This window comes from Sulfurimonas marina (assembly GCF_014905095.1).
Classification (GTDB): domain Bacteria; phylum Campylobacterota; class Campylobacteria; order Campylobacterales; family Sulfurimonadaceae; genus Sulfurimonas; species Sulfurimonas marina.
This window is the reverse complement of sequence record NZ_CP041165.1, coordinates 1152584-1210254: the sequence shown is the minus strand read 5'-3', so window position 1 is coordinate 1210254 and position 57671 is coordinate 1152584. Positions and strand designations below refer to the sequence as shown.

Sequence of the window (57671 nt, the reverse complement as noted above, 5' to 3'; positions counted from 1 at the left end):
AATATCTTGTTTCATATAAACCATGTAACTGTTCCAGAAGCTATGGAGCTGCTTTTATCCGATGAAGAGTGTAGTATTGACGCATTTTTAGGGCCGAGTCATGTGAGCGTTATAAGCGGGAGTCAGATCTATAAGAAGTTTCCCCATGAGTATAAAAAACCCGTAGTTGTTGCGGGGTTTGAGCCTGTTGACGTGATGGAATCAATTGCAATGGTTGTCAAACAGTTTGTTGAAAAGCGGTCTGAACTTGAAGTGCAGTACAAACGGGCTGTGAATCATGAAGGCAATCTAAAAGCTCAGGCATTAAATGAGAAATACTTTGAAAAAGCGCAAAAGTTCAGATTTAGAGGTTTGGGAGATATTCCAAACAGCGGATTGAAACTTCGGGATGAATATAATAAATATAATGCGGAAGTGCTTTACGAAGAGCTGCTTAAAAGCGAGCCGATCGAGGACCATAAACTCTGTATTTGCGGAGATATTCTTAAAGGCAAGGCAACTCCTCCACAGTGTTCTATCTTTGGCACTGCATGTAAACCGTCTACTCCGATGGGAAGTTGTATGGTAAGCAGTGAGGGTGCTTGTGCGGCATATTATAAATACGGGAAGCTTTTATGAATAAGCAAATAACTCTAGCTATGGGAAATGGCGGTGAAGAGAATAACGAATTGATTTCCAAAGTTTTCTACAAAGCTTTTGCAAACGATATTTTGGAAAAAAGTGAAGATGCAGCGGTGATCCATAACGGTGAGCTGGCATTTTCAACGGACAGTTTTACGGTTTCTCCGATCTTTTTCCCCGGTGGAGATATCGGCAAACTGGCAATTTGCGGAACTTGTAACGATCTGGCAATGATGGGTGCAAAACCGAAATACCTTACCTGTTCGGTGATCATAGAGGAGGGTTTTTCTCTAGAGGAACTTGAGAAGGTTGTAGACTCTATGAAAAAAGAGTTGGCAATAAACAATGCCGTAATTGTAAGCGGTGATACAAAGGTGGTTCCCAAAGGGAGTGTCGATAAGATCTTTATAAACACGACGGGAATAGGTGAGATCGAGCAAAAAGGACTAAGTGCTAATAAAATCTCCGAAGATGATGTTATTTTACTCTCACGAGATATAGGATGTCACGGGGCGACAATCTTTACGGCACGTGAAGGGATGGAGCTTTCAAGCAACCTGCAAAGCGATTGTGCATCTTTGAGTATTCAAGTGCAGGCCCTTATCAAAGAGGGTGTGCAAATTACTGCCATGCGTGATGCAACGCGCGGAGGTGTGAGTGCCGTGCTAAACGAGTGGGCGAAACAGTCAAATATCTGTATAGAGGTGCAAGAGGAGAAGATCCCTGTATCGCAAGAGGTGTACGGTCTTTGTGAAATGCTCGGTTTTGAGGCTTTGAATCTGGCAAACGAGGGGACTTTCATCTTAGCAATACCAAAAGCCGATGCAGCTAAAGCGATCAATGTTCTTCAGAGGTTTGAGAACTCTGCAAACTCTGTTGAGATAGCAGAGGTGACACAGGAATATCCCGCTAAAGTGATACTTAAAAGCGGACACGGCACAAAAAGATTTCTTGAGATGCCCACAGGTGAACTCTTACCTAGAATATGTTAAAAAGCTTCAAGGGAACATGTTGTGCATGAATATAGCGTAGTACAGGCTTTGTTGGAACAAGTTGAAGATCTTGCAAAAGAGAATCAAGCTTCAAAGGTCACAAAAATCGTTACAAAAATAGGGGTGATGAGCGGTATTGAAATCCATCTGTTTGAAGTCGCCTTTAATAGTTTTAAAGAGAAAACCATCTGTGAAGAGGCTGAATTTATCATACAGATACAGCCTGTTGTGATCCGCTGTAATTCATGTGGTGAAGAAAACACTCTGGAAAAAATCCATTATTGCTGCCCTGAGTGCGAATCTACAAATGTAGAGGTGATAGACGGCGAAGATATGTATCTTATGAGTTTAGAGATGCAATAACGCCTATTACCTGTAAATCTTCAAGAATTTTCGATATAATCACATTAAAAACAGAAAGTAAAGGATAATTATGGAGTGCGAATTTCCAACGGTAAATTCTAATATGGATGAAGTGAAAGAGATTTTTGATAGTGTTAAAACTATTGCAGTTTTAGGTTTGTCTCCAAATCCTGAAAAAGATTCTCATAGAGTAGCGGCTTATATGCAGGCTCAAGGGTATAAAATAGTACCTGTTTATCCAAAAGAGGATGAGATTCTTGGTGAAAAAGTATATAGAAGTTTAAAAGAGATCCCATTTAAAGTAGATATGGTAAATATTTTTAGAAAGCCTAATGCGTTAGACCCGATTGCAGATGCATGTATTGAGCGTGGTGACATTGATGTTTTTTGGGCGCAAAAAGGTATAGTAAACAATGCTGCTGCTGAGAAAGCAAAAAATGCCGGTATGAAAGTTGTACAGAATCAATGTGCAATGGTTGATCATAGAAACCTTTGTAGCTAGGGATATTTTTGGTAAATTTAGAAACTATAAAACAAGCACAGAAGCGCATTGAGGGAGTTGTTGTTAAGACTCCTCTTGCTTCTGCACCATATTTGAGTGAAGTAACAAACGCAAATATCTTTTTAAAAAAAGAGAACCTTCAAATCACGGGTGCTTTTAAAATTCGCGGCGCTTACAATAAAATAGCCTCTCTTTCTGATGACGAACGTGCAAAAGGTGTAATAGCTGCTAGTGCCGGGAACCATGCACAGGGTGTAGCTCTTTCAGCTAGTCGTTTTGGAATTAAAGCGGTAATTGTAATGCCGGAATCTACACCGCTGACAAAAGTAAACGGTGTAAAACATTACGGTGCAGAAGTTGTACTGCACGGAACAAACTATGATGAAGCATACGGTTATGCAATGGATTATGCACAAAAGAACGATCTGACATTTGTTCATCCTTTTGAAGATGAAGATGTAATCGCAGGACAGGGTACAGTTGGTTTAGAGATCTTAGAGAACTGCGACAAACTTGACGCTGTGATCATCCCTATTGGTGGTGGTGGTCTGATCGCAGGTATTGCAACTGCGATCAAAGCACTCTCTCCAAGTACCAAAGTGATAGGTGTTAGTGCAAGTGGAGCACCTGCATTTAAACAATCATATGAGTTGAAAACTGCCGTAGATACTACAAAAGTTCGCACAATTGCCGATGGTATAGCTGTTCGTGATACATCAAAAATAACACTTGACTATGCCCTGCAATATGTAGATGAAGTAATCAGTGTAGATGATGAAGAGATCGCAAGTGCAATTTTATACCTTTTAGAGAAGCAAAAACTTGTTGTAGAAGGTGCTGGAGCAGTTGGTGTTGCAGCACTTTTACACGATAAAGTAAAAGATATAAAAGATAAAAATGTAGCTGTTGTTTTAAGCGGCGGTAACATGGATGTGACCTTGCTTTCAGTGATCATCGAAAAAGGTTTGATCAAATCACATCGTAAAATGAATCTAACTGTTACGCTGATAGATAAGCCGGGTTCATTGATGCGTTTTACAGAGATTTTAAATGGTTTAAATGCAAATATAGTTCATATTGCATACGATAGAACATCAGTGTCACTTGATTATGGTGATGCGAATGTAACTGTACATGTGGAAACAAAAGGTAAAGAGCATCAAGATGAGATCTATGCAGCTTTAAAATCGGAAGGGTATATCAGGTAGATTATGAAAGTTATCAAAAGTAAAAGTGTTGTTAAACCTGTCTTATTGTTAAAACTGTATAAAGAAGGCAACACACTTTTAGTAATAGATAATGAAACTACCATCCGATTTTTTAATAACGATTCACTCTCTCTTATTGATGGATTTAAAGCGGGTATTGAGCATAAAGACTATAGGACAAATGTTGTTGATTTTAGTCAGGATCAGTACTATCTTGCCTCTTTGTCTGCTGATGCCAGAGAGTCCAGACTTTACAATGCAAAAACAAAGAAACTTGTAGCTAAAGTTGATAGACATCACGGTGAGGCATCGTGTGTAGCAATTGACCCTTTAAACAGATTTATGCTCTCAGGCGGCGATGACGGAAAAATCTTTGCTGTCGATGTAAAAAGCGGCAAGCTGATGTTTACGCTTCCTTCCCATATAGATACTATTAACGATATTACATTTTCAAAAAATGCCAATTGGGTAGCAACGGCTAGTTATGACAGAAAAATATCTGTTTATAACCTTGTTACAATGACACATAAAGATCGGCTTAGAGCTCACGGGGCTCCGGTAATGAAGATTAAGTTCTTTAATAAAAACAAGCTTATTAGTATAGATAAAGATTCAAAAGCCATCATATGGAATATCCACACATCAAAAGTGATCACAAGATTACAAGGTATCCATGACGAAGTTCGTCAGATGGTGATCAGTGAGGATGAAAGGTTCCTGTTCTTAGGGACACATTTAGGGTATGTACTTGTGTATGATCTCAACACTTATGAGGCTATATCTACTAGGTTTATTAAAATGACATCACCTATTACGGCGATGGAGTTTGACGGAGAAAAAAATGAGCTTATCATTGGTACGGAAGATGGTTTTTTAATCTATTATGATATCTTTGAAGGGCTTGAAGAGATCAAGAATTTGCTTAAAAATAAGAAGTTTGAAGCGATTCAGGATGAGATAGAAAAAAATCCGCTTTTAAGATACACAAATGTATATGAACTTGTTTCAAACTTATGGGAAAAAACATTAGAAAAAGCGAAAATTGCACTTGAAAACGGAGACAGAAGCAGAGCAGAACTGTTACTTAACCAGTTTAAAGATATCCCTTCAAAAAATAAAATAATACAAAAGCTTTATCTGGACTATGCACAGTATCCAAAGTTTGTAGATAATGCGAGAAACAATAAGTTGGCTCTTGCATACTCTTTGGCTAACTCTTTTCCTGTATATAAAGATACAAAAATCTACAGAGCTCTTGAGACAAAATGGAAAACTTCATTTGCAAAAGCACAGAAAATGATGCTCAATCCAAAAACTTTACAAAGTGCAAAAGATATGCTGATGCCGTATCGTGGGATCAGTGAAAAGACGAAGTTTATTCAAGAACTATTTACAAAATCAGCTATCTATTTAAGATTTAGAGAGTCTATCTCTAAAAAAGATTTTAAAATCGCAATGCAGCTGATTAAACAAAATCCTTTTTTAACAGAATTGCCTGAATATACGACATTAATGAGTTTTTCAGACAACCTGTATATAAAAGCTCATGATGCGCTCGCACAAGAAGATTTACATACTGCGGGAAAACTTTTGAGTGTTTTAAAAGATTTTGATGATTTTAAAGAGGAATCACTGGAGATCCTTAAAGATATTGAAGTAAAACAAAAATTTTATTTAGCCGTAAAATCCAATAATATGGCAGATGCTTACGATGCAATGGCTCAGCTTGAAGATATTCAAGAGACTCCAGAAGGGAAATGGCTTCAAGACCAATGGAATGAAGATGTAAGTATAGCTAATACCTATGCGGTTACAGGAGATGTAATAGGTGTTAAAAAAGTGCTTGAAAAGTATCTAAACATCAACTCTAAACATATGTCACTAGCGACAATTTTTTCTTGGTGTTATATCTCTCAGTTAGAAAATGCCGTAAATAATAGAGTTGTGCAAAGCAGTATTGAAAAAGGTGTCAAAAACTACCTCTCTTTATTTGGTGAAACAGATCAGATAGATAACTTTTACGAGACTTTTAAAGAATATTATCCGGAAACAAAACTCAATCTCGAACTACTTCCAAAAGGCTCTCAGTCACGTTGGAGACCTTCTATGATAATGAGATCTATTTTAGAGTAGATAAATTTATATTTTCCTCATACTTTATATAGTTTTACAAGAAGTCTGAATTTTTAACTTAAAATATAGCTTCATTTAAGTATAATCCAAAACTTTTACATAAATATAAAAAAATTAGGAGACTTTTCATGCAAATTAGTGGCGCACAGATGGTTATCGAAGCACTAATCGCCGAAGGTGTAGACACAGTTTTTGGCTACCCTGGTGGAGCGATAATGAATGTCTATGACGAGATATACAAACAAGATGGTTTTCAACACATTCTTACTCGTCATGAACAAGCAGCAGTACATGCTGCAGAAGGATATTCAAAAGCTAGTGGAAAAGTCGGCGTCGCTATGATTACAAGTGGACCTGGTTTTACGAATGCAGTTACAGGTTTAGCTGATGCGTATATGGATTCAATCCCTTTAGTTGTTATCTCAGGACAGGTTCCTATGAGTTTAATCGGAACAGATGCGTTTCAGGAGATCGATGCAGTTGGAATCAGCCGCTCTTGTACTAAACACAACTATTTAGTTACAGATGCAAAAGATTTGCCTCGTGTACTTAAAGAAGCTTTTTATATCGCTTCTTCAGGTCGTCCGGGTCCTGTTCATGTTGATATTCCAAAAGATGTTACGGCTCAGATCGAAGAGTTCAACTATGATATTGAACTAGATTTAGAGACATACAAGCCAAATGTTAAGGGAAATCCTCGCCAGATTAAAAAAGCTATGGAAGCGATAGCAAGTGCTAAACGTCCGCTTTTCTACCTTGGTGGTGGTGTTATTAACTCAAATGCAGCATATGATGTAAGAGAGCTTGTAAATAAGACTCAGATCCCTGCAGTTGAAACTTTCATGGCTCGCGGTACATTGTCACATGATGATAAGTACCTTGTAGGAATGCTCGGTATGCATGGTTCATACGCTTCAAATATGGCGATGAGTGAAACTGACCTTATCATTGCTTTAGGGGCTAGATTTGATGACCGTGTAACTGGTAAACTAAGCGAATTTGCTAAAAATGCGGGAGTTATCCATGTAGATATCGATCCGGCAAGTATCTCGAAGCTTGTAAATGCTGACTTTCCAATCGTTGGTGATGTTAAAAATGTTGTTAATGAGATGTTAGCACAAGCTGACTCTATAGATGGTTCAAGATATGAGTCTTGGAGAGAAACTATTGAGAATTTTGATGCACTTCATCCTCTAACTTTCCATGAAGATAGTGAGAGAATTAAACCGCAATGGGTTATTCAAAGAGTTGGAGAGCTTCTTGGTGACGATGCAAATATCTCTACGGACGTTGGACAGCACCAAATGTGGACAGCACAGTTCTATCCGTTTAGCAGACCTCGTCAGTTTGCAAGTTCTGGTGGATTAGGTACTATGGGATTTGGTTTCCCTGCTGCAATGGGTGTAAAATCTGCAGCGCCTGAAAAAGTAAGTGTAAACTTTACGGGTGACGGTTCAATCCTTATGAATGTTCAAGAATTAATGACGGCAGTTGAAAAGAAACTTCCGGTTATCAATATTATTCTAAACAACAACTTCTTAGGTATGGTACGTCAGTGGCAGACACTTTTCTACGATAAGCGTCACTCAGAAACTGACCTTTCTATGCAGCCGGACTTTGTAAAACTTGCAGAGGCATTTGGCGGAGTAGGTTACAGAGTTAGTACAAAAGAGGAATTTGATGCAGCACTTAAAGATGCTGTAGAGAAAAATGTTGTTGCATTTATCGATGTTGTTGTTGAGAGATTTGAGAACGTTCTTCCAATGGTTCCTGCCGGAGGAAGTTTATTTAATATGATGTTATTAGAGAAAAAGGAGGATAAGTAATGACGACTGATAATGCAAGGAGAGTAATCTCAGTTATCGTAGTTAATGAAGCGAGTGTATTATCTCGTATTACAGACCTTTTCTCTGGACGTGGATATAACATCTCATCATTAACTGTTGCACCTATCCCTGATACAAAGTACTCTCGTATTACGATTGCAACTTTGGGTTCTGTAAAAACTATGGAGCAGATCACAAAGCAGCTGCATAAACTTATTCCTGTTCTTCGTGTATATGAGCATGAAGATATGGTTGAAAAAGAGATGGCACTTGTTAAATTTGATATCACTGAAAACTTAAGTGATATTAATACTATTTGTGAAGCATATAACGGAAAGATCGTAAATGCAGGTGAAACAACAGTGATCGCAATGGTTGCAGATGAGCCAAAAAGAATCGACAACTTCTTAAACTCTATGAAAAGATACAATCCAAAAGAGATCGTAAGAAGCGGTGCAGTAGCATTAGAGAGATAGTATGAAGTTAAGTGAAATCGCACAAATAATCGGTGCTGAATTTTCTGGAGCTGATCGTGAAATCAGCTCTATGAATACACTTAAAGATGCAACAGAAGAGCAGCTCTCTTTTATCGCTAATGCAAAGTACGTAAAAGATATGGCAGCTTCAAAGGCTGCTGCTATTATCGTAAATGAAAAAACAAAAGAGTATGTACCTGAGGGTTGTGTTGCTTTAGTAGTTGAAGATACATACTGGCAGATGGCAGTGTTGTCAAAATACTTTTCTGCCCCTGTTGAAGATAAAGATGTTTTAAAAGCTGTTATAGGCGAAGGGTGTGATATCTCAGAAAAAGCCGAGATTGCAAATGGCGCAAAGATCGGTAATAACTGTACAATCATGGCTGGAGTATATGTAGGTTCTGGATCTGAGATCGGGGACAATACTATCCTTTATCCAAATGTAGTGGTATACAGAGATTGTAAAGTTGGTTCTGATTGTATTATCCATGCAGGTACTGTAGTTGGAAGTGACGGTTTTGGTTTTGCATCAAACAGACTAGGGCAACATAAAAAGATCTATCATAACGGTAATGTTGTAATTGAAGATGATGTTGAGATTGGTTCAAACGTTTCTATCGACAGAGCTGTTTTTGGTTCCACTCATATCAAAAAAGGTGCAAGACTTGATAATCTGATCCAGGTTGCACATAACTGTGTAATAGGTGAGGGAAGTGTATTTGCTGCTCAAACAGGTATGGCTGGTTCATCTATTATAGGACGTAACAACGTTTTCGGTGCACAAAGTGGTACGGCAGGGCATTTACATACAGGTGATTTTAACACTTTTGCGGCACGTAGCGGCGTGACAAAAACTATCACAGAAAGTGGTAAAACTTTTGCAGGCTTTCCATTAATGGATCATAAAATGTGGTTAAAACTACAAGGGACACTTTCCAGACTTTTGAAAAAGTAAATAGATTATTAGATAAACTAATCCTATAATCAATTTAGGAGGTTTGTTATGTCTCAAACTATTGCTTTAAGTGGAACAAATAACGGTGTTATATCTGTAACAAAAATTGAAGAACCATATGGTCCTAACAGTGCTACAGTTGCGAGTATCGGTATCTCGTTAGATGGTAATGCAGATAATCCTGAATGGAAAGTACATATCCCTTTAGCAAATGTAGATGAAGTTATTGAAGCTCTAAAAGCTATAAAATAATTTTAATAACAAAGGGGTTAAAAAGAGGGAAGAAGTTTCCTCTTTTTAGTTGAAAGAACTACTTCTTAGATTTTTTCTCTTTAGACTTTTTTTTGTCACGATTTTTTTTCTTCTCTTTTTTTTCTGCTTTTACTTTTTTCTTTGCAGCAACTTTTTTCTTTTTGGCCTTTTTTTCTTTCTCTTTTTTCTCTGCTTTCTTTTTTGCTTTTTTAGCAGCTTTCTTCTTAGCTTTTTTAAGAGCCTCTTTTTCTTCCTCTTTTTTCTTAGCTTTAGCCATAATGTAACCTTTTTGTAATTTTATTACTAAAAGTAATATATATGAGTGTACATCTAGTCAACTTACAGGGATATAAAAATGGGATTTTTTGTGAAAATAGGGGAGATAAAAATAGATAAGGGGTGAAGAGCCCTTATTTACAGAATAGTTACAGTTCCTTTACAAACTCTTCGATTGTGTTTTGATACCTTAGATATATTTTATAGTCTCTTTATATCTCATTTTGAGCATTTAGCATTTTTATTTTCAAAATATGAAAAATTTAAATAACTATGTTATACTCGTTCCATGTTAAAAAATATCCTGATTTCGAGCTTATTATTTCTCTTTAGTATATCTGTGTTTGCTGCTACAGCCAATGAAACGAAAGTGCCTGAAAAGATAGAGCAACTTGACAAGCCACTTTACACTCCGTTTGTTGAAAACTATATTTTAAACGAGATAAAAACGCTTAGGGAAGAAAATAGAAAACTGGGTGTGGAGATGCATGAAACACTGACTGAAAAAGAGTTGAGTGTTTCAAACAAAGCGATAGATTATGCGACGTCAACAATTAACAATATGTTTTACATTATTGCTGCAGCTACTTCTATTCTTGTGTTTTTAGGCTGGAACTCTTTTCGAGATATTAATGAACGTATTCGAATAACTGTAGATGAACGCATCAGTAAAGTGATTGATGAAAATGAGAAAAGAATGCAGTTGCTTGAGCATGATTTGGAAAGGAGATCGCGCCAAGTGTTAAGTAATCAGGAGGAGATTGCCAAGACAAACACTATTCATTCACTTTGGATGCGTGCAGGATTAGAACAAACTCCATATGGAAAAATAGAAATCTACGATCAAATATTGAAAATAAGACCTCAAGATCCTGAAGCTATCAGTTATAAAGCTGATGCGGCACTTGATTTAGGGGAAGCTAACTGGGCATTAAGCCTTTCTAATCAGTCTATAAATATCGATCCGGAATATCCCAATGCTTATTATCAAAGAGCTTGTGCATACTCGGTTTTAAAGTTCTCAGATAATGCGATTGATGATCTTGAAAAAGCATTAGAGTTGAACGAAAACTATACAGACGAGATATTAAGTGAAAAAGAGTTTATAGACCTGCATGAAAATGAACGTTTTCAAAAGCTTTTAAGCCGGTATCAAACTAAAAATACATAATATGGGGAGTCTGCTGTGAATCTTAGTATTAACTCTGAAGATATTAGTCAAATAGCGATAGGGGCATTTGCTTTGGCTGTTCCCATCTCTTTTTCGGAAGAGGCTTGGAGAATGGGGGAGACTCTTCCTGTAGTTAATTTATTGGTAGTATTTCTTTTGTCAATATCATTTTTAGGAACTTATGCATATTACAGTGTATTTCAGGGGATAGTGTCAAAACGTTACTATATCTTTATTTTAAGAATCTTTATTGCTTATTTTATAGCTGCTTTGGTGGTTGCTTTAGTGTTGTTTTCTTTAAATAAGTTTCCACTTATCGATGAGCCGCTTATAGCTATAAAGAGATTGATTTTGATTACTATGCCTGCGTCTATGGGAGCTATCGTTGTTGATAGTTTTGATAAGGAGTAAGAAAAATATATCTTAGCATATCTGTTGTAAGCAACAGATATACTTAAAAGATATAATTATTATGCTTTGAATTCTTTTACAAACTCTTCGATTCTTTTGATACCTTCTCTGATTGAGTTGATATCTGTTGCGAATGAAAATCTGAAGTAACCTTCACTACCAAAACCAACGCCCGGTACAACAGCAACATTTTTCTTAGCTAGAAGATCTTTCGCAAATGTAAGAGAATCGTTACTTACCTCTTTAATATTTACAAATAGATAAAATGCACCGTCTGGTTTAAGTACACTTAAACCGTCTACTTCGTTAAAAAGTTTTACAGCTTCATCACGACGTGCTGCAAACTCTTTTCTCATCATCTCAATATCAGCATCAGCAGAACCGTCAAGACCTGTAATCGCTGCCATTTGAGTAATAGAAGAGATGTTTGACGTACTTTGAGACTGTAATTTTTTAGTAGCTTTGATTAGCTCCGCATCTGCTGCAGCCATATAACCAAAACGCCATCCAGTCATTGCAACCGATTTTGATAAACCGTTGATCGTAATCGTACGTTTAAACATATCATCACTAATGCTTGCAGCTGATGTAAATTCTCCATCATATACAAGTTTTTCATACATCTCATCAGATGCTACTAAAATATCTGTACCCTTTAACACTTCCGCTAACGCTTCTAGTTCAGCTTTTGAATATACTGCACCTGTTGGATTTGACGGAGTAGTTAAAATTAACATTTTCGTTTTATCTGTGATAGCAGCTTTTAACTGCTCCGGAGTGATCTTAAAACCTGTAGTATCTTGAGTTTCAATCTCAACTACAGTACCGCCACAGTATTTTACTAACTCTGGATAAGTTACCCAATACGGAGCTGGGATAATAACTTCATCACCTTCTTCAATAGTTGCAGAAAAAAGATTGAAAAGTGAATGCTTTGCACCATTGTTTACAATTACTTGGTTCGGTGCGTAAGTGATCCCGTTTTCTCTTTTAAGTTTGTCTATAACAGCATTTTTAAGCGCTGGAATACCATCAACAGCAGTATATTTTGTAAAACCATCATTAATAGCTTTAATAGCAGCATCTTTAATAACTTGCGGTGTATCAAAGTCCGGTTCACCGGCAGAAAAGCTAAGGATATCTTTCCCTTCTGCTTTTAGTTCCTGAGCTAATGTAGAAATAGCTATAGTAATAGATTCAGATAGTGTATTTATGCGATTTGTTAGCATTACAACCCTTTAGGTGAAAATAATCAGCAATTATACAAATATATTGCTTAAGTGAGACTCTTTTTTCGAACAATTTTTACTAAAATAATTGGTAGATAATAATTATTTTCCTTTAAGGGTGGGTGTTATATAGTTTATGGATACAAACAATGAAAATTAGAAGGAGATCAGATGGCTGTACGTGGAAACTCGATAATCAAGGGTGTAGAAATTGATGAAGTTATAAGACTTTTAAACAAAGCCTATGCAGATGAATGGCTTGCATACTATCAGTACTTTATAGAAGCAAAAGTTGTCAAGGGGATTATGAAAGATGCCGCAATTGCAGAGTTGACACAACATGCTACTGATGAACTTCGACATGCCAATATGGTTGCAGATAGAATTTTGCAACTTGGAGGTACCCCTATCTTAAATCCAAAAGAGTGGTTTACTCAAACAAATTGCGGTTACGAAGAACCGAAGAACTTTGATGTTGTAGCAATATTAGATGATTCGATCAAAGGGGAACAGTGTGCAATTAGTACTTATTCTAACATTGCTGAGATTGTAAAAGATAAAGATATTATCACTTATAATATGGTCAATGAGATTTTAGCCGATGAAGTGGAACATGAAGAAGACTTACAAGCACTTCACGATGATATAGCTGATTTTATTGAAAGTATTAAATCAAATATGAATTAGTTAATGAGTTTTTCTCATTAACTTTTCATCGATTTAATAAAAGAGTCGTAGATATGTTCAAGCTCTAGATCTTGATCGAGAAGCTCTTTATTGTCTTCAACAAGAATATGTTCAAGTATTGCAACACGTTTAAGCAGGTACTCAAACATCTCTTTATTGATATCCGGAAGCATATTGTGCATAAACGGATCTTTACATCTTCCTTTTTCTATCACGTGTGCAGGGATGCCGATAGCAGTTGAACAAGATGGAACAGCTTTTACAACAACAGAATTTGCACCTATCTTTGCATCTTGACCAATCTCAATATTACCGAGAACTTTAGCACCGGCACCTATAACTACACCTTTTCTAATAGTAGGGTGACGTTTTCCGTGAGTAAGAGATACACCACCTAGTGTTACCCCTTGATAGATCAGTACATCATCTTCAATAATAGTCGTTGGCCCGATAACTACACCTGTACCGTGATCGATAAATACACGTCTACCTATTTGTGCTCCGGGGTGGATGTCAATATTTGTCATTATTTGAGCAAGCCCCATTAAAATTCTGGCTAACCCTTTAAAGTTTGACATATACAGTTTATGTGCAACTCTGTACCATGCAATAGCCCAAACACCTGGATAATTAAATAAGAACTCGAGTTTAGAACTTAATGCCGGATCGTTTTTGTAAGCATTGGAAAAGTCTTCTTTAATTAGCGCGAAAATACCCATAAAATACCTTAGTTTGTAGTTCTTAAATAGCCGTTTTGATTCAAATATATCTCTAGCTTCGATAGTGTATCACTTTTTTCTTTCTCTGTGATAAAACTGCTACTTTCGAGATCACTTTTAAGCTTATTTAAAATTTCTTCTTTGTTATAACCGATATCATCGAGGATATCAAGGATGTTCTTTGATTCTATTTCATTAATGATTTTATATCCGTTATCATCAATCTCTACTGTATACTCATTAGGTTTTGTAAAAAGATTATGTTGCATTCCTAGAGTCTCTTGATATGCACCGACATTAAAAAATGCCAGAAAATAATCATCTTCATCAATATTTATATCATGCAGGTATAAAGGACGTTCAGGATCAAATTCTATTTCACCGTCACTGTCACATGTAATATCCCAAAGTGATGCAGCACGAAGTGGGGGAGTATTAAGGTGATGGATCGGCATTACAGGAAAATATTGCCCCAGACCCCAATAATCCGGTAAAGATTGGAAGATAGATGCATTGATCAAGTAGCGTTCCTGAAGCTGGTTTTGCAGCTGTTCTAACTCATTTGTTGGATTAGAAGATTTCAGGTAAAGCGCTTTTTTGATAATGTTATGTACTAAAATCTCTGCATTTGATCTGTCTTGTAAGTCGATGTAACCGAGATCAAAAAGTGTAAAAAGTGATTCCATATGATCAAGTGCATCGTGAAGGTACTCAATACAGTTCGCATTAGTTAAGAGACGATTTAGCTCAATAAGTTCTTCAACAAGAGGTGGATTTAACTCTTTGAAATCTAGAGATTTTTCCTGATAATCTTGAGAAAAGAGTTCAAGAACCGGTGTTATAAGCACTGCATGTGAAGCGACTATAAAACGTCCAGATTCCGTAAAGATATCTGGATGTTCAACCCCTTTAGAGTTCATAATTTCACCAATGAGAAATACAACAGAACTTGAAAATTCATCTATAGAGTAGTTGCGTGTGCATGAAGTTTCATTGTTGATCATATTCAACAGCAAGTCCACCACCGATATTGATGTTTTTCAAGCCGTTTGCACCCATCATTTTTAGTTCTGCATAGATATGTCCAGCTTCACGTAACGCTTTTTTCAAAGGGGCAATATCTGCCATTTGTGAGCCGATATGAAAGTGGATCATGCTTAAACTGTCAAGCAGGTCAGCTTCTTTCAAAAGTTTTACAGCTTCTAAAATTTCAGTAGAAGTAAGACCGAATTTTGCATCCATACCGCCACTTTTTGCCCAAATACCGCTACCGGCACTGTGAAGACGTATACGGATACCGATATTTGGAACTTTCAGTGTTGATTTTTTCGCAACTTCTATGATCGTCTCAAGTTCATTTAGCCCTTCGATCGTAATAGTGATTTTATGACCGCTTTGTGCAGCCATAAAACCAAGTGTAATCATCTCTTCATCTTTGAAACCGTTTACAGTGATATTGGCTTCTTTTGGAGTCTTTGCCATTGCAAGGATAAGTTCAGCTTTACTCCCGGCTTCAAGGCCGTAGTTGTACTCTTCGCCTTTAAGAGTAATAGCTTCTACAACAGCAGGAAACTGATTTACTTTGAGGGGAAAAACTGCTTGAAATTTTCCTTCATAATTATTCTCTTTAATCGCTTTTTCAAAGTAATTATAAAGAGTTGAGATTTGCTTTTTAATAAGGTGCGGGAACCTCAGAACTGTAGGTCCCTTAACATTTTTTTCACGAATATTATTTATGATTTCGTATAGTGAAGGCATAGATTTGTAGTTGAGCTTGATCTCACCGTTTTCGATTAAAAAGTTTTTATTTGACCAGATGTCAATACCGAAATTTTTCAATTAGAAGTCCTCTAGTTTAATTGTCTCTTCCGTTTTAGTTTCTAAGTCTTTCACCCATATAGTTTTATTTTCTATTTCGTTTGTCCCGATAACACAACAAAATCTTGCATTAACTTTGTCTGCACCTTTGAGGTGGTTTTTCAGGTTTTTAGTTTTATATTCACAAGTAACTTGTTTTGTAGCTCTTTTTTTATGTGTAATGTTCAATACAAGCTCAAGCGCTTCATCATCCATAGCACCGATGTAGTAACCGCTGCGTTTCTCCTCTGGCATCTCGATGAGCTCTAAAAGTCTCTCAATTCCCATTGCAAAACCAACGGCAGCAGTTGCGCGTCCATCTAAGAACTCTACAAGTCTGTCATATCTACCACCACCTGCAATTGCACTCTGAGATCCGATATTATCACTTACAAACTCAAAAGCAGTTTTTGAGTAGTAATCCAGTCCGCGAACAAGGTTTGTATCGATCTCGTATTCGATGCCGCTTTTATCTAAGATCTTTTTGAGTTGTTCAAAGTCGCTTTCACAAGTTTCACATAAAGAATCGATCAGTCTCGGAGCTTTAACGTATAGAGATTTACATTTATCGTTCTTACAATCAAGTACACGGATAGGGTTTGTTGATTTTCTTCTTACACAATCTTCACAGATCTCATCTTCAACACTTTCAATAAAGTTGACAAGGTTTTGACGATACTCAGGCATACAGTTGTGATCACCTAAAGAGTTAAGTTGAAGACGGTAGCCGATTCCAAGCTCTTTTAAAATGTCGCTAATCATCATGATAATAGTAGCATCTTCATAAACAGAATCTACTCCGAAACTCTCACATCCAAACTGATGGAATTGTCTTAAACGACCTTTTTGCGGTCTTTCATAACGAAACATCGGTCCGTGGTAAAAATATCTGTGGATTCCGCCTGCACGATCAAATTTATTTTGGATAAATGCACGAACAACACCTGCAGTACCTTCAGGGCGCATACAAACGTCATTTTCACCTTTGTCTGTAAACTGATACATCTCTTTACCGACGATATCACTAGACTCACCTACTGAACGTTTAAAAAGTGCTGTTTCTTCTAATATCGGTGTTTCAATAAAATGGAATCCGTAACGAGTAGCAATCTGAGTAGCTGTTTTTAAAAAATATGTGTATCTTTTATACTCGTCATCATTTAAAATATCATTCATTCCACGAAGAGATTTAATCATTTTTTGCCTTACTAATTGGTGTTATAAAAAAGTATGAAAGGATACCATTTTTATCTTTATAAAATATTTTATGCTAGTTGATATTAGTTAATATTTCTTCTGTAATACTCTCTATGCTTTGTGTTGCATCGATCGTGATAAGCTCGATATTTAAAAGTTTTGCTGCTTTTATTATTGCATTTTGTATTCCAAGAAGATATTCACTCCCGCGAAGTTCTATACCGTCAAGCTCTTTTTGAGAAAGTCTGAACTCAAGCTCCTCTTTTGTGAGTTGAAGCAAAAAAACTTTTTCAGGATAGGTGTTGTTTGTAGCAAAGTTGTTTAGGTGTACCAGCTCTTCTTGGGCTATTTCATTATGAATCAGTGCATATGCCACACCGCTGATCGCACTGCGATCGGAGATGATCATTTTTGTATCTATATTTGGTTCGATCACCTCTTTTAGATGTTCGGCACGATCGGCTAAAAAGAGTAGGAATTCTGCTTTTTTACTTTTTGCACGAGCTGAGAGTACAAGCTCCCGTATCTCTTTACCTAACTCTGTTGCACCCGGTTCTTTAGTGATAACGGCATCTGGAAATCTGTTTTCAAGTGCAGCTATCTGTGTACTTTTCCCGGCAGTATCGATCCCCTCTATTGCAATGTACATGAGTTCATACTCCCAATGATTTTTTGGACCTCAGGCGGTAAAAGATGTTCTGTTTTACCGTTGAATTTTAAAAGATTTCGCACGATTGAAGAGCTTACAAATGCGTGTTTTAGCTTTGGCATTAAATATACTGTCTCAATTGTATCATCAAGAGAGTTATTTAAATAGCCCAGTTGTAGTTCATACTCAAAGTCACTAACGGCTCGAAGCCCGCGGATAAGTACTTTTGCATTGTGTTCGTTTGCTAATTCTATTGTTAGATTGTCAAAACCTACAACACTTACCCCTTCTAAATGTGCAGTTGCCGCTTCTGCCATTTGTATTCTTTCTTCTAGAGTAAACATAGGTTTTTTATCTACAGAAACTGCAACAGCAACAACAACGTGATCAAACATCTTTTTTGCCCGTTCTATAATGTCATAATGTCCGTTTGTAATCGGATCAAATGTCCCTGGATAAAGTGCTATAGTATTCATTTAAAGTCTCTTACTCCCATCTTTTGTATAAATTATTTTGTATTCCAAGTAGATCAAACCATTTTCCGATCACAAAGTTTTCCATCTCATCGAGGTTTTGTTGTTCGGAGTAGTAAGCCATTACAGGGGGAGCAATGATGATCCCCAAGCTTGCAAGTTTGTGCATATTTTCTAGTGCGATAGCCGAAAAAGGGATCTCGCGAGGTGCCAAAATCAGTTTTTTCTGCTCTTTGATCATCACTGCTGCACATCTTGTAATAAGGTTGTCGCTGATCCCGCATGCAATCTTTGCTAAGGTATTCATGCTGCATGGTGCTATGATCATGGCATCAACTCCGAAAGAGCCAGAAGCGACACTAGCGGAGATATCTGAATTGTCGTGGTAGGTGATATTTTGCTCTTTTTGCAGTACGGTTTTTGAGTTTTCACTCATAATAAAATGTTTTTCTATTTCATCAGGGAGTAACTCTAACGTCTTTAATCCGAGGTTTACTCCGCTTGCTCCGCTTGTTGCGACTACTATTTTCATTTTACTTTTGCCTTGTTTTTTCCTACAACAACTACTTTGATCTTCTTCCCTTTGTCGTTTTCTACAAAGATAACATCACCTTTTCTACCGTCTTGGAGTGCTCGTGCACTAAATGAGATCACAATTGAACCATTTTGTAAGGTGACATTGACAGAGGAATCTCGTCTGATCAAAGCAAGGGACTCAACATCACGCAGAGTTAAGAGTTCCCCTTTTTTCATTGTATGTTTAAGCTCTAAAGTGCCGTTTTCTATCGTTTGAACCGGCATAGCCCTGAATTTGTCTAGAATTATACTATTTTTTCTCGTGTTTAGTGTAGATAACTCCCCATCTCTTTGAAGATCGTTTCTTAATACAAAGGTATTTACATATGCTTGGATCGTGTAATTGAAAAATATTTTTTTATTTTTATCTGTTTTAATTGCTACAATACCATCGTTTGAGAGATGTTCCCTTGAACGCAGTTTTACCAGAGTATAGTTTTTAGGCATTGTATCCATATAGGTACGAGGATATATCTTAACATCTTTGACAAGAATACCTTTATACTTTTCCTTATAGTGTTCTATGACATACTCTTTGACCTTTGTTGTATCTATAGGGCTTATTTTATTAAACTGGATATACGGATATTTTGAATGAATATCTTTGTAGCCGAGTTTTTTTAGCATACCGATAAGCTTTTTTGCAGTTACTCTTTTGATATGTTTATTATTTGAAAGGGAAAAAAGTACACGATCATCAGAACTATTTACACCCTCTATGATATGAGAGAGTTTTATTGTGTCTTCTTTGATAAAGTAGTTTCTTTGCAGTTCAAGTGCAGAGAGTTGTAGTGCAAAAAGTAATAAAAAGATGATTTTGATATACATAATTATTGAGTGAAATATCCTATTTTTAAAAAGATTTATAATATTCTAGCATTTTTTATAAATGATTGTGATAATATAGTGAAAAGAGAAGGGGAGATAGATGAGAAAGTTTTTTGGTATTGTCGCTTTATGGTTTGGTTTTTCGTTCGTTATGTTTCTATGTCTAATGGCGTTGGAGAACTTATCGTTGATTGATTTAACTACCAACGAGTTGGCTATTGTTTCTTTAGTAGGCGGAGTATTGATTGAGTTCGCTTTTTATGCTGACAATGTTATTCTCTCAGACTAGTATATAAAATACTATATATTTTTTTATATTAATCCTTTGAGATATTTTTGTCGTATCTCTTTATCTAATTTCTCAATTGCGTAACGGAGTGTCGTTCTCGGCATAGTTTTGTATCGCGATTGAAGATACTCCAACATAATCTGCTCATTTTTATTTCCAACGTTTCTAATCGCCCAGCCGACTGCTTTATGGATCAGATCGTGTGTATCGTTAAGAAGGATATCTGCAATGTTCAGCGTATCTTCGTAAGAACCTTGTTTGATAAAATAAAAAGTACTTACAATAGCAATTCTCTTTTGCCATAGATCGTTTGAGTTGGCAAAATCGTAAAGAATTGATTTCTCTTTTCCGTATAGATACTTCCCGATGATGTGTGAAGTTGTAACATCAACCAAGTCCCAGTTATTCACCTGAGAAATATTTTCTACATAGAAATCATAGATCCTCTTTTGTTCCTCTTTTGAACTGTTTTTGTCTTGATACTTGGCAACTAAAACCAAAAGAGCAAAAAGCCTATACTCATGATAGGGTGAGTATAAAAACTTTTTTATATCTTCAAAAGAAAGTGTTTTAAAGTGTTTTCGAACAGATTTACGAAGCTTGGGGACTTTGATCCCTAAGAAAATATCTTCTGCACTATACTCACCCTTTTTTGTTTTGAAAAAACTTTTGTAGCTTTCTTGATAGGTTTTATTTATATAGTTTTGAAGTTCTATAGATATTTGTTCAAACATTTTAGCACCCAAGATATGAGATAGTGATACTTTCACATATTTTAGGGGGTTTAGACTAAAGATTGGATTAATGGTTATTTATATATCATATACCCAAGTAATAAAATATATGGAGATTTTACGTGGGATTTTTTAGTAATTGTGACGGAGAAAAGGCAAAAGTACAAGAGCTTCAAAGTGAGAATGAAAGACTTAGACAAGAGGTAGATGAACTTAGATCTTTACTTGCACAAAAAGAGCAAAGCAGTAGTGCTCATACAGTTTCAAAAGAGACTGTAGCTCGTGATGAAATCATTCAAATGCTTTTACTATCATATAAAAGTGGTGTAGGTTTTGTAAGAAATATATTACAATCTTCTGTTGATGCACTTGATGAAGCGGGTGATCTAAACGGAAGAACAAGTAACAGAATAGAGACTGTGCAAAAAGATGGTAGTACGATCAATGAATCTATTGAACAAATTGCACAAGAGGCCGTAAACTTAGATAACGGTGCTGCATCACTAAATAACAGTGTTTCTTCTATCGGTGATATTATTAGCCTTATTAAAGATATCTCTGATCAAACGAACCTTTTAGCACTTAATGCTGCCATTGAAGCGGCACGTGCAGGTGAACACGGACGTGGATTTGCCGTGGTTGCAGATGAAGTTAGAAAACTAGCTGAACGTACACAAAAGGCAACGCAAGAGGTTGAGATAAGCATCAGCCAGCTAAAACAAAACACATCCGATATTCAAGATATTTCTGAGCTTTTTAGAGATAATACAAACCAGATGACGGAAACTTTATCTGAATTTTTTACAGAGTTGGAATTTGTCATTAGTAATTCACAAAGAATTACCCAAATTACTTCAAATATTACTCATGAGATAGGTATCGGAAACGGTAAGCTTGACCATATCCTTTTAAAACTACTTGGTTACAATGCCTTTATTAACGGAGATAGTCCAACTATAGGTGATGAACACAGTTGTATATTTGGAAAATGGTTCGATGAAAATAAAGAGCAGATTAAAAATGTACCAAACGTGATCAGCAGTGTATCTACACACCATGCAAATGTACATAACTCGATCAAAGAAGCTATGGATTTATGGAAAGGAAATGAGTTTGATAAAGCAGTAGAGACAATGAAATCTGTTGAACATTCCAGTGAAAAAGGTTTTGAAGAGCTTTATAACGCATTTAAAAGCACACATCAGTAAATATAAGAAAAACTACTATCCATTTTTTGTATTATGTGCTATGATACATAAAACTGTTATTTATAGATACTTAATTAAAGTAAGGGATCTGATATGGATAGTACGTGGATTACAAAAGATTTAGACTCGCTTCCTATTAAACCTAATCTGCTTGATTACGAGACAGAGTATGAGAAGTTTAAGTGGGATGATGTCTCAAAAGCGTTTGATTATTTGCCAAGCGGTGGGTTGAATATAGCTTATGAAGCTATAGATAGGCACGCCGAAGGTAAAAACAGAGATAAAACGGCACTTATATGGCTTTCAGAAGAGGGGGAGCGTAAAACTTTCTCTTATCTGGATATAAAAAGATCCAGTGCAAAGTTTGCAAATGTTTTAAAAACTTTAGGTATTGCCAAAGGGGAGAGGGTCTTTACACTCTCAACCCGTAAAAGCGAGCTTTATATATCTGCCATTGGGATACTTAAAAATCAAAACGTTATGTGTCCACTCTTTTCCCAGTTTGGTCCTGAACCGATATTGCAGCGACTAAGCTCTGGCGATGCAAAAGTAATACTAACTACACAAAAACTCTACAAAAAGAAAATTACTCCAATCCTAGACAAACTGACAACACTAAAATATATCATCCTTTTTGATGCAGATGAGCATGAGAGTGAAAGTGTACTCTCGTATAACAAATTGATGGAGGTTGCATCTGAAGAGTTTGAAATTCTAAAAACAGATGAAGAAGATATGTCGGTTCTGCACTTTACAAGCGGTACTACAGGGATGCCAAAGGGTGTTGTGCATGTCCATAAGGCTGTATATACACACTATCTAAGCGGTAAATATGCACTCGATATGCATGAAGATGATATCTACTGGTGTACGGCAGATCCCGGCTGGGTTACGGGAACCTCATATGGAATCATAACCCCTTGGGTACATGGAATTACAAATATCGTAGATGAAGCGGAGTTTGATGCCTCAAGATGGTATAAGATACTTCAAGATGAAAAGGTGAGTGTATGGTACACGGCACCTACTGCGATCAGAAGACTTATGAGAATAGATAATGAGCCTTTAAAAGAGTACGACTTGTCTCATCTGCGTCTTATCTTAAGCGTTGGAGAACCTTTAAATCCGGAAGCTGTTGTATGGGGAAATGAAAAACTAAACTTACCTATACACGATAACTGGTGGCAGAGTGAAACGGGTGGCATTATGATCTCAAACTATGCATCTCAAACTATACGTCCAGGTTCTATGGGAAGACCGCTGCCTGGAATAAGTGCTACGATTTTACGTCAAAATGATGACGGCAGTGTTACAGAGGTTACAGAGCCGAACGTTGAAGGTGATTTGGCTTTAAAAGCAGGATGGCCCTCTATGTTTAGAATGTATCTGCATAACCAAGAGAAGTACGATAAATGTTTCAAAGATGGATGGTACATCTCAGGTGATTTGGCCTATCGAGATGAAGATGGATACTTTTGGTTTGTAGGACGTGCGGATGATATTATTAAAACATCAGGGCACATGGTTGGGCCTTTTGAGGTTGAGAGTGCCTTGATGGAGCATGAAGCCGTTGCTGAGGCCGGAGTTATAGGCAAACCTGATGAGATGATAGGGCAGCTTGTAAAAGCATTTGTATCTCTAAAACCGGGTTATGAACCGAGTGAGGATTTACAACGCGAGCTGATAGGTTTTGGGCGTAAAAAACTGGGAGCTGCAGTCGCTCCAAAAGAGATAGAGTTCCAAGAGAATCTGCCAAAGACCAGAAGCGGAAAAATCATGAGACGCTTGCTTAAAGCCAGAGAGATGGGATTACCGGAGGGTGACACTTCCACTTTGGAATCGTAAAGGACTAATATGAACTTAACCATAGAAAAAGCAAAAGAGTTTTACTCAAAGATGCTTTTAATTAGGCGTTTTGAAGAGAAGTGTATAGAGCTTTATTCGGCACAAAAGATACGCGGTTTTTTACATCTGTATATTGGGGAAGAAGCAGTAGCTGTTGGATTGATGGATGCCCTGAGCGAAGATGATGCGATACTCGCAACATACAGAGAACACGGCCATGCACTTATTCGGGGTGTGGGTGCAAAAAGTATTATGGCGGAAATGTATGGAAAAGTGGATGGGTGTTCGCGTGGACGCGGTGGTTCGATGCACCTTTTTGATGCTAAAAGCAGATTTTACGGAGGGAGTGCCATAGTTGGCGGTGGTCTTCCTCTGGCTGTGGGGATGGCATTAGCTGACAAGATGCAAAACAGAAAAAGAGTGACCGTAGCTATTTTTGGTGACGGTGCAGTTGCCGAGGGTGAATTTCATGAGTCGCTTAATCTTGCAGCATTATGGGAACTGCCTATACTTTTTGTATGTGAGAATAACCGTTATGCAATGGGTACAGCACTGCAATATACGGAATCTCAGACAGATATCTATAAAAAAGCGGAGTCGTATAACATACATGCAAAACAGGTTGACGGGATGGATGTTATAGAGATTGCTAAAGCTGCTGCTCGGGCAGTTGAAGATATAAAAGATAGTTCCAAACCTGTATTTTTAGAGTGTCTGACTTATCGTTTCCGTGCCCATTCGATGTTTGATGCAGAGCTTTACCGTGAAAAAGAAGAAGTAAAAGAGTGGAAAGAAAAAGGCCCGTTAGTTGTTTTCGAGCAAAAATTAAAAGAGCTTGGATTGTGGTCTGAGCTTGACATTGAAGCGATAGAAGCAGAGATAAAAGATACTATAGATGACGCTGTTACATTTGCGGAAAACTCTGAGTTAGAACCTTTAGAAGATCTGGAAAAATTTGTATACTCGGAGGTGAGTAATGGCTGAGACAACATACCGTGAAGCTGTAAGGGCGGCTATAGATGATGCTATGAGTGCTGATGAGCGAGTATTTTTAATGGGGGAAGATGTAGGTCACTACGGTGGGTGTTATGCTGTGAGTATGGGACTTTTAGAGAAGTTTGGCGAGCAAAGAATTATTGACACTCCTCTGAGTGAGTCTACATTTACAGGTGCCGGAATAGGTGCAGCACTTAACGGTATGCGTCCGATCGTAGAGATAATGACGGTGAACTTCAGCCTTTTGGCACTCGATCAGATAATGAATAATGCCGCAACACTTTTACATATGTCGGGTGGACAGTTTAATGTTCCATTGGTAATTCGTATGGCGACAGGTGGGGGCAAGCAACTTGGAGCTCAGCATTCACACTCACTTGAAGGCTGGTTCGCACATATTCCCGGTTTAAAGATCTTAACTCCGGCAACTGTGCAAGATGCATACGATATGGTTGGTCTGGCATTACAAGACCCTGATCCTGTACTTATATTTGAAAATGCACTTTTGTATAATGCAAAAGGTGAACTAGATTTAGATGCCATACCTCTTGAAATAGGCAAAGCAAAAGTAGAAAAAGAGGGTAAAGATGTAACGATCCTTACATATGGAATAAGTGTGTTTAAAGCACTTGAAGCAGCCGAGTCTTTGGCAAAAGAGGGGATCGATGCAGAGGTGATAGATCTGCGCTCGCTTCGTCCGTTAGATGATGAAACCATTATGGCCTCAATAGCAAAGACGCATAAAGTGGTTATAGTTGACGAGGGGTGGAAAAGCGGGAGTTTATCTGCCGAGATTATGGCACGTATTAACGAGCAGGCTTTTTATGAGTTAGATGCTCCAATGAGTAGAGTATGTACGGCAGAGGTACCGTTACCTTATGCTAAACATCTTGAAGATGCAGCATTGCCACAGGCGGACAAAATAGTTGAAGCTGCTATAAAAACGGTAGGTGTATCATGAGTGAATTTGTAATGCCGAGTCTCGGTGCCGATATGGAATCAGCTGTTTTAATGGAGTGGCATGTAAAAGAGGGTGACAAAGTTAGCAAAGGTGATGTGATCGCTGAAGTTGAGACCTCTAAAGGTGTTATAGAGATTGAGGTTTTTGAAGAGGGTATTGTTGAGAAGCTTTTGGTAGAGGAAGAGACCGAGTGTAAAGTGGGTACCCCTTTGGCAATTATAAGTTCAGATGCAAATGAGAGTGTAGAAGTAAAAGTAGAAGAGCCTAAACCTGAACCAAAAGAAGAGATGAAAGAGCAAAAAGAGATAGAGCCTGAAGAAGAGATGAAAGAGCAAAAAGAGATAGAGCCTGAAGAAGAGCAAAAGCCGAATATAAAAGCAGAAGCACCTCTAAAGATGCAAAGTAGCGATGTTAAAGTATCACCTGCAGCTAGAAAAAAAGCTGAAGAGTTAGGTATAGATCTCTCTAGCATAACTCCGAAAAAACGGTGTTATACAACTTGCTCAGTTGGAAGCTTTAACTCCCGCAAGAGATAAAAGTGGCTGTTGATGAAGAAAAACCAAAAGAGCAGGAAACAGCAGTTGCTAAAGAGACTAAAGCTAAAGAGACTAAAGATGGTATGCGTCAGGCGATTGCAGCTGCCATGAGCAAGTCAAATGCCGAGATACCACACTATTATCTCTCAACAACAATCAATATGACGCCTGCTTTAGAGTACCTCGAAGAGCTTAATAAACAAAGAGATATACAAAATAGAATTTTGCCTGCTGCAATGCTTATACGAGCAGCTGTTGTAGCCTTAAAAAAGGTACCTGAGTTAAACGGTTTTTGGCATGAGGATGAGCTACATATCAGTGAAGCGATACATCCTGGAATTGCAATAGCTCTAAGAAAGGGCGGTTTGATAACACCTGCACTTTTACATGCAGATATTAAAAATCTAAACGATACTATGGAGTCTTTAGGTGATTTGATAACAAGGACTCGTGCAAGTAAATTGCGTTCAAGTGAGTTGATGGCACAAACTATTACGATCACAAATCTCGGTGACTTAGGAGTTGACAGCGTGTTTGGCGTTATCTATCCACCGCAAGTTGCAGTAATAGGCTTTGGGATTATAAAAGATGCTCCTTGGGCCGAAGGTGATGCACTTTGTGTGAGAAAAGTGATGCAGGCTACACTTGCAGGGGACCACCGTGCAACCGATGGTAGAATCGGTGCAAAATTTTTAGACACATTAAATACTATATTACAAAATCCAAAGGAGATGTTATGACAAAAGAGGAACTACAAACTATGATCATAAAAGCGATACTTGAGATCGCACCTGATGTTGAAGAGGAGGAGATAGAATTAACTGCAAACATTCAACGTTCACTAGAGATAGATTCGTTTGATTTTCTAAAGATACTTACTGCTATGCATGAAAAAACTGGTGTCGAAGTGCCTGAAGCAGATTATGCAAAAGTGGGTTCAGTGGAGGAGATGGCAAACTATTTTATAGATAACTTATAATCTCCGACACACTTGGATGAGCGTGGATCACATCTCTAAGCTCATCTATTGTGAGTTTTTTCTCTACGGAAAATACAAGCTCATGGATAATCTCCGTAGCTTCTACACCTATAATAGCTGCTCCTAAAATTGTTCTATCTTCTTTTGAAACTATTACTTTTGCAAAACCGGAGTCATCGCCTAATATTTTTGCTTTTGCATTGGCCTTGAAATATACCTTCTTTACGTCTATATCAATATTTTTATTTTGTGCATCGCTCTCTTTTAATCCACAGGTTGCTACTTGCGGGTTTGTATAAACTGTAGAAGGTGATATGTGTGTATTTGCTTTTGAAGTAGAGTTTATGATGTTATAAGCGGTTATTTTCCCCTCTTTATACGCTGTATGGGCTAGTCCCGGAGTATCTATACAATCACCCACGGCATAGATATTACTATTTGTCGTTTGAAATGCTTCATTTATCTCTATAAAACCTTTTGTGTCAAGCTTTATACCTGCATTTTCTAAGTTCAGTTCAGAAGTATTTGGAATACGACCTGAGACACTTAAAACTACATCACTTTTTAGCACTTGCTCTTCATTACCTGATTCGATCGTTAGTTCCACACCTTCAGTAAACTTGTTGACGCTTTTGATAGAAGCTGAATCGATGAGCTCTATACCACCTCTTTTAAATACACGTTTAAGTGCTTTTGCAACATCGATATCCTCTTTGGAAAGTATCATCTCACCTCTGCTTAGAAGTGTTACTTTTACCCCAAAAGCATTGAAAAAAGATGCAGCTTCACACCCTATGGCACCGCTTCCAACTATTGTGATAGATTTTGGAAGTGCTTCAAGGGTAAAAAGCTCATTGCTTGATATGATCTGTTTGCCGTCAAACGGTAAGAATTCAAGTTCTCTGGGTTTTGAACCGGTAGCTACTATACACTTGTCAAACTCTATGATTGTATTGTCAACTTTAATGGTTTGTTGATCGAGAAATGTTACCTCTCCATAAAGCAGCTCAACACTGTTTTGATCAAGCATCCACACAACACCACTTCTTATCTCATCTATAAGTGCTGTAGTTTTTGTTTGCAGGCGTCCCAGATTGAGCCCCTCGTACTGAAGATTTACACCAGAATCCATAAAATGCTCTATTTTAGAGATAAATTCAGCATTATGAAGATAGTTTTTTGTAGGGATACAACCGACATTTAAACAAACCCCGCCTATATTCTTTTTTGCTTTGTCAATGAGTAACACTTTTTTACCTGCATTGCCAAGTTCTAATGCCGCCTGATAGCCACCTGGGCCTGCTCCGATTATTACTACTTCATATCTATCCATTTTGATGCTCCAAATACTCGTGTGCCATATAACTGCTTCTTGTATATGGGGAACTTTGTATATATCTAAACCCCATATCAAGCCCTATTATTCTGAGTGTTTCAAACTCGCTTGGATGTACATATTCTACTATGTTTTCATGTTTTTGAGTTGGTTGGAGATATTGTCCGATGCTGAAATACTCACATCCTACATCTAAGAGGTGTTGCATCAGCTCTAAAACCTCATCGCGTTTTTCACCAAGACCTACCATAATCCCGCTTTTTGTAGCTATTTTGGAGTTGTACTCTTTTAACATTTTTAGAACATTTAGTGAGCGCTTGTAGGAAGCCCCTTTTCTTATGTGGTAAAGTCTGGGAATAGTCTCAAGGTTATGAGCAACTATGTCTGCATCACTATTTGCGATCTGTTTGATCGAATCTTTATCTTCTTGAAGATCAGGGATGAGAATCTCAACGACAATGGAGTTATCCATATCTTTTATCGCCTGTACAGTTTTGCAGAAGTGCTGGGCTCCCCCATCAGAGAGATCATCACGGGTAGGGCTTGTAATTACTACATGTCTTAAGCCCATGATTTTTACTGCTTTGGCAATGTTTGCAGGCTCTTGATGATCTAATGGTTTTGGATGACCCTTATCAACCGCACAGAAGGTACATCGCCTTGTACACTCGGTACCCATAATGAAAAAAGTAGCCTGTTTTTTTGAAAAGCACTCACTAATGTTAGGGCACATCGCTTCTTGGCACACTGTACTTATATTGTGTTGCTCCAAGAGCGATTCAAGCTCTTTATTTATGCTAAAACTAATCTTCTTTCTCAGCCACTCAGGCTTTCTTTTAAAGCTGTATTGCATCTATATTCCATTTATAAGTGTCATACTTTGTCTTTTGAAGCTCATCAATTTTTTGAAGCTCTTGCTCTGTTAGAGTATCATCTATAAGCTCTACATTGAAACTTTCTATAAATGAGTGTATCATTAGTTTTTTTAATTCATCTTTACTTGAAAATATATCAAGCTTCTCTAATGTGTTTATATCTTCTAAATTAGCATTTTCTAAAAATAGTTCTTTAAAAAGTTTAGTATCTACTCTAATAGGAATAGAACCGTGTTGAAAAAGAGTCTTTTTACTGTATCTTTGTGCATTGCCCCCTATCTTTTTACCATTGATCGTAATATCGTACGGTTCATTTGAAGCGGTGCAGATAGTTGACTTTGAGATAGTTAGATCTTGATCTTGTGCAAACTTTGGCTCAAGTCCCAGCCTTTTATAAAAGTGAAGCAAAAAACTGCAAAGGTATCTGTAACTCTCTTTTGGGCTTAAATCATTAAGGGCAGTTTGCGGCATAATCAATGAATAAGATATATCCCCTCCATGAACCAGTACACCGCCACCCGTTAAACGTCGAGCATATGAGAGCCCATTTAGATCTACAGCTTTGAGATCAAGAATTTCGTGGACTTTGTTAAAACGTCCAAAACTGAGTGCATCTTCCCACTCATAGACTCTTAAAACAGGCATGCCACTCTCTATGGAACTTTGCAGGAGTACCTCATCTACAGCCATATTGTATGAAGCGTTTGCTACAGGTGTATCCAATAAACGAAATTTCTTTAGAATCTTTTGCATATTACTGGCTATTATAATTAATAAGTTATAAAATGAGAGTTAGTTTTCGATATACTTTGAGTAAGTAGCGCAAAGCTTTAGAATAAAGTAGGGTAAGAAATGCAAAATTCAAGTTATGACAATTCAATCGAAGAGTTATTAAACGAAAAAATTTTTGATCAACAAGAGGCCGTAAGTACACTGACAAAAAGTTTACTGCAATCAAGTTTACTAAAATCGAAAAAAAAGGTAAGGGCACTTTTTACCTTCATTGGACTTGCAAACAGCGGGAAACACTATCTTGCACAAACACTTTTACAAGCAGATAAAGAACTTCAAAATATCAAGACATTCAATATGGAACAATACAGCGGTAATGTCTCTATGGGAATGGAGCAGTTTTCCCTGCCATCTATCTCTTCCGAAGTAGTTGAATTTGTCAGAGAAAATCCAAAATCTATATTGATCTTTGAAGATATAGAAAAAGGGGATTTTCAAACACAGCTGGCTTTGTACTCGCTCTTTGGCGGTAATGAGGTAAATGAAATTGATTTCTCTCAGGTTGTTGTTATTATGACAACTACAAAGCTTGGCTCAATTGTACAGAGACAAGACTTTAAAGAGCTTCTAAAAACAGATAGGCTTCAAGCACACACTTACCTTATGGAGAAGCTTGCCCAAGAGTATGTAATGGTAAACGGTATGAAAGAGGAGGCTTTTGATAAAAAGCTGCTTTCACTTTTAAATGAGTATACTGTTATCCCGTTTAACCGTCTTTCTCTCTCAGCACTTATCAAGATAGCTGCAAGAACGATTCATGAGATGTCACAGCACTTTGCAAAAGATTCAAAAATGGAGATCGAGTACTCAAACTTTGACAAGTTTGCATCATTGCTGACACTCTCACTCTCACCTTACATAAATGCTAGACATATTATTCAAAAAATACCGGAGCTTATATTTACACAGGTATATGAAGCTCTCAAAGTAACACCTGAGCTTGAAGGGATCCATTTTGATGTTTTAGATGAAGCAATGGAGTTTGTAAACAATGTGCTTAAAGAGCAGCACCTTTTCATTAAAAAGATCTCTCAACAACATATGCGCATCACTCTTGATTGGGAAATTACACAAGAGAATAAAAGTGTAACGTGTAAGATCAAAAACGCTTTTTACGCAAAAGAGAAGCTCTCCATCTTAACTCCCGATGCTCTACATGTTTCAGATATTAAGTTCTCAGATGTTGCGGGACAACAGCGGGTGAAAGATGAGCTTAAAGAGGTACTTGCTCTTTTAAAAGAGCCGGATCGTCTAAAACAGTTCGATATGACACCGCCTAAGGGGATGTTCTTATACGGTCCTCATGGTATGGGAAAAAAGCTTTTGGCACGTGCTTTTGCTAACGAGAGCGATATGCCCTACATTGTTGTAAGCGGTGCGGAACTTTTTGATGCAGCGAAAATTCATAAAGCATATGCACAGGCATTTGCTGCAGCTCCTGCAATCGTACTTTTAGAAGATATAGACACACCGGGAGTGATGAGCGGTGTAATCTCTCTTATGAGTACCCATCCTGTTGAAGAGGAGCTAGATGTTTTAAACGGGAGTTTTGAATCTCCTGTGTTTACAATAGCAACACTTAGCAATGTTGAAAATATTCCTGAAGAACTTAGTAAAGCGGGACGTATAGATATCCGGATAGAGGTACCGAAGCTTGATATGGAAGCAAGACGCTTTTTCATAGAGGAGGTACTCAAAAAACCGCATGACAAAAAGATAGATGTGGAGAAAGTTGTTCGCTACATTTCAGGTCTCAGCGGAAACGAACTGCAACGTATAGGGCAAGAAGCAGCCCTGCAAGCCGCACGAAAAGGGCTTAAAGAACTTACAGAAGAGATCTTATTAGAGCAAATTAATATTATAAAATATGGAGCTAAATTAGAGAACAAACAGATCCGGGATATCGAGAAGTCAATGGCAAAAACTGCGTACCATGAAGCGGGACATGCAGTGCTCTCTTTCTTCTTACTGCCCGATATTAAAATAGAGCAGGTAACGGTAGCTCCAAGAAGCGAGACTTTGGGGTTTGTATCGTACCATAACGATGACTATGTCGATGCTACTTCAAAAGAGGAACTTTTTAACGATGTGTGTGTCCTTTTAGCCGGACGTATAGCAAAAATGGAGAAGTTTGGAGAAGAGGGGATGGAGACTGGAGCTATCAACGACCTTGAAGTTGCCAGTATGCAGGTGTATGCCGCAGTTGCTCTTTTTGGGATGGATGATGAGATCGGATACCTCAATGTAAGCGGCGTGGAATCAGCTTACGATCGAAAACTTTTCTCAAGACGAATAGAGGAGCGTATGATTGCCTGGATCGAAGAGGCAAAACACAAAACCCAAAGAGAGGTTAAACGCTTATGGCCTGCTATTGAAGCGGTTGCAAAAAGACTGATCAAAAAAGAGGTGATCGACGGTGAGGAACTCAAAAAAATCATCAACAGAGCTATGAAGAAAAAATAGAGCAAGATGCAAAAAATGTTTGTCAAACATAGTCAGTCGGCAAAAGAGGAGGCAGATGGGTTAAGACTCTTGCAACAAGAATTGCAAGATAACCCATATATCTCTGTACCTGAGTTTAACTTGGTAAATGAAAACGAACTTCATGTGCAGTATATAGATGATGTAGAGCCAACCAAAGAGCATTTTATAGCTCTTGGTAAAGGGCTCGCATTACTGCATCAAAAAAATCACGAGTCTTACGGTTATGAGAAAGATAACTACATTGGGCATAATCCACAAAAGAATGTACTCTCAAAAGATTGGGGAAGTTTTTTTGTGGAGTATAGACTTGCATATCAAATTTCACTTATCCAAAACGGAGAGGTTCAAAAAATCTTTTTGGCATTACTGCAAAACAATAAAGCAAAACTGCAAGATTTTCTAAATGAATATACAAAACATCCAAGCCTTATCCACGGTGACTTATGGAGTGGAAACGTACTGTACGATAAAGAGAACGTATGGCTGATCGATCCCGCTGTCTATTTCGCTGATCGGGAGGTAGACCTTGCTATGAGTGAGATGTTTGGAGGGTTTTCTTCTGTTTTTTACGAGAGTTATGAGAAAGCATACCCAAAAAGCAAAGCTTACGAAACAAAAAAAATCATCTATAATCTATACCATTATCTAAATCACTACAACCTTTTTGGTTCCGGCTATTTGCGAGGGTGTGAAAACGGTTTTGAATTGATCTCTAAGCTCTAATATATTCCTGGAAACAGTTTATATCTCACCTGTTGTACATATTCTTTATACCCCTGCAGTTCCTTTTGAAGAGTTTTGTCCTCTAACTCCGTTCTTATTACAGTAATAATTAGAGCTATGAGTACAGGAATCAATGTCCACAGAGAATTTAAAGCAAGAACAATCCCTGGAAGTGCTAAAAGGTTTCCTGCATAGCCTGGATGGCGTACAATTTTATAAGGACCGCTCTTGCATACTTTATGTTCTCGATCTTTTTGTATACGTACAAAAGTGCTAAAGAAACGATTCTCAATCAAAGCCCATGAAGCAAAGGCATATCCAAATGCAATCAAAACAAAGCCGAGTAAATTTACCCAAATAGGAAAGGGTGAAGAGAATGAAAAACGGTGATCGAGGCCTGCAACTATGGCAAGGGGAAATGATATGCTGAGTGCCATTAATGTACCCAGTAGCTTATCCCAAGGCTTTACATCGCTAGCCTTAAAGTATTTAGAGCGTTCAATCAAAATTCCAGGATGTCTTTGTTCTGCCAATATGCGACTCACTATACCGGCTGTAACTATAAGCACAAGATAAACCCATGCCTGCCACCAATAGAGATCCCATCCGCAAACTAAGAGAATAAGGGGCACCAAAAGGTAAGCTGTAACTACACCGAACCATTGAGATGGTTTGAATTTTATTTTAGATTCCTGGTTAATCATAGTCGAGACCTTTTTATTTAACTGTTCAAACTCTTATCTATACAATTAAAATATATCATATTTTAATTGTAACTAAGTATAATTGCGAAAAAGTACCCTTTATGCAAAATCTTATTAATCTACTTAGTAAAAAAACAAATCTACAAAAAGAATATGTATCAAATATTTTAAAACTTCTTGAGGAAGGCTCCACTATCCCTTTTATCGCACGTTATCGTAAAGAGATGACAGGGGGAGCTGATGATGAAGTGCTTCGTGAGTTTGAGACAATATACAACGGAGTTAAAAATCTTCTGGAGAGAAAAGCTGAGATCTCACGTCTTATATCTGAGAGGGCAGTTTTGAGCGATGAGTTACAAAAAAGTATAGAAGATGCCCAAAGCTTACGGGAACTAGAAGATATCTACCGTCCTTATAAAGAGAAAAAAAACTCCCGTGCGGCAACTGCGATCGCAAACGGACTCACACCACTTGCAAATACACTTCAAAAAGCTAAACTTACAACAGAGGCTTTAAAAGTTGAAGCCAAAAAATTCATAAATGCAAAAGTAAAAAACGTTGATGAAGCCTTACAAGGTGCGCAAGATATCTTGGCAGAACGCTACGCTGAAAACCCTAAAGAGAGGGAATACATAAGAAACACTATGCTTCGTCACGGAGTTTTAGAGGTTAAAAAGACAAAAACTCTTGATGAAAACGGCGTATATAAAAACTTTGTAGGCAGCAGCGAAAAAATTGCGTATATTCCATCTCACAGATATTTGGCGATCATGAGAGGAGTTAATGAGAAACAGCTCTCAGCAAAAATCGGTATAGATATTGAGAGAATAGAAGAAAACATTAGACACTACAAAATTCCAAAATATGCCTCAAGCTCTAAAGAGTACTTAGAAAAGGCCTATACAGATGGACTCAAAAGACTTTTATTACCTTCTATTGAGCGAGAAGTACACAGCGAACTAAAAGAGAAAGCCGATCTCGCAGCAATCGGGGTATTTGGCAAAAATCTCGGTCAACTTCTTATGACACCTCCTGTAAGCAAAAAAGTTCTTTTAGGGGTTGATCCTGCATATCGTACAGGGTGTAAACTCGCAGTCATTGATGAGAACGGAAACTATCTTGAATCAGCTGTCATATACCCGACCGAGCCGCAAAACGACTATGAAGCCTCAAAAAGAAAAGTACTGGAACTTCATAAAAAGTACACTATAGACGGTGTAGCTATCGGTAACGGTACCGCTTCAAGAGAGACTCAGGAGTTCTTCGCAAAACTCAACGCACAAGAGGGTGTAAAACTTATCTATACAGTTGTTTCAGAAGCGGGCGCTTCCGTGTATTCTGCTTCAAAGATCGCAGCTCAGGAGTATCCTGATCTTGATGTAACGATCCGCGGTGCGATCTCCATAGCACAACGTCTTCGTGATCCTATGGCGGCACTTGTAAAGATTGATCCGAAATCTTTGGGAATAGGGCAGTATCAACACGATGTAAATCAAAAGCTTCTAGAGAAAAAACTGGGTGATGTAACAGAGGATCTGGTTAACCGCGTGGGCGTTGACATTAACTCTGCGTCACTCTCTTTACTTTCTCATATAGCGGGCATAACTCCAAAACTAGCACAGAACATCATTAGTTATAGAGATGAGAATGGTAACTTTACCTCTAAAGAGCAGCTTTTAAACGTAAAGGGCTTAGGGAAAAAAGCTTATGAGCAAGCCGCAGGGTTTATCCGCATAAAAGATGGAGAAACGGTTTTTGACAATAGCGGGATCCACCCTGAGAGTTACGGTGTAGCCAAGAGGTTGGATGGAGTTGATCTTAAAACTGCAGATGTAACAATGCTCTCTAAAGAACTTGGCGTTGGGGAAGATACTCTAAAAGATATCATCAAAGAGTTGTTAAAGCCCGGATTTGATCCAAGGGAAGAGTTACCGGCTATCCCGTTTAAAGAGGGACTGCGTGACATTAAAATGTTAAAAGTGGGCAGTTTTGTTTCAGGTGTAGTGCGAAATATAGCCGACTTTGGAGCATTTGTAGATATAGGACTTAAAAATGACGGGATGATCCATATCTCAAAAATGAGTGAAAAAAGGATCAAACATCCGCTTGAAGTGCTCTCACTCAATCAATATCTGCCAAAAATTGAAGTGGTAAGTGTCGATAACGAAAAAGGGAAGATTGGGCTGAGTCTAATCTAAAAAAATGATAGGTGGAAAAAAGATGTTGAATTTAATCGAGATTGAGGATATAAATATTCCCGAATTACAGATCTATAAACAGTTGCGAGACAATGCATTTACTGAGGACAATAGCTTTATTGCCGATTCACCAAAAGTGATAAATCTACTGCTTGAATCCGATCTAGAGATTAAAAGTATTTTATCTACAAAAGAGTACTATGAAGAGTTTGAGGATCTAATACGAAAAAAAGATATAGAAAAGTTATATGTTGCTACTAAGAAAGAACTTGAAAGTATTGTAGGTCATACCGTACACCATAATGCTATGATGCACGGCATTCGTCCCGAGCCTACACCATTAGATGCACTAGGCGATAAAATAATTATGCTAGATGAAATCTCATCTACACAAAATGTCGGTTCCATTGCCCGCTCTGCTGCTGCTTTAGGGGTAAACTCTTATCTCCTTCCCAAACAAGGCCCTCATCCTTATTCTAGGCGATCTCTGCGTGTATCTATGGGGTATGTTTCTAAGTTACAGATACATATCTATGAAAATATCATTGAAACCATTGAAGCCCTCAAGCAAGCAGGTTATACTATTTTAGCAGCTGAAGTTACCAATGAGTCTATAGAGTTGGCAAAACTTGAAGTACCCGAAAAATGGGTCTTAATTATGGGACACGAGGGAAAAGGAATCTCTAAAGAGATACTAGAACATTGTGATAAAACCGTAAAGATAGAAATGGTCGAGGGGATTAAAAGTTTTAATGTGAGTGTCGCAGCATCTATTATGATGTATAAACTTATATATTCTTAAGTGGTACCAGCGGGGGGACTTGAACCCCCACATCCGAAGATAACGGATTTTGAATCCGTCGTGTCTACCATTCCACCACGCTGGCTTAATTGCCTGAAATAATAATCATATGTTACTTAAAAATAAATAATTTTTGCCGATATAGTCTCATTATGGTACTTTTATTGCTAAGTAGCTATTATTACGAATAAATGAGTCGGAGGTCTGTTATGCGTGTAACACCAAGTATGTTTTACAACAGTATATATCAAAAGAACAGTACAAATATAAATAATGAGCTTTTTGATGTAAATAAACAGATATCATCTGGACTAAAGATCCAATACGCAAATGAAGATGTACCCGTATTCGCACAAACAATGCGTTTAGACAACGAGATCACAATCCTCTCACAAATAAAGTTAAGTACGGAAAACGGTTATAAAGTCTCAAATCAAACAGATTCGATCATGAATGAGTTTAGTGATCTTATGAACCGTTTTAGAACGCTACTATTACAAGGATCGAATGACACTAACGATGAAACTGCAAGAAATGCTATTGCCAGTGAGTTAAGAGGGATAGAGAAAAACTTAAGAAGCTTAGCAAATACTTCAATTGGTGGAAAGTACCTTTTTTCAGGTTCAGCACTTGATGTTCAGCCGATTGACGACAACGGTATCTATCAGGGAAATGATGACAGACTTGATGCGTTTGTAGGTTCAAACAACAAACAACAGTTCAATATCTCAGGCGCTGATCTGTTTTTAGGTGAGAACACTTCTGTAAACCGTCAAATAACTACAAATGTTGTAAGTACAAACCTTCTTATGAAATATCCGGCATTACAAGCAACTGCTGCAGATACTGAAGAATTATCGGCATCAAGTGATATGAGACAGTTTATGGGTGATACGGACAACACAAGTGCACCTGCAAACACATACTATTTTTATCTACGCGGTACAAAAAGTGACGGTACCAACTTCAATAGTAAAGTGTCGTTATCAGATAACGATAAAGTAAGTGACCTTCTTAATGAGATCGGAAAACTATATGGCAATACCGGTGCAAAACAGGTTGTAAACGTTTCACTAAATAGTACGGGTCAGATCGTTATTCAAGATAAAATAAACGGTTCATCAAACATCGATTTTCATATGGTGGGTGCGGTAGACTTTAGTGGTGGTGCAGCAGCTGATGTTGCTACCATCGATGCTTTAGACAGTGGTGAAAGCAGTTTTGACAATATTATAAATCTTACATCAACAGCTGCAAATCCAGACCTTTATGTTAGAGAGTTTACAAAGTCAGGGTTTACTTCAGCAACCGGTGCACCGGCAAATATTGAAGGTTTAGTTTACGATCGAACAGCTTTTAGTATTGACGGTTCAACGATCTCATCAAACGTACCTCAAATCATAAAAGATACAAATGGTTTTGCAGAGCCTGCAACGAAACTATCGGAGGTGTTTGACCTTTCTCAAGGGACTGCCGATACACTTGACGGTACACAATTACGTTTAACAGGTACTACGATTGACGGTGTAAACCCTTATGATATTACGATCAATCTAGATAGTGCAGGTTCAACATTTGTGGATAATATCGGTGCCACTACTTACGATATATTCAATATGGATACAACGGGTAGAGTTGCAACGGATGCTGATGAAGTAACATACCAGCAACTACTTGACGTAATCAATATGGCTGTTACAGGTAATCTTCCGGCAGGTGCAACAGACGCAGATTACGATACCGCTATAGAAGATTCACGTCTAAGTGGAGACTCATATCTTACATACGATGGAAAAATTGCATTTAAAGACCTTACAAACGGTAATACGCAAGCGAGTATCTCTATGTATGATACAAACAGCGGAGATTTTACTGCTGATCCTTCTGTTGTAGCTTTTAATGCAAATAACTCATTGACGATCAAAGATCCGAAAAATGACTTTTTTAAATCACTTGATGAGATGATTCGTTCTGTTGAAGAGTATAAAGTTTTTCCTGATGCAGAGACAGGGACTGAGAGAAGTCTAGGGATGGAAAATGCGATCGCGCGTATGGATGCCCTTCAAGATCATTTTTTCAGTATGCATGCGAGAGTAGGGGCTCAGTCAAATACGCTTGATCAGTCTTTACAAAGAGTTCAAATTTTAGATGTTACAACACAAACATTACGTTCGTCAGTGATCGATACAGATATAGCTGAAGCATCTTTAAAATTACAGCAATTAACGATCAACTATCAAGCGATGCTCTCAACTGTAGGGAAAGTTTCAGACTTAAGTCTGGTTAACTATATATAATTGGAACATTTTTGGCTATACTTCTTTTAAAATTTGTATACATTTTAAAGGTTAGTTAGTTTGAGGGATACTTTTTTTATATTTGTATTTGGTGTTTTAGTTTATTTAGGTTTTGCTACGATTTTAGGAACTACTTCGTTAATGGGAAGTTTCGGTGTAAGTTTTGCATCGTTTAACCATCAATATTTTGGTTATATATCGTACCTATACCTTTTCGTGTTACTTTACCCGCTTTATAAGCTTTACAAGGATATCAGTTTTGATATTCGCAAAGCTGAAATAAGCATAGCTTCTTTTTTAATCCTTTTTTCTTCCCTTTTAGCACAGGCTCTTTTGATCGAAAATGAATTTCGAGGAAAATTTGGCGGTGATTTTGTAGACTTTCTCTCTCCTTATATCGGGATGTTCGGTTTATGGGTTTTCTGGTTTGTGATCACACTTGTGGCTATAGTGATTGTATTTGAAAAAGATACTTCTGAACTTATTGCCCATCTAATGGAATCTGTAAAACGTAATCCCACTACACAGCACTCATTTGAAGAGGCTCCCGTACAAACAACTCTAAAAGAAGAAGAAAGCCGTGTAGAAGATGTAGTTGAAGAGGAAACAGCAGTTGAACAGCAGAGTAATACTGCTGTTGAGAGTGTTGAAGAGGTTATAGAAACACCGACGCAAGAACATACAATTCCACACTATGAGATCGACGAGAACATAGAAGAAGAGATTGACAAACCTGCATTTTTAAGACAAGACACAAAAAATAAACAAAACATTTTAGAACTTGCAAATGAGATCAAAGAGCAAAAAAATACGGTAATTGTAGAAGAGCTAGAGGAAAATAAAAAACTTCTAGAGGGGATTGAACAGGGAAAAACAGAGAAACCAAAGAACTTTAAATTGCCGAAATTGGACTTTTTACAAAAGCCGTCAAAATCTTCAAAGTCAGTTGATGAGAGTGAACTTGACGGGAAAATTAGTGATCTTATAGAAAAACTTGGACATTTTAAAATAGACGGTGATGTTGTTCGTACCTATGCAGGGCCTGTTGTTTCTACTTTTGAGTTTAAACCTGCTGCAAACGTAAAAGTAAGTAAGATTCTAAACCTACAAGATGACCTTGCTATGGCACTTTCAGCTGAGACGATCCGTATTCAGGCACCGATTCCGGGTAAAGATGTAGTTGGGATCGAGATACCAAACGATACAGTTGAGACTATCTACTTACGCGAACTGTTAGATGACAAACTGTTTCAAAATTCATCTTCACCGCTTACTATTGCACTTGGAAAAGATATTGTAGGGAAACCTTTCGTAACAGATCTAAAAAAGCTTCCACACTTGCTTATTGCAGGAACAACAGGTAGTGGTAAGTCTGTCGGTATCAATGCGATGATCCTTTCATTACTATATAAAAACTCACCTGATCAGCTGCGTCTTTTAATGATTGACCCGAAAATGCTGGAGTTTTCGATCTACAATGACATTCCGCATCTACTGACTCCGGTTATTACAAAACCTAAGCAGGCGATTGCAGCATTAAGTAACATGGTAAACGAAATGGAACGCCGTTATGCAGCAATGGCTGATACACGTACTAAAAACATTGAAAACTATAATGAGAAAGCGAAGAAGGGTGGATATGAACCGTTCCCTTATATTGTAGTTATCATTGATGAGTTAGCAGACCTTATGATGACAAGTGGAAAAGATGTTGAACACTCAATTGCAAGACTTGCACAGATGGCAAGAGCTTCTGGGATTCACTTGATTGTTGCAACGCAAAGACCATCTGTGGATGTTGTAACGGGTCTTATCAAAGCAAACCTTCCTTCACGTATCTCTTACAGAGTAGGGCAAAAAGTTGATTCTAAAATTATCTTGGATCAAATGGGTGCAGAGTCTTTACTTGGACGCGGGGATATGCTTTTTACACCTCCGGGTGCAACTGGACTTGTACGTCTTCATGCTCCATGGAGTACTGAAGAGGAGATCGAAGAGATCGTAGAGTTTATTAAGTCTCAAAGAGAACCTAACTACGACAAAAGCTTTTTAGTTGAGGATAATAGTGATTCATCTGAAAGAAGTGAAGTGTTTGAAGAATTAGATCCTCTTTTTGAAGAGGCAAAAAGCGTAGTACTTAACGATCGTAAAACATCGATCTCTTACCTTCAAAGAAAACTCCAAATCGGTTACAACAGATCTGCAAGAGTGATAGAACAGCTTGAACAAGAGGGAATATTGTCTGCTCCGAATGCAAAAGGGATTAGAGAGATAGTGTAAATGCAAGAGTTTACAAAGACTTTACATAAAGATGAAGAGATTCAGGTACAAGCTGAGATATCTAAGACATATTACAACGGTATTATCTCTTTGTATCTTTTGGGAGCTGCACTTTTATTTATAGGGCAAGAGCTTCAAATCGGTGTTATCGGCATTGTCTTAATCATTCGAACTTTTTATGTCCATATGCAAGAGATAAAAGAGAAAGCCTCTTACCACTGTTTACTTACAAATAAGCGTCTCATCATTTTAAAAGGGAAAAAAACTCCCGAAATCTTTCCAATAGAACTTGATGAAATCCGTACTATATATATCAAACCGATTTCAAAATTTTTAGATGTGGGTACTTTAGAGGTTTTAACAACTTCAGGCGGACGTTACGTAATTAGAAATATTAAACGGCCGTATGAGTATCATAGAGCAATTATCGGTGACATTGTAAGTGCTACACACTATTCAAATAAAACAAATAACAAAGGTATGAAAAAATGAAACCAGAAGAGATAGTTCAATCTTTAAAAGAGCAATATAACAGAGACTTGCGTAAACAGATCGTGAAGAATATCCTGCAACATGAGAAAAGTAACGATAAAGAAGCTATCCAATCTTCTTACAATATTTTAAATCAGATATTTTCTTATGTACTCAATCAGCTAGGCTGGAATATCACACAAGATTCTAGTGAGTGGGAAGATACTCCACTTCAAGTGATGTCAGAAGCATTTCCACAGCTAAAAAGTACCAAATGGTACCAAGATCAGCTCCTACAAGTGGAGCAATCTATCAAGCTAGAAAGCGATATGTTACAAAAATAAACATATTTTTCGAAAAGTAACATTTTTTTGTATCGATTAGTAACACTGTGTAGTATCTTCCTTTTTTATTGGTTATAATTTTTTAAATTTAAACCAAAACAGGAATCAAAAATGGGATTTAGAGAAGAATATGCTGCTCACGTAGCAGAAAGAGAAGCTTTAGGCGTTCCTCCACTACCACTTACTGTTAAACAAACAGAAGAGGTAATCGAATTTATCAAAACTGGTGAATATGTTGAAGAGATGTTAGAACTTCTTGAAAACCGTGTATCTCCAGGTGTTGATGATGCTGCTTATGTAAAAGCTGGATTCTTAAATGAACTAGCAATGGAAGAGCATCACGTAGCTGCAATTGCTCCTGAAAAAGCAGTTGAAATGCTTGGAACTATGCTTGGTGGTTACAATGTGAAACCATTAGTAAACTCATTAAGTTCAAAAAATGAAGCTGTTGTAAAAGCTGCTGTTAAAGCACTTTCTCACACTTTACTTGTTTATGATGCATTTAATGACGTAGAAGAGTTACACAAAGCTGGTAACGCTGCTGCTACTGAGGTTATGACTTCATGGGCAAATGCAGAGTGGTTTACTTCAAAACCTGCATTAGCTGAAAAGATCACTGTATCTGTATTTAAAGTTCCTGGTGAAACAAATACGGATGATTTATCTCCAGCATCTGAAGCGTTTACTCGTTCAGATATCCCTTTACATGCAAACTCTATGCTTGTTGCTAAAATGGATAACCCGATTGAGACTATCAATGAACTAAAAACAAAAGGTCACCCTGTTGCTTATGTTGGTGATGTTGTTGGTACTGGTTCTTCAAGAAAGTCTGGTGTTAACTCTGTTCAATGGCACATGGGTGAAGATATTCCAGGTGTTCCAAACAAACGTACTGGTGGTGTAGTTCTTGGTGGTATTATCGCTCCGATTTTCTTCGCTACTTGTGAAGATTCTGGTGCATTACCATTAGAGTTAGATGTTACAAATATGGAAACTGGTGATGTTGTAGAGATCTATCCATATAAAGGTGAAGCTCACAAAAACGGTGAGTGTATTGCAACATTTAGCTTACGTCCAAATACTATTACTGACGAAGTTCGTGCTGGTGGTCGTATTCCGTTAATCATCGGTCGTGGTTTAACTTCAAAAGCTCGTTCAGTTCTAGGTATGGGTTCATCTGATATCTTCTTAACTGCTGAGCAACCGGCTGATAACGGTAAAGGTTATACTTTAGCTCAAAAAATGGTTGGTAAAGCTTGTGGTATGGAAGGTGTTCGTCCAGGTATGTACTGTGAGCCAGAGATGAGTACTGTTGGTTCTCAAGATACAACTGGTCCTATGACTCGTGATGAGATCAAAGAACTTGCTGCTCTTGGATTCAACGCTGACTTAGTAATGCAATCTTTCTGTCACACTGCGGCATATCCAAAACCGTCAGATGTTACAATGCATAACACTTTACCAGACTTTATCTCAATGAGAAGTGGTGTTGCTTTACGTCCGGGTGATGGTGTTATCCACTCTTGGTTAAATAGAATGGTTCTTCCAGATACTGTTGGTACTGGTGCGGATTCACATACACGTTTCCCAATTGGTATCTCTTTCCCTGGTGGTTCAGGTATCGTTGCATTCGCTGGTGTTACTGGTTCTATGCCACTTACTATGCCAGAGTCTGTTCTTGTAAGATTCAAAGGTGAAATGCAACCGGGTATCACTTTACGTGACCTTGTAAATGCTATTCCTCACCAAGCTATTAAAGAGGGTCTTTTAACAGTTGAGAAAAAAGGTAAGAAAAATATCTTTGCTGGTCGTATCTTAGAGATCGAAGGTTTACCAACTTTAAAAGCTGAGCAAGCGTTTGAGCTTTCTGATGCTTCTGCTGAGCGTTCAGCTGCTGCTTGTACAGTAAGATTAGACAAAGAGCCTGTAATTGAGTACTTAAAATCTAACATCGTTCTTCTTCAATCTATGATTGACGCTGGATATGAAGATCACAGAACTCTTGCTCGTCGTATTACGAAAATGGAAGAGTGGTTAGAAAACCCACAATTAATGGAGCCGGATGCTGATGCTGAATACGCTGCAGTAATCGAAATTGATCTAGACCAAATTACTGAACCGATCTTAGCTTGTCCTAATGATCCGGATGATGTTGCTACATTAAGTGAAGTTCTTGCTTCTGATAGACCAACTAACATTGATGAAGTATTCGTTGGTTCTTGTATGACAAACATCGGTCACTACCGTGCTCTTGGTGAAGTTCTTAAAGGTGAAGGTGCTGTTCCAGGTCGTCTATGGGTATGTCCTCCGACAAAAATGGATGAGAAACAATTAACTGAAGAGGGTTACTACGCTCTATTTGGTGCTGCTGGTGCTAGAACAGAGATCCCTGGATGTTCATTATGTATGGGTAACCAAGCGCGTGTTGCTGACAATGCTGTTGTATTCTCAACATCTACTCGTAACTTCGATAACCGTTTAGGTAAAGGTGCTCAAGTTTATCTTGGTTCTGCAGAGTTAGCTGCTGTATGTTCACTTCTTGGAAAAATTCCAACTAAAGAAGAGTACTTAAACTTAACGAAGAAAATTGTAGGTAAAGAAGCAGATATCTATAAATATCTAAACTTCAACCTAATCCAAGACTACAAACTAGCATAGTTTGTAGCTTGAAAAGATTAAGAGTTTTTAGCTCTTAATCTCTGATAATATCGAATCCTTGCGGAATATAAGGGTTAAAGATATTTAAATCTACTTTTTCATTCACTTTCTGATTTTTAAACATAATAGTTACTTCGTTTTCAAACTCATCAACATAAGCGATTGACTCGATTTTAATACCTTTTGTATATATAGTGTATTTGATATTGTTGAATGTTGCCGTGTATGTATCTTTTTTAATCTCTTTTGCACTTTTTATTAAAGCAAAAAAGTCAAAATTACTATCGATTGTTTTTATAATTGCCTGCTCTAGATCAGGCTCTATCATGATAACTCTGTTTTTTAGAACATAAACTGTTTTTTCTATCGGATTGTCGTATTTCCAAAGCGCATAATGGGGCTGAGAAGCTTGAATATCTCCTTTGTAAACAATCTTTTTGTTTTTCTCATCTGTAATGCTTTGTTCAAAGTCAGCTTGAAAACTTGTCAACTCTGTAATATTTGCAAAAGCGCATGAACTTAAAAGCACAAGTAAGAGGTTTAATTTCATTATTATTCCTATATTTATATGATTTTTAATTATAGCAGAGAAGCTATTTATACTTTCTGTAAACTTTTCTGTGATAGAATTATAGCAATTTCAAATCACTATATAACAAACTATATAGTGATTTATATAAGGTTGGAGATGCTACAAGCATTATTTGGTAAGATTATCGGTACAGCTAACGATAGAGAATTAAAAAAATATTTAAAACGTGTAAAAAATATAAACGAACTCGAAGAAAAATACGGGGCTTTAGATGATGATGCTTTAAAGTCTGCATTTAATGGTTTAAAAGAGGCAGTATTAAGCGGTGAAAAGACACTTGATGATGTTTTAAACGACTCATTTGCTATTACAAGAGAAGCTTCTAAACGTGTTCTTGGTATGAGACATTTTGATGTTCAGCTTGTAGGTGGTATGGTTTTACATGAGGGAAAAATCTCTGAGATGAAAACAGGTGAGGGGAAAACACTTGTTGCGACTCTTCCTATTATCCTTAATGCTATGGAAGGTAAGGGCGTACATCTTGTTACAGTTAATGATTATCTTGCTAAGCGTGACTCGAGTGAGATGTCTCCACTTTATAACTTCTTAGGTTACAGTGTCGGTACGATACTTGAAGATATGCACGATGCTGCTGAGAAAAAAGCTGCTTACGATGCCGATATCACTTACGGTACAAATAATGAGTTTGGATTTGATTATCTAAGAGACAATATGAGCTACTCTAAAGAGAATCAGGTGCAGCGTCAGCACAACTTTGTTGTAATCGATGAAGTTGACTCTATTTTAATTGATGAGGCTAGAACACCTTTAATTATTTCAGGTCCAACGAACCATAAAATGCAGGATTATATCCGTGCAAACTCGGTAGCGCTCGGCTTAGAAAAAGAGACACATTTTACGGTAGATGAAAAAGATAAAATTGTTTTATTGACTGAAGAGGGGATCACAAAAGCTGAAGAGCTTTTTGAAGTTGAAAACCTTTACAGTGTTGAGAACTCTTCACTTTCACACGTTTTAGACCAAGCTCTTAAAGCAAACTACGTTTTCGAAAACGATGTTGATTATGTTGTAAGAAACAACGAAGTAGTGATCGTAGATGAGTTTACGGGACGTTTAAGCGAAGGGAGACGTTTCTCTGAAGGGCTTCACCAAGCGTTAGAAGCAAAAGAGGGCGTTGAGATCAAAGAGGAAACGCAAACACTTGCAGATATTACTTTCCAAAACTACTTTAGAATGTATGACAAGTTAGCGGGTATGACGGGTACGGCTGAAACTGAAGCAACGGAACTTGCACAAATTTACAGCCTGGATGTTGTATCTATCCCTACAAATATTCCGATCGCAAGACAAGACTTAAATGACCTTATTTACAAAACTGAGATTGAGAAGTTTAATGCTGTAATTGCAAAGATTAAAGAACTTCAGGCAAACGGACAGCCTGTTCTTATCGGTACAGCTTCGATCGAAAAGTCTGAAGTGTTACACCAGCTACTTAAACAAGAGAAGATTCCACACACTGTACTAAATGCTAAGAATCACGAGCAAGAGGGTGAGATCATTAAGGATGCAGGTAAAAAAGGTGCTGTAACGATCGCTACAAATATGGCGGGTCGTGGTGTTGATATTAAAGTAAACGATGAAGTACGCGCACTTGGCGGTTTATATATTGTAGGTACGGAAAGACATGAAAACCGTCGTATTGACAATCAGCTTCGTGGACGTTCAGGTCGTCAGGGTGATCCTGGTATAACTCAATTTTACCTCTCTTTAGAAGATAACTTACTTCGTATTTTCGGATCTGACAAGATCAAGTCTATTATGGAGAGACTAGGTGTTGAAGACGGCGAATATATAGAATCTAAAATGGTAACTCGTGCGGTTGAAAAAGCGCAGAAAAAAGTTGAAAATATGCACTATGAAGGTCGTAAGCATATTCTAGAGTATGATGATGTTGCAAATGAGCAGAGAAAAATCATCTACAGATTTAGAAATCAGCTTCTTGATAACGAGTACGACATCGCTACAAAAGTGGATGAGATCAGAGAAGAATATATCGCATACATACTTGGTGAAGCAGGTATCTACGACGGACTTCCTGAAGAGGATTATAATTTAGAAAAACTTGCAGAGCTTCTTCAAGAGGAGATCAATACTTTTGTAGATGCAGATTCTCTAAAATCTTTAGAGTATGAAAAACTCTACACACATATCTTAGAGGGTGTAAAAGCTTCATATGATGAAAAGATGTCAATTCTAGATGAAGAGACAAGAAACGATGTTGCTAGAGAGCTTTATCTAAGAGAGCTAGACAATGCGTGGAGAGATCATCTTTATGCAATGGACGGTATGAAAACAGGTATCCGTTTACGTGCATATAACCAAAAAGATCCATTGGTTGAGTATAAAAAAGAGGCATATAACCTCTTTACGGAACTTACACAAAGTCTGAAACTAAACGTTATCAAAACATTACAAATTATTCAGTTTAAAGTTGACTCTGCTGAGGAAGAAGCTGCAAGACTTGCAGAGGAGTTGGCTGAACGTCAAAAACAACAAGATGCATTAGCACAACTGAATCTTTCAAGCAGTGGTAGTGATGATGAAAGTGTAACGTCGAAAAAACCGGCAAGAAACGATCCATGTCCATGTGGAAGCGGTAAAAAGTACAAACAGTGTTGTGGTAAAAGCGGTCCTAAAAAAGGTGTATTTGCATCTTGAAAAAGAATTTAGTTACATATCTAGTAAAAAAGTTTCTGCGCTTTGATAAAGAACAACCTTTTATCTTTATCTCTGCACTTTTAGCTTTTTTAGGTATCACTTTAGGTGTTATGGTGCTTCTTATCGCCATGGCACTTATGAACGGCTTTGATAATGAGTTTAAAAAGAAACTCACTATTATGAATTATCCTTTAACAGTTTTACCAAAGTTCTACGGTTCTGTTAATCAAGAACTCCTTATTGAATTAGAATCAAAATTTCCAAATTTACATTTTAGTCCCTATGTACAATCAGCAGTGATCTCAAAAAGCGGCTCGAAACTAGAGGGAGGCTATATCTTCGGTGTAGATTTTCAAGATGAAGCAAATGTAAATAGTGTCCTTAAAAAAGCTATAGGGGATCAGCAGTTTAATAAGTTTGATGTAATTGTCGGAAAATCTTTGCAGGAAGAGTATATGCTTAGCAAGGGTGACAAGCTTATGTATATCTTTACAAATGTTGAGCCGGGCGGTTTTAGCGTAACGCCAAAACTAAAAAGATTCCATGTACAATCAACATTTGATTCAGGGCTATCAGCGTATGATAAAGCGTATCACTATACATCTTTAGCAGCACTGCAGACACTGCTTCATATGCCTTCAGATATGTATGACGGTATCCATATCTACTCTGAGAATCCAAGAGAGGATATTGTACAAATTGCAGAGGAGTTACCTGTTAGTGTAAGCATTAAAGGGTGGTGGCAAGACAATGTAAACTTTTTTGCCGCTTTAGAGATGGAAAAAACCTCTTTATTTATTGTTTTAATGCTTATTATCTTGATCGCATCTATTAATATTATCTCATCACTTCTTATGACTGTAATGAACAGAAGAGGGGAGATCGCACTTTTACTCTCCCTTGGTACTACAACTGCAGAGATCAAAAAAGTGTTCTTATACCTAGGTATAGTTATAGGAATTAGCGGAATAATTGCAGGTGTAGTTCTTGGTCTTAGCGGTATATGGGTTCTTGGGACATTTGATATTATCGATCTTCCAAAAGATGTGTATCCAACTGCAACACTTCCACTTGACCTTGATATGAGCGACTTTTTTATGATCGTCTCAGGTGCATTTGTAATTGTTGTATTATCTTCTTATTATCCCGCTAAAAAAGCGAGCGAGGTAGATATTTTAACTGTATTGCGTAACGAATAGGTTTTAAAACCTATTCAAATATCTTAAACGGGAGTTTGAGCGTTCTTTTGATTATATTTAAAGGAGCGACAATCACCTCTTTTGCAAGTGCTGAATTGATTTTCGGATCACTTAACTTCCCTGTAATCTTCACACTTGTCGAAATTGCCTTACCGTCAAAAATAATATAACCTACAAGCGGTATTTTCGATACGTCGCTTGCAAGATCAGTTTGTAAATTCATCTCCATATCTACGCTGTCGTTTTTCAGATTTACTTTACCGTTTGCAGAGATTTTGAGCTCTTTTGAGTCCATATACATCTCGTTAATATCGTAGATCCCTTTATTGTAATCAAATTTCAAGTATGTATGGTTCATATAGAGACCGTTTTTACTGTAACCAGGTACGGAAAAAGTGATTAACGAAGGGACGGTATTGATAAACGCAAGTACATTGTTTAGAAGTACATAATCAAGCAGTGTACTTTTTTCTATTAAAAAGACTCCGCTGTATTTATCTAAAGAACCGTGAACATTAAAGTCAAAAGTTCCGTCTTTAAATTTTGAAAATGTAAAGAGTCTATCCATAAATTTATCGTTAAAACCCTCTCCGTATAAATGGAACTGATTGTTTTCAAGTTTAAACCCTGCCTTACCATTGAGGTGCTGCAGTTGGGCTGTAAGGATATGATCGTGATATTGAATTTTTAGATCATCCGATATAGCATATCTATTATCTCCAAGGTAGATATTAGAGTTTGATGCCGTTATATTAACATTTGCGGCTCCTTTAGAGCTATTAGAGTCGTTACTGTCGATACTTGAAAGAAATTCGATTGTATGAGGTAAAGATATGTTACTGTCATGTATATTAATGTCTACATTATCCTCAACTGCTATATCTATAGTCTTATTCACTTGAATATAAACATTTTGTTTTGTTGTCAGTTTTCCTTCAATCTTGTAAAGATCAACCGGTTTATTGTTCTCATATAACAGCTTATACGGATAGTTGAGCTCTGCTTTAAATCTAGTGATCTCTTCATTTGACTTTTTATATATATTTACTTTACCGTCTGTAAGGTGGTATTTTTGCATAAGATCAGATTGTCTATAGAGGTTTTCTAATGAGTGAAGCTTCAAAGACCACTGTTTACTATCGAGATTAAATGTAGATCGCAGTTCTGTAGAAGCTATACGAATCTTATCATCTTCGATCGAAGCATTGAGTAATACTTTTTTATTTTTATAGATGATTTTATTGTTTTTAGGATTTCTTATGATTAAATCATTTAAACTAAAATGTGCTTTATTTGTTGATAGATCATACTTTGTATTTACTCTTGCCTGTGTAAATTTTCCAAAAGTGAGAAGGGGACTTTGTATATAAAGGTTCTGATCTTCAAGTTTTAGACTTAGTTTTGAGAGTTTAAGTTCACTGCTCACCGCCTGTAAAAAGATATCGTCAAGAGCATTGAGTGTTAAAACACTATCTTTATACTGAAGTTTAAGCGGTGTATTTGATTGAGTAGATTTGATACCGTTATATTGAAAGTTCAAAATATCAAATTCAAGATTTGCGATAACTTTTTTGAGATCGATATCCCCTGAGAAAAACCCGTCTGAAATATCTTTAATGCTAAAATAAGAGGTCGGTATATGGAGTTGAAAACTGTTGAGATCTAAAGGCATGTCGATTTTATCGATCTTGATCGGTGTATTGTTGTAGAGCCAAGATGAACCCTCAATAGAGAGAATATCCTGTTTTGGATCTATATAGTATGTAGCAAGAAGCGGTTTTTTTGCAAGTTTCAGTTGTTTTTGCAGTTGTGCTTTAGTAATTCTTAGTTTAACATCCCCTTGAGCCTCTTTCGCATTGTAATTGATATCAACCTTTGCATTGATCATATTTTTATAACTGGCAGACATATCTTTTACTTTGATATCATAGTTGTTGAGAGAAAGTTTTAGATTTTGTATATCTATATCTTGACCAAGATAGTGAAAGTTTCCTTTTTTATTGTAAAAAGTTCCCTGAGCGTCTACATCTATGGTTTTTAGACCAACTGCCAGTGTTAAGTTTGTATCTACGCCTTCACCGCTGTTTTGTTTCATAGGTAAAGAGATCTTGTATGTTTTTAATACGTTGAGAATATCATCATCAAGCTGTGGTGAAAACTTTAAAAAGAGTGTCAGAAGCTCTTCTTGCTTTGTAAAATCGATTTTCAGCCAGCTTTCCTGCATATCGAAACTATATGAGAGTGCTTCTTTAGGTCTAATGTATAAAACACCCTCTTTAAACTCTAAGTCAGTGTGGTCTGTATGCACAGCATCTAGTTTGGGGTTATATGTATAGTTTAGTTTATTTGCTGAAGCTGTTACATGTAACTTTTTGTAGGCATTTTTGAGATCATTGAACTCTATAAAACCGTTTAGGGTGTATATCTCAAAGTTTTCAAGCTCTATTGCATCAAATACCCAGTAGTGTACCTCTTTAGGGAGCGGAACTTGACGGATAATCTTCTTTACATCCTGAATTTGATTGTGAGAGAAGAGTTTATACTTTAACTTTGAAGTATTCGCAGATGTATATAATGTAAGATTTGCATCATTATTTATATGAAGATCGATTTTTGAATATGTATCTAATGTAAACATATCTAGATAGATATTTCCATTAGCCGTAACATTGTTTGATTGGAACTTTTTAATCTCGATATTTGTCAGCTTCTCGTTAAAAGAGAGAGCTGTATCTATATGAGTTTTTGCAGAGTCTAGCTTCAGTTGTAACTTTTTGTCTGATTTGTACTGTATTTCACCTTTAAACTCATTATAGTGCAGGTGGCTTATAACGATAGAGTCAAAAAGAGTTATAAGATGGTAAAAGTTTTTTGTATAGTATGTTAACTCATGAGTAGAAAAATCTGTTTTTTGTTCTGTAGTTGGAGATATTTGGAGTTGATCAACATAAAGATTTAACTTCTGATCCCATTTTATATAAAGCTTTTTTATATTAATATTTGATATTGAAACATCTTCAAGATATAAACCGTTTTGAAGAACTATAAAAACAAATATAAGAGTGAAAATGACAAAAGACAGAAAGCTTATGATCGCAGAATGGATTTTAGATATAGTGTTAATTATTATTGTATCTTTCATTTATTACCTAAACAAGCCTATTCAAACGCCCAGAGTTCTATATATTCCTAAGGGCTCTATAAACCAAATTATATCACATTTACACAAGAACACTTATGATATTTCAAAACTTGATTCATATATGTTACGAATCATAGGTTCACCTCAAAGCGGCTGGATTGATATGGGTGATACTATAAATACAAAAGCGGACTTTTTATATAAGTTAACAAAAGCAAAAGCGGCACTACAAAATGTAACACTTATTCCTGGTGAGACCACTTATATCTTTTTACAACAATTGTCTGAGAATTTAGGATTAGACTTTAATACGCTTGAGGAGGAGTTTTTAAAACAGTCTCCTATACAAGAGGGTATATTGGTTCCAAACACTTATAAGATCCCAATAGGTATAACAGAAAAAGAGTTGATATCTTTATTATTAAAGCTTTCAATTAAAAGAATGAAAGAGTATTCTTATAAAGTGTTTGGAACATACAATGAAAAAAAATGGTTTCAGTATTTATCTATAGCATCAGTGATACAAAAAGAATCAGCAAATAATGAAGAGATGCCCTTAGTAAGCTCTGTTGTATACAATAGACTAAAAAAGGGAATGAAGTTACAAATGGATGGAAGTTTAAATTATGGAAAGTACTCCCATTTAAAAGTAACACCGAGTAGAATTAGAAACGATAAGTCCCTTTACAATACTTATATACATAAAGGTGTTCCAAAAATTCCCATTTGCAATGTAAGCTTTGAAGCAATACGTGCAGCAATATTCCCTGCTAAAACTAACTATTTATACTTTATGAAGTCTAAAAAGGGGGTTCACGACTTCACATGTAACTATTCTACACACATACGTAACATACAAAATGCTACCAAATGAAACATTTTGAAAATAAACGGCAATGTTTTGCACAGCTTTGTACAAATTGCCAATCTTAGTGATATCATTAAACTTGTAAAATCCATAAGATAAGTGGATTAAAATAAACACAAGGACATGATATGTCAAAAATTATTTGGTCAAAAATTGATGAAGCTCCGGCTTTAGCAACTTACTCTCTATTACCAATCGTTAATGCTTTCACTAAAGAAGCAGGTGTAGAAGTGGTTACTAGTGATATTTCTCTTGCAGGTCGTGTACTTGCGGCAATGGGTCTTGCAGAAGATGAACTATCTAAACTTGGTGAAGTAGTACTTCAAGAAGATGCAAACATTATCAAACTTCCAAACATTTCTGCTTCTGTAGGACAGTTAAAAGACTGTATTGCTGAACTTCAAGGTCAAGGTTATGATATTCCTAACTATCCTGAAAATCCAGCAAATGCTGAAGAAGAAGCAATTCAAGCTAAATATAGTGTTTGTTTAGGTTCAGCTGTTAACCCGGTACTTCGTGAAGGTAACTCTGATCGTCGTGCGGCAAAAGCAGTTAAAAACTTTGCTAAAAACAATCCACATAGACTTAAGCCATATGCTGAAAACTCTAAAGCTCGTGTAGCACATATGAGTGGAAATGGTGATTTCTATGGTAATGAAAAATCTGTTACTATGGATAAAGCACAAAAAGTTACTATCGCTTTAAATGGTAAAGAACTTAAAACTGTTGATGCATTAGAAGGTGAAATCCTTGACGGTACTTTCATGTCTGTTGCTGCATTACGTGATTTCTATAGAAAAACAATTGATGAAGCAAAAGCTGAAGGTCTTATCTGGTCACTTCACTTAAAAGCTACTATGATGAAAATCTCTGACCCTATCATGTTTGGTCACGGTTTTGAAATTTTCTTCGAAGAAGTTTTCACTAAATATGCTGATCTTTTCAAAGAATTAGGTGTAAATCCTAACCTTGGTATGTCAGACTTAGAGAAGAAAATTGCTGGTCACGCTCAAGAAGCTGAAATCAAAGCTGCTTTCCAAGCTGTTGTAGAAGCTGATGCTCCTAAAATTGCTATGGTTGACTCTGATAAAGGTACTACAAACTTCAACGCTTCAAATGACATCATTATTGATGCTTCTATGCCGGTTGTTGTTCGTGAAGGTGGTAAACAATGGGATAGAAACGGTGACGCATTAGAAACTGTTGCTGTTATTCCTGATTCAACTTACGGTATGTTCCATGCTGAGATGGTAGCTGATTGTGTTAAAAACGGTCAATACGATGTAACAACTATGGGTACTATGCAAAATATCGGTCTTATGGCTCAAAAAGCTGAAGAGTATGGTTCTCACCCAACAACTTTCGAGCTTGCAGAAGCTGGTAAAGTTACTGTAACTGCTGAAGATGGTACTGAATTAATGAGCTTTGACTGTGAAGCTGGTGATATCTGGAGAATGTCTCGTGCTAAAGATATTCCAATTCGTGACTGGGTTCGTTTAACTGTTGAAAGAACTCGTATCGAAGGTATCCCTGCAGTATTCTGGTTAGATGAAAACCGTGCTCACGATGCTGAAATGATCAAAAAAGTAAACACTTACCTAAAAGATCACGATACATCAGGTTTAGATATTCAAATCATGAATGTTACAGATGCTACACGTTTTACAAATGCTCGTATCCGTAAAGGTGAAGATACTATCGCTGTTACTGGTAACGTTTTACGTGACCACTTAACTGATATGTACCCAATTTTAGAGCTTGGAACATCTGCGAAAATGTTATCAATCGTACCATTATTAGCTGGTGGTGGATTATATGAAACTGGTGCTGGTGGTTCTGCTCCAAAACACGTTGATCAATTCTTAGAAGAAGGGCACTTACGTTGGGATTCACTTGGTGAGTTCTTAGCACTTGCTGAGTCTTTAAGATTTATTGCTCAAAAACACAATTCAGATAAACTAGCTGCTGTTACTGCTGGTCTTGATGCTGCAAATGACGGTTACCTTGGTAACAATAAAGCTCCATCAAGAAAATGTGGAGAGCCTGATAATAAAGCTTCTCACTTCTATGTAGCACAATACTGGGCAAAAGCTCTTGCTGAATCTGACAATGCAGAATTAGCTGCTAAATTTGCTCCAGTTGCACAAGCACTTGTTGAAAATGAAGATAAAATTATGTCTGAGCTTTTAGCTGCTGAAGGTAAACCTCAAGACATCGGTGGATACTTCCATCCAGATGATGCAAAAGCTGAAAAAGCTATGCGTCCATCTGCTACATTAAACGCTATTATCGACGCTATATAATATCGTTTTAGAAAACTACATGCTTTTTGCATGTAGCTTTCACTTTTTATATGAAACACCGAAGGTTGTTTTATATAAAAGGTGAAAAATAACCTCACCTTAATATGGCACGTAGTATACTTAAGTGTTGTGTGTTCGCACATATTGTTTAAGTGTATCTAAATGTGTGTCATAGTATATAATATCAAGGAGCGTAAATGAATCAAGGTAAAAGAGTAGGGATAGTAGGAGCTGGTAACGTTGGAGCGACGGTAGCTTATTCTCTCGCAATGCTTGGATCTTGTCATGAAATTATCCTACGTGATAATAAGATTGATGTAGCAAAAGGTAAAGCTCTAGATATGTCTCAAGCTGCATCGGCTGTAAGAAGTCATACAGTTGTTAGTGTTGCAGAAGAGATGTCAGATCTAGTTGATTGTGATGTAGTTGTTGTAACAGCAGGAAGCCCAAGACTTCCTGGTATGAGTAGAGATGATCTACTTATGATCAATGCAAATATCACAAGAGATGTTATTCAAGGAATAGCAAAATATTCTCCAAATGCAGTAATTATCATGGTATCTAACCCGTTAGATGCAATGACTTACGTTGCATTAAAAGAGAGTGGTTTCGATAGAAGCCGTGTAATCGGAATGGCTGGTATTTTAGATAGTTCAAGAATGGCAGCATTTATTCAAGAGAAACTAGGATACGGCGGAGGTCAAATCCGTGCTTCAGTTATGGGTGGTCACGGTGACGATATGGTTCCGTTACCAAGATACTCAACTGTAGCAGGTGTACCTCTTTCAGATGTATTAAGCCAAGATGAGATTGACGAGATCGTTGATCGTACTCGTCACGGTGGTGCTGAGATCGTAGGTTATTTAAAAACAGGTTCAGCATATTATGCACCTGCTAAATCAACTGCAATCATGGTTGAGGCTATCTTAAAAGATACAAAACAGATTCACCCATGTGCGGTTTATCTTGACGGTGAATACGGATATAGCGATGTTGTATCTGGTGTACCTGTAATGCTTGGAGCTAAAGGTGCTGAAAAAATTATTGAAGTAACGTTAGATGACAAAGAGAAAGATATGTTCAAAAAATCTTGCGATTCTGTTCAAACACTAATCGATACTTTAAATAAAAATAACTTTTTTGAAGGGAAATAATAACTTATGAGTACACGTATAGAAAAAGATACAATGGGTGAAATGCAAGTTCCGGTAGATGCTTACTGGGCTGCACAAACACAAAGATCTATTCAAAACTTTAAAATCGGCGAAGAAACAATGCCGTATGAAATTACAAGAGCATTCTCATATCTTAAAAAAGCAGTAGCTTTAGTAAATAAAGATCTTGGGAAACTTGATGCTGCAAAAGCTGATGCTATTGCACAAGCTGCTGATGATATGCTTGCTGGAAAACTTGATGGAAACTATCCTCTAGTTGTATGGCAAACAGGTTCAGGTACACAATCGAACATGAACAATAATGAAGTTCTTGCAAATCGTGCCACTGAAATTTTAGGTGGTGATTTCAGAAAAGAGAAATTAGTACATCCAAATGATGATGTAAATAAATCTCAAAGTTCAAACGATACATACCCGACAGCTTTACACGTAGCTTCTGTTATTGCAGTTGAAGAGAGATTATTACCGGCTATCGCTAAACTAAAAGCAACTTTACAAGCAAAATCTGAAGCGTTTAACTCGATCGTAAAAATCGGTCGTACACACCTTCAAGATGCTACTCCGCTTACACTTGGTCAAGAGATCAGCGGATGGGTAGAGATGCTTGCTAAGTCTGAAAAAATGGCTAAAGATTCATTAGAAGCTGTTCGTGAACTTGCTCTTGGTGGTACAGCTGTTGGTACAGGTTTAAATGCTCACCCTGAATTAGGTGAAAGAGTAGCTAAAAAACTTTCAGAGTTAACTGGTCATGATTTTATTACAGCTCCAAATAAATTTCATGCTTTAACTTCTCACGATGC

The 57671-nt window shown here is 37.1% G+C and carries 51 protein-coding genes, 1 tRNA gene and 2 pseudogenes (2 of these 54 running past the window's edge); 37 read left to right on the top strand and 17 right to left on the bottom strand.

Going from position 1 to position 57671, the window contains the following annotated elements:
* The 10 genes from hypD to FJR03_RS06170 all read left to right on the top strand — a co-directional run.
* Positions 1–618, top strand: partial view of a hydrogenase formation protein HypD gene (hypD, locus tag FJR03_RS06215; protein ID WP_193112668.1) — the 3' portion only. The gene continues 507 nt to the left of window position 1, outside the view; the window shows 618 of its 1125 coding nt (coding positions 508–1125); its start codon lies off the left edge, out of view; the stop codon is at positions 616–618.
* Positions 615–1613 (top strand): hydrogenase expression/formation protein HypE, encoded by a 999-nt coding sequence (gene hypE / locus FJR03_RS06210; RefSeq protein WP_193112667.1) that lies wholly within the window; start codon positions 615–617, stop codon positions 1611–1613. The genes hypD and hypE overlap by 4 nt, the downstream gene beginning before the upstream one ends.
* A 21-nt stretch (positions 1614–1634) precedes the next feature.
* Positions 1635–1976, top strand: a complete 342-nt coding sequence (gene hypA / locus FJR03_RS06205; RefSeq protein WP_193112666.1) for a hydrogenase maturation nickel metallochaperone HypA — start codon at positions 1635–1637, stop codon at positions 1974–1976.
* A 70-nt stretch (positions 1977–2046) separates the two neighbouring features.
* Complete coding sequence (locus FJR03_RS06200; protein WP_193112665.1) at positions 2047–2478, top strand: CoA-binding protein; 432 nt, start codon at positions 2047–2049, stop codon at positions 2476–2478.
* 8 nt (positions 2479–2486) lie between these two features.
* Positions 2487–3686: a threonine ammonia-lyase gene (ilvA, locus tag FJR03_RS06195; protein ID WP_193112664.1), complete on the top strand. Its 1200-nt coding sequence runs from the start codon at positions 2487–2489 to the stop codon at positions 3684–3686.
* Positions 3687–3689: 3 nt separating this feature from the next.
* Entirely contained in the window at positions 3690–5819 is a 2130-nt protein-coding gene (locus FJR03_RS06190) for a WD40 repeat domain-containing protein (protein WP_193112663.1), read from the top strand.
* 128 nt (positions 5820–5947) lie between these two features.
* Complete coding sequence (locus FJR03_RS06185; RefSeq protein WP_193112662.1) at positions 5948–7645, top strand: acetolactate synthase large subunit; 1698 nt, start codon at positions 5948–5950, stop codon at positions 7643–7645.
* Positions 7645–8121 (top strand): acetolactate synthase small subunit, encoded by a 477-nt coding sequence (gene ilvN / locus FJR03_RS06180; RefSeq protein WP_193112661.1) that lies wholly within the window; start codon positions 7645–7647, stop codon positions 8119–8121. The genes FJR03_RS06185 and ilvN overlap by 1 nt, the downstream gene beginning before the upstream one ends.
* A gap of 1 nt (position 8122) precedes the next feature.
* Positions 8123–9076, top strand: a complete 954-nt coding sequence (gene lpxD / locus FJR03_RS06175; RefSeq protein ID WP_193112660.1) for a UDP-3-O-(3-hydroxymyristoyl)glucosamine N-acyltransferase — start codon at positions 8123–8125, stop codon at positions 9074–9076.
* Between the two features lie 48 nt (positions 9077–9124).
* Complete coding sequence (locus FJR03_RS06170) at positions 9125–9328, top strand: hypothetical protein (RefSeq protein ID WP_193112659.1); 204 nt, start codon at positions 9125–9127, stop codon at positions 9326–9328.
* Positions 9329–9386: 58 nt separating this feature from the next.
* On the opposite strand, the gene FJR03_RS06165 is transcribed toward FJR03_RS06170, so the two are convergent.
* Positions 9387–9605: a hypothetical protein gene (locus FJR03_RS06165; RefSeq protein ID WP_193112658.1), complete on the bottom strand. Its 219-nt coding sequence runs from the start codon at positions 9603–9605 to the stop codon at positions 9387–9389.
* Between the two features lie 339 nt (positions 9606–9944).
* On the opposite strand from FJR03_RS06165, the gene FJR03_RS06160 reads away from it, so the two are divergent.
* Positions 9945–10775, top strand: coding sequence for a tetratricopeptide repeat protein (locus tag FJR03_RS06160; RefSeq protein ID WP_193112657.1), 831 nt, complete (start codon positions 9945–9947; stop codon positions 10773–10775).
* A 15-nt stretch (positions 10776–10790) separates the two neighbouring features.
* The gene (locus FJR03_RS06155; RefSeq protein ID WP_193112656.1) at positions 10791–11186 is read left to right on the top strand and encodes a DUF2391 family protein; all 396 of its coding nucleotides are present in this window, start codon (positions 10791–10793) and stop codon (positions 11184–11186) included.
* A 59-nt stretch (positions 11187–11245) separates the two neighbouring features.
* On the opposite strand, the gene FJR03_RS06150 is transcribed toward FJR03_RS06155, so the two are convergent.
* Positions 11246–12415 (bottom strand): pyridoxal phosphate-dependent aminotransferase, encoded by a 1170-nt coding sequence (locus FJR03_RS06150; protein WP_193112655.1) that lies wholly within the window; start codon positions 12413–12415, stop codon positions 11246–11248.
* A gap of 171 nt (positions 12416–12586) precedes the next feature.
* On the opposite strand from FJR03_RS06150, the gene FJR03_RS06145 reads away from it, so the two are divergent.
* Complete coding sequence (locus tag FJR03_RS06145) at positions 12587–13102, top strand: ferritin-like domain-containing protein (RefSeq protein ID WP_193112654.1); 516 nt, start codon at positions 12587–12589, stop codon at positions 13100–13102.
* Between the two features lie 17 nt (positions 13103–13119).
* Here the strand turns inward: FJR03_RS06145 and cysE are convergent, their stop codons facing one another.
* From cysE to flgA, 7 genes and pseudogenes are all read right to left on the bottom strand, one after another.
* Entirely contained in the window at positions 13120–13821 is a 702-nt protein-coding gene (gene cysE, locus FJR03_RS06140) for a serine O-acetyltransferase (protein ID WP_193112653.1), read from the bottom strand.
* Positions 13822–13829: 8 nt separating this feature from the next.
* A pseudogene (gene speA / locus FJR03_RS06135) lies at positions 13830–15660 on the bottom strand (biosynthetic arginine decarboxylase).
* Entirely contained in the window at positions 15661–16875 is a 1215-nt protein-coding gene (gene hisS, locus FJR03_RS06130; protein ID WP_193112652.1) for a histidine--tRNA ligase, read from the bottom strand.
* A gap of 73 nt (positions 16876–16948) precedes the next feature.
* Positions 16949–17524, bottom strand: a complete 576-nt coding sequence (tmk, locus tag FJR03_RS06125) for a dTMP kinase (protein WP_193112651.1) — start codon at positions 17522–17524, stop codon at positions 16949–16951.
* Positions 17509–18000, bottom strand: a complete 492-nt coding sequence (gene coaD, locus FJR03_RS06120) for a pantetheine-phosphate adenylyltransferase (RefSeq protein ID WP_193112650.1) — start codon at positions 17998–18000, stop codon at positions 17509–17511. Before coaD ends, tmk begins: the two co-directional genes overlap by 16 nt.
* A gap of 10 nt (positions 18001–18010) precedes the next feature.
* Positions 18011–18529 (bottom strand): UbiX family flavin prenyltransferase, encoded by a 519-nt coding sequence (locus FJR03_RS06115; RefSeq protein ID WP_193112649.1) that lies wholly within the window; start codon positions 18527–18529, stop codon positions 18011–18013.
* The gene (gene flgA / locus FJR03_RS06110) at positions 18526–19401 is read right to left on the bottom strand and encodes a flagellar basal body P-ring formation chaperone FlgA (protein ID WP_193112648.1); all 876 of its coding nucleotides are present in this window, start codon (positions 19399–19401) and stop codon (positions 18526–18528) included. Before flgA ends, FJR03_RS06115 begins: the two co-directional genes overlap by 4 nt.
* A 100-nt stretch (positions 19402–19501) precedes the next feature.
* On the opposite strand from flgA, the gene FJR03_RS06105 reads away from it, so the two are divergent.
* Entirely contained in the window at positions 19502–19690 is a 189-nt protein-coding gene (locus FJR03_RS06105) for a hypothetical protein (RefSeq protein ID WP_193112647.1), read from the top strand.
* A 23-nt stretch (positions 19691–19713) separates the two neighbouring features.
* Here the strand turns inward: FJR03_RS06105 and FJR03_RS06100 are convergent, their stop codons facing one another.
* The gene (locus FJR03_RS06100) at positions 19714–20424 is read right to left on the bottom strand and encodes a DNA alkylation repair protein (protein ID WP_193112646.1); all 711 of its coding nucleotides are present in this window, start codon (positions 20422–20424) and stop codon (positions 19714–19716) included.
* Between the two features lie 545 nt (positions 20425–20969).
* On the opposite strand from FJR03_RS06100, the pseudogene FJR03_RS11900 reads away from it, so the two are divergent.
* From FJR03_RS11900 to FJR03_RS06070, 8 genes and pseudogenes are all read left to right on the top strand, one after another.
* Positions 20970–21230: pseudogene (locus FJR03_RS11900) on the top strand (methyl-accepting chemotaxis protein); the annotation flags it as partial.
* Between the two features lie 3 nt (positions 21231–21233).
* Positions 21234–21632: a CZB domain-containing protein gene (locus tag FJR03_RS11895; RefSeq protein ID WP_430739134.1), complete on the top strand. Its 399-nt coding sequence runs from the start codon at positions 21234–21236 to the stop codon at positions 21630–21632.
* A gap of 93 nt (positions 21633–21725) precedes the next feature.
* Complete coding sequence (gene acsA / locus FJR03_RS06090) at positions 21726–23477, top strand: acetate--CoA ligase (RefSeq protein ID WP_193112645.1); 1752 nt, start codon at positions 21726–21728, stop codon at positions 23475–23477.
* A gap of 9 nt (positions 23478–23486) precedes the next feature.
* On the top strand, positions 23487–24461 hold the full coding sequence (gene pdhA, locus FJR03_RS06085) for a pyruvate dehydrogenase (acetyl-transferring) E1 component subunit alpha (protein ID WP_193112644.1): 975 nt from the start codon (positions 23487–23489) through the stop codon (positions 24459–24461).
* Entirely contained in the window at positions 24454–25434 is a 981-nt protein-coding gene (locus FJR03_RS06080; RefSeq protein WP_193112643.1) for an alpha-ketoacid dehydrogenase subunit beta, read from the top strand. Before pdhA ends, FJR03_RS06080 begins: the two co-directional genes overlap by 8 nt.
* Positions 25431–25970, top strand: a complete 540-nt coding sequence (locus tag FJR03_RS11640; protein WP_226962086.1) for a biotin/lipoyl-containing protein — start codon at positions 25431–25433, stop codon at positions 25968–25970. Before FJR03_RS06080 ends, FJR03_RS11640 begins: the two co-directional genes overlap by 4 nt.
* A gap of 2 nt (positions 25971–25972) precedes the next feature.
* Positions 25973–26710: a 2-oxo acid dehydrogenase subunit E2 gene (locus FJR03_RS11635; RefSeq protein ID WP_226962085.1), complete on the top strand. Its 738-nt coding sequence runs from the start codon at positions 25973–25975 to the stop codon at positions 26708–26710.
* Entirely contained in the window at positions 26707–26949 is a 243-nt protein-coding gene (locus FJR03_RS06070; protein WP_193112642.1) for an acyl carrier protein, read from the top strand. The genes FJR03_RS11635 and FJR03_RS06070 overlap by 4 nt, the downstream gene beginning before the upstream one ends.
* On the opposite strand, the gene lpdA is transcribed toward FJR03_RS06070, so the two are convergent.
* From lpdA to FJR03_RS06055, 3 genes are read right to left on the bottom strand one after another with little or no spacing between them, the layout of a single operon-like run.
* Positions 26933–28282, bottom strand: coding sequence for a dihydrolipoyl dehydrogenase (lpdA, locus tag FJR03_RS06065; protein ID WP_193112641.1), 1350 nt, complete (start codon positions 28280–28282; stop codon positions 26933–26935). The two genes, FJR03_RS06070 and lpdA, sit on opposite strands and share 17 nt — an antisense overlap.
* Positions 28275–29138: a lipoyl synthase gene (lipA, locus tag FJR03_RS06060; RefSeq protein WP_193112640.1), complete on the bottom strand. Its 864-nt coding sequence runs from the start codon at positions 29136–29138 to the stop codon at positions 28275–28277. The genes lpdA and lipA overlap by 8 nt, the downstream gene beginning before the upstream one ends.
* On the bottom strand, positions 29122–29913 hold the full coding sequence (locus tag FJR03_RS06055) for a lipoate--protein ligase family protein (protein WP_193112639.1): 792 nt from the start codon (positions 29911–29913) through the stop codon (positions 29122–29124). The genes lipA and FJR03_RS06055 overlap by 17 nt, the downstream gene beginning before the upstream one ends.
* 99 nt (positions 29914–30012) lie before the next feature.
* Between FJR03_RS06055 and FJR03_RS06050 the strand changes: the two genes are divergently transcribed.
* Together FJR03_RS06050 and FJR03_RS06045 are read left to right on the top strand one after the other, a co-directional pair.
* A complete protein-coding gene (locus tag FJR03_RS06050; protein ID WP_193112638.1) occupies positions 30013–32415 on the top strand; it encodes an AAA family ATPase in 2403 nt (800 codons plus the stop codon).
* A gap of 6 nt (positions 32416–32421) precedes the next feature.
* Positions 32422–33159 (top strand): fructosamine kinase family protein, encoded by a 738-nt coding sequence (locus FJR03_RS06045; protein ID WP_193112637.1) that lies wholly within the window; start codon positions 32422–32424, stop codon positions 33157–33159.
* Here FJR03_RS06045 and FJR03_RS06040 read toward each other — a convergent pair.
* Positions 33156–33863, bottom strand: coding sequence for a methyltransferase family protein (locus FJR03_RS06040; protein ID WP_193112636.1), 708 nt, complete (start codon positions 33861–33863; stop codon positions 33156–33158). The two genes, FJR03_RS06045 and FJR03_RS06040, sit on opposite strands and share 4 nt — an antisense overlap.
* A 101-nt stretch (positions 33864–33964) precedes the next feature.
* Between FJR03_RS06040 and FJR03_RS06035 the strand changes: the two genes are divergently transcribed.
* Together FJR03_RS06035 and FJR03_RS06030 are read left to right on the top strand one after the other, a co-directional pair.
* Positions 33965–36061, top strand: coding sequence for a helix-hairpin-helix domain-containing protein (locus tag FJR03_RS06035; protein WP_193112635.1), 2097 nt, complete (start codon positions 33965–33967; stop codon positions 36059–36061).
* A 22-nt stretch (positions 36062–36083) separates the two neighbouring features.
* The gene (locus tag FJR03_RS06030) at positions 36084–36863 is read left to right on the top strand and encodes a TrmH family RNA methyltransferase (protein WP_226962084.1); all 780 of its coding nucleotides are present in this window, start codon (positions 36084–36086) and stop codon (positions 36861–36863) included.
* A gap of 1 nt (position 36864) precedes the next feature.
* Here the strand turns inward: FJR03_RS06030 and FJR03_RS06025 are convergent.
* Positions 36865–36948, bottom strand: a tRNA-Leu gene (locus FJR03_RS06025).
* A 124-nt stretch (positions 36949–37072) separates the two neighbouring features.
* Here FJR03_RS06025 and FJR03_RS06020 point away from each other — a divergent pair.
* The 5 genes from FJR03_RS06020 to acnB all read left to right on the top strand — a co-directional run bounded on the left by FJR03_RS06020 (position 37073) and on the right by acnB (position 44913).
* Positions 37073–39160: a flagellin N-terminal helical domain-containing protein gene (locus tag FJR03_RS06020; RefSeq protein WP_193112634.1), complete on the top strand. Its 2088-nt coding sequence runs from the start codon at positions 37073–37075 to the stop codon at positions 39158–39160.
* A 60-nt stretch (positions 39161–39220) separates the two neighbouring features.
* Positions 39221–41440: an FtsK/SpoIIIE family DNA translocase gene (locus FJR03_RS06015; protein ID WP_193112633.1), complete on the top strand. Its 2220-nt coding sequence runs from the start codon at positions 39221–39223 to the stop codon at positions 41438–41440.
* A complete protein-coding gene (locus FJR03_RS06010) occupies positions 41441–41932 on the top strand; it encodes a hypothetical protein (RefSeq protein WP_193112632.1) in 492 nt (163 codons plus the stop codon).
* Positions 41929–42255: a hypothetical protein gene (locus FJR03_RS06005; protein ID WP_193112631.1), complete on the top strand. Its 327-nt coding sequence runs from the start codon at positions 41929–41931 to the stop codon at positions 42253–42255. The genes FJR03_RS06010 and FJR03_RS06005 overlap by 4 nt, the downstream gene beginning before the upstream one ends.
* Before the next feature lie 111 nt (positions 42256–42366).
* Positions 42367–44913 (top strand): bifunctional aconitate hydratase 2/2-methylisocitrate dehydratase, encoded by a 2547-nt coding sequence (acnB, locus tag FJR03_RS06000; protein ID WP_193112630.1) that lies wholly within the window; start codon positions 42367–42369, stop codon positions 44911–44913.
* 34 nt (positions 44914–44947) lie between these two features.
* Here acnB and lolA read toward each other — a convergent pair whose 3' ends face one another.
* A complete protein-coding gene (lolA, locus tag FJR03_RS05995) occupies positions 44948–45463 on the bottom strand; it encodes a LolA-like outer membrane lipoprotein chaperone (protein ID WP_193112629.1) in 516 nt (171 codons plus the stop codon).
* A 138-nt stretch (positions 45464–45601) separates the two neighbouring features.
* Between lolA and secA the strand changes: the two genes are divergently transcribed.
* Positions 45602–48184 (top strand): preprotein translocase subunit SecA, encoded by a 2583-nt coding sequence (secA, locus tag FJR03_RS05990; protein ID WP_193112628.1) that lies wholly within the window; start codon positions 45602–45604, stop codon positions 48182–48184.
* Positions 48181–49383, top strand: coding sequence for an ABC transporter permease (locus FJR03_RS05985; RefSeq protein WP_193112627.1), 1203 nt, complete (start codon positions 48181–48183; stop codon positions 49381–49383). Before secA ends, FJR03_RS05985 begins: the two co-directional genes overlap by 4 nt.
* Positions 49384–49393: 10 nt before the next feature.
* On the opposite strand, the gene FJR03_RS05980 is transcribed toward FJR03_RS05985, so the two are convergent.
* Complete coding sequence (locus FJR03_RS05980; protein WP_193112626.1) at positions 49394–52525, bottom strand: YhdP family protein; 3132 nt, start codon at positions 52523–52525, stop codon at positions 49394–49396.
* On the opposite strand from FJR03_RS05980, the gene mltG reads away from it, so the two are divergent.
* The 4 genes from mltG to fumC form a co-directional block, all read left to right on the top strand.
* Positions 52452–53399, top strand: a complete 948-nt coding sequence (gene mltG, locus FJR03_RS05975) for an endolytic transglycosylase MltG (RefSeq protein WP_193112625.1) — start codon at positions 52452–52454, stop codon at positions 53397–53399. The two genes, FJR03_RS05980 and mltG, sit on opposite strands and share 74 nt — an antisense overlap.
* Before the next feature lie 122 nt (positions 53400–53521).
* Positions 53522–55696 carry an NADP-dependent isocitrate dehydrogenase gene (locus FJR03_RS05970; RefSeq protein ID WP_193112624.1) on the top strand — a complete coding sequence of 725 codons (2175 nt, stop codon included), beginning with the start codon at positions 53522–53524 and terminating at the stop codon, positions 55694–55696.
* 197 nt (positions 55697–55893) lie between these two features.
* The gene (gene mdh / locus FJR03_RS05965; protein ID WP_193112623.1) at positions 55894–56850 is read left to right on the top strand and encodes a malate dehydrogenase; all 957 of its coding nucleotides are present in this window, start codon (positions 55894–55896) and stop codon (positions 56848–56850) included.
* Between the two features lie 6 nt (positions 56851–56856).
* A protein-coding gene (gene fumC / locus FJR03_RS05960; RefSeq protein ID WP_193112622.1) for a class II fumarate hydratase crosses the window boundary here: on the top strand, positions 56857–57671 show its 5' portion. The gene runs 577 nt beyond the window's last position; only the first 815 of its 1392 coding nucleotides appear in the window; its start codon is at positions 56857–56859; its stop codon lies off the right edge, out of view.

Excerpts from the sequence above, each read along its gene's own strand:
- FJR03_RS06165 (WP_193112658.1), bottom strand. The coding sequence starts at position 9,605 with ATGGCTAAAGCTAAGAAAAAAGAGGAAGAAAAAGAGGCTCTTAAAAAA.
- lpdA (WP_193112641.1), bottom strand. The coding sequence starts at position 28,282 with ATGGATAGATATGAAGTAGTAATAATCGGAGCAGGCCCAGGTGGCTAT.
- FJR03_RS06150 (WP_193112655.1), bottom strand. The coding sequence starts at position 12,415 with ATGCTAACAAATCGCATAAATACACTATCTGAATCTATTACTATAGCT.
- mdh (WP_193112623.1), top strand. The coding sequence starts at position 55,894 with ATGAATCAAGGTAAAAGAGTAGGGATAGTAGGAGCTGGTAACGTTGGA.
- coaD (WP_193112650.1), bottom strand. The coding sequence starts at position 18,000 with ATGAATACTATAGCACTTTATCCAGGGACATTTGATCCGATTACAAAC.
- FJR03_RS06100 (WP_193112646.1), bottom strand. The coding sequence starts at position 20,424 with ATGTTTGAACAAATATCTATAGAACTTCAAAACTATATAAATAAAACC.
- FJR03_RS06080 (WP_193112643.1), top strand. The coding sequence starts at position 24,454 with ATGGCTGAGACAACATACCGTGAAGCTGTAAGGGCGGCTATAGATGAT.
- pdhA (WP_193112644.1), top strand. The coding sequence starts at position 23,487 with ATGAACTTAACCATAGAAAAAGCAAAAGAGTTTTACTCAAAGATGCTT.
- FJR03_RS06190 (WP_193112663.1), top strand. The coding sequence starts at position 3,690 with ATGAAAGTTATCAAAAGTAAAAGTGTTGTTAAACCTGTCTTATTGTTA.
- FJR03_RS06050 (WP_193112638.1), top strand. The coding sequence starts at position 30,013 with ATGCAAAATTCAAGTTATGACAATTCAATCGAAGAGTTATTAAACGAA.
- lipA (WP_193112640.1), bottom strand. The coding sequence starts at position 29,138 with ATGCAATACAGCTTTAAAAGAAAGCCTGAGTGGCTGAGAAAGAAGATT.
- FJR03_RS06170 (WP_193112659.1), top strand. The coding sequence starts at position 9,125 with ATGTCTCAAACTATTGCTTTAAGTGGAACAAATAACGGTGTTATATCT.
- FJR03_RS06035 (WP_193112635.1), top strand. The coding sequence starts at position 33,965 with ATGCAAAATCTTATTAATCTACTTAGTAAAAAAACAAATCTACAAAAA.
- FJR03_RS06115 (WP_193112649.1), bottom strand. The coding sequence starts at position 18,529 with ATGAAAATAGTAGTCGCAACAAGCGGAGCAAGCGGAGTAAACCTCGGA.
- FJR03_RS05980 (WP_193112626.1), bottom strand. The coding sequence starts at position 52,525 with ATGAAAGATACAATAATAATTAACACTATATCTAAAATCCATTCTGCG.
- FJR03_RS06055 (WP_193112639.1), bottom strand. The coding sequence starts at position 29,913 with ATGCAAAAGATTCTAAAGAAATTTCGTTTATTGGATACACCTGTAGCA.
- acsA (WP_193112645.1), top strand. The coding sequence starts at position 21,726 with ATGGATAGTACGTGGATTACAAAAGATTTAGACTCGCTTCCTATTAAA.
- FJR03_RS06070 (WP_193112642.1), top strand. The coding sequence starts at position 26,707 with ATGACAAAAGAGGAACTACAAACTATGATCATAAAAGCGATACTTGAG.
- flgA (WP_193112648.1), bottom strand. The coding sequence starts at position 19,401 with ATGTATATCAAAATCATCTTTTTATTACTTTTTGCACTACAACTCTCT.
- FJR03_RS06040 (WP_193112636.1), bottom strand. The coding sequence starts at position 33,863 with ATGATTAACCAGGAATCTAAAATAAAATTCAAACCATCTCAATGGTTC.
- FJR03_RS06010 (WP_193112632.1), top strand. The coding sequence starts at position 41,441 with ATGCAAGAGTTTACAAAGACTTTACATAAAGATGAAGAGATTCAGGTA.
- hypE (WP_193112667.1), top strand. The coding sequence starts at position 615 with ATGAATAAGCAAATAACTCTAGCTATGGGAAATGGCGGTGAAGAGAAT.
- FJR03_RS06185 (WP_193112662.1), top strand. The coding sequence starts at position 5,948 with ATGCAAATTAGTGGCGCACAGATGGTTATCGAAGCACTAATCGCCGAA.
- mltG (WP_193112625.1), top strand. The coding sequence starts at position 52,452 with ATGACAAAAGACAGAAAGCTTATGATCGCAGAATGGATTTTAGATATA.
- cysE (WP_193112653.1), bottom strand. The coding sequence starts at position 13,821 with ATGGGTATTTTCGCGCTAATTAAAGAAGACTTTTCCAATGCTTACAAA.
- tmk (WP_193112651.1), bottom strand. The coding sequence starts at position 17,524 with ATGTACATTGCAATAGAGGGGATCGATACTGCCGGGAAAAGTACACAG.
- FJR03_RS06145 (WP_193112654.1), top strand. The coding sequence starts at position 12,587 with ATGGCTGTACGTGGAAACTCGATAATCAAGGGTGTAGAAATTGATGAA.
- ilvN (WP_193112661.1), top strand. The coding sequence starts at position 7,645 with ATGACGACTGATAATGCAAGGAGAGTAATCTCAGTTATCGTAGTTAAT.
- hisS (WP_193112652.1), bottom strand. The coding sequence starts at position 16,875 with ATGATTAAATCTCTTCGTGGAATGAATGATATTTTAAATGATGACGAG.
- FJR03_RS11640 (WP_226962086.1), top strand. The coding sequence starts at position 25,431 with ATGAGTGAATTTGTAATGCCGAGTCTCGGTGCCGATATGGAATCAGCT.
- lpxD (WP_193112660.1), top strand. The coding sequence starts at position 8,123 with ATGAAGTTAAGTGAAATCGCACAAATAATCGGTGCTGAATTTTCTGGA.
- FJR03_RS06030 (WP_226962084.1), top strand. The coding sequence starts at position 36,084 with ATGTTGAATTTAATCGAGATTGAGGATATAAATATTCCCGAATTACAG.
- FJR03_RS06020 (WP_193112634.1), top strand. The coding sequence starts at position 37,073 with ATGCGTGTAACACCAAGTATGTTTTACAACAGTATATATCAAAAGAAC.
- acnB (WP_193112630.1), top strand. The coding sequence starts at position 42,367 with ATGGGATTTAGAGAAGAATATGCTGCTCACGTAGCAGAAAGAGAAGCT.
- FJR03_RS06045 (WP_193112637.1), top strand. The coding sequence starts at position 32,422 with ATGCAAAAAATGTTTGTCAAACATAGTCAGTCGGCAAAAGAGGAGGCA.
- FJR03_RS06005 (WP_193112631.1), top strand. The coding sequence starts at position 41,929 with ATGAAACCAGAAGAGATAGTTCAATCTTTAAAAGAGCAATATAACAGA.
- FJR03_RS05970 (WP_193112624.1), top strand. The coding sequence starts at position 53,522 with ATGTCAAAAATTATTTGGTCAAAAATTGATGAAGCTCCGGCTTTAGCA.
- secA (WP_193112628.1), top strand. The coding sequence starts at position 45,602 with ATGCTACAAGCATTATTTGGTAAGATTATCGGTACAGCTAACGATAGA.
- FJR03_RS06200 (WP_193112665.1), top strand. The coding sequence starts at position 2,047 with ATGGAGTGCGAATTTCCAACGGTAAATTCTAATATGGATGAAGTGAAA.
- lolA (WP_193112629.1), bottom strand. The coding sequence starts at position 45,463 with ATGAAATTAAACCTCTTACTTGTGCTTTTAAGTTCATGCGCTTTTGCA.
- FJR03_RS06105 (WP_193112647.1), top strand. The coding sequence starts at position 19,502 with ATGAGAAAGTTTTTTGGTATTGTCGCTTTATGGTTTGGTTTTTCGTTC.